This window comes from Erythrobacter sp. JB1-15, from assembly GCF_057365035.1.
In genome coordinates this window covers 3,137,788-3,194,116 of the sequence record NZ_CP200295.1, presented here as the reverse complement: position 1 = coordinate 3,194,116, position 56,329 = coordinate 3,137,788, and the positions used below count along the sequence as shown (strand labels likewise).

Here is a 56,329-nt window from a genome sequence, read left to right as displayed (position 1 = left end):
CGAGCAGGCCGATAGCGGCCATCTCATCGGCTTCCCGATCATCGACTTCACGATCCACGTCACCGATGGTGCATATCACGATGTCGATTCGTCCACCGTGGCGTTTGAGATCTGCGGCAAGGGCGCCATGCGCGAAGCTGCTGATCGCGGCGGGATCAAATTGCTTGAACCGGTGATGAAGGTTGAAGTTGTGACTCCTGAGGATTATCTCGGCGACGTGATCGGCGATCTCAACAGCCGCCGCGGGCAAATCCAGGGCACTGACAGCCGCGGAAATGCTCAGGCAGTTGAAGCAACCGTGCCGCTTGCCAACATGTTCGGCTATGTGAACGAGCTGCGTTCCTTCACCCAAGGGCGCGCGCAATACACGATGCAGTTCTCTCATTACGAGGAAGTGCCGGCGACTGTTGCACAAGAGGTTAAGGAGAAGCTTGCGTAAGCGCGCAAGCAAGGCTAGGTGCGGCGCCTGATTCAGCGGGGCCGCCCTTTCTCCCGCAAAAAATGAAATTCAGCACGAAAAGGTATAGATGAGAAATGGCTAAGGAAAAGTTTGAGCGGAACAAGCCGCACTGCAACATCGGCACCATCGGTCACGTTGACCACGGCAAGACCACGTTGACCGCGGCTATCACCAAGGTTCAGGGCGCAGCCGTTGATTTCGGCAACATCGACAAAGCGCCTGAAGAGCGCGAGCGCGGGATCACCATCTCGACCGCTCACGTTGAGTACGAAACTGATGCGCGCCACTACGCACACGTCGATTGCCCCGGCCACGCTGACTATGTGAAAAACATGATCACTGGCGCTGCACAAATGGACGGCGCAATTCTGGTGGTGAATGCTGCTGACGGCCCAATGCCCCAAACGCGTGAGCACATCCTGCTTGCCCGTCAGGTCGGCGTGCCGCAGCTGGTTGTCTACATGAACAAAGTCGATCAAGTTGACGATGAGGAAATCCTTGAGCTGGTCGAACTCGAAGTTCGCGAACTGCTCAGCGAATATGGTTTTGACGGCGACGATATTCCTATCGTTAAAGGTTCGGCTCTCGCCGCGCTCGAAGGCCGCGATCCTGAAATCGGTGAAAACTCGATCAAAGCTCTTATGGAAGCTGTCGACAGCTACATCCCGCAGCCCGACCGTCCGGTCGATCAGGACTTCCTGATGCCGATTGAGGACGTGTTCTCAATCTCTGGCCGCGGTACGGTTGTCACCGGCCGTGTTGAGACGGGCGTTGTGAACGTTGGCGACGAAGTTGAAATCGTTGGCATCAAAGACACCACCAAAACGACTGTGACCGGCGTTGAAATGTTCCGCAAGCTGCTCGATTCGGGCGAGGCTGGCGACAATATCGGCGCGCTGATCCGCGGTGTTGGCCGTGAAGATGTTGAGCGTGGTCAGGTTCTTTGTAAGCCTGGTTCGGTTAGCCCGCACACCGAGTTTTCGGCAGAAGTTTATGTTCTGTCGAAAGACGAGGGTGGCCGTCATACGCCGTTCTTTGCGAACTACCGTCCGCAATTCTACTTCCGCACCACCGACGTCACCGGCGAAGTGATCCTTCCTGAAGGCACCGAAATGGTGATGCCGGGCGACAACGTGACCATCGACGTTAAGTTGATCGCACCGATCGCCATGGATGAAGGCCTGCGCTTCGCTATCCGCGAAGGCGGCCGGACCGTGGGTTCGGGCGTGGTTGCCAAAATCACGAAGTAAGTGATTGCCTCTTTTGAGGCGAGAATTTCAAAGGGGCTCGGCGCTTATATGAGCGCCGGGCCCCTTTTTATGTGAGGCCTGTTTTGCCGCTTTCTGCGGTCTTGTGGGCCGCTTGAGATTTGCGCGAAAATTGCGGGCGTTTTGGGGTTGCCAGAATCCTGAGCCAAACGTATACGCGCGCCTCAGGTAAGAGGATTCGTTCTCTCACACGCAATTTTCTAAGGCCGCCCGTTGACGGTAACTGATACGGGGCCGGCCTTTTGTTTTTGAGGTGGGGCAACCTGCCTTTGGCTCTTTCGCATTGGTAATAGGTAATGGAAGCACAGAATATCCGGATTCGCCTTAAGGCGTTCGACCACCGCGTTCTTGATCAGGCAACTGGCGAGATTGCAGAAACGGCGCGTCGCACGGGTGCTCTTATTCGTGGCCCCATTCCTATGCCGACGCGGATTGAGAAGTTCACCGTGAACCGCGGCCCGCACATCGACAAGAAGTCGCGTGAGCAGTTCGAGGTGCGCACATACAAACGTTTGCTGGACATTGTTCAGCCAAACGCCCAGACGGTCGATGCGCTGATGAAGCTTGATCTGGCCGCTGGCGTGAACGTTGAGATCAAACTGGCCTAAGCCTGTTTTTTGAGGCTCTCGCGATGCAGGGGTCTCGTTCGTCTAGGTCAGACGCTAAACGGCCTTTGATCCCAGCTTTGGCTGGGATCGCGACATAGAGATACCGCCGGTTTTGTGCCGGGCTGCGTCTCCCGTCTCGCTCAAATGGCCATCTGGCTGTACGAGCATCAGCCCGGACGGGGCGAGCAGCATAAAAATTTGGGTTGGCCGCAAGGCAAATACGCACCTTTGGGATGGTCCCTTGGGTGCCTCTGTAAGGAGTAAAGACGATGCGCACTGGCGTGATCGCGAAAAAGGTAGGGATGACCCGCCTCTTCCAAGAGGACGGACGGCATGTGCCGGTTACCGTTCTGGCATTGGAAGATTGCCAGGTTGTCTCGCACCGCACCGAAGATACGGATGGCTACTTTGCCGTTCAGCTTGGTGCAGGCGAAGCAAAACAGAAAAACGTGGCAAAGCCGCAGCGAGAGCATTTTGGGAAAGCCGGCGTCGGCCTCAAAAAGCGCGTGGCGGAATTCAGGGTCGAAGGCGAAGATGGCTTGATGCCGGTTGGCTCGCTCATCAGCGCTGACCACTTCATCGCTGGGCAAAAAGTCGACATCACCGGGCACACGCAGGGTAAAGGCTTTGCCGGCGCCATGAAGCGTTGGGGCTTTGGCGGTCTTCGCGCGACGCACGGCGTTTCGATCTCTCACCGCTCGCACGGGTCCACGGGTAACCGTCAGGATCCGGGGCGCGTGTTCAAAGGCAAGAAGATGGCCGGTCACATGGGTGATCGCCAGCGCACGCAGATGAACCTCGAAGTGGTTCGCACTGATGCGGATCGCGGTCTTCTTTTCATCAAGGGTTCTGTCCCTGGTGCAAAGAATGGCTGGCTGCTCGTTCGCGACGCGATCAAATTGCCTGCGCCTGAAGGTGCTCCGTTCCCGGGTGCGATTGTCGAAACCGGCACGCCTGCCAATGACGAGCCTGCTCAGGAAACTCCGGTTGAAGAAACCGCAGTGGAAGCGGCTGCTGACACTCCTGCTCCGGAAGCTGATGCTCCGGCCGCAGAAGAGAAGAAGGAAGACTAAGCCATGAAGGTGAAGGTCCAGAAAATCGACGGGAAAGCGTCCGGCGATATCGAGCTCAGCGATGCTGTGTTCGGTGTTGAGCCGCGCGCTGATATCCTGCACCGGGTTGTCACATGGCAGCTCGAAAATCGCCGCGCGACGGCCCGCCCGACACGGGAACGTTCCGACGTTGCCCGCACGGGTAAAAAGTTTGGCGCGCAAAAGGGTTCAGGCGGCGCTCGTCACGGTGCGCGTTCTGCTCCGATCTTTATCGGCGGCGGTAAAGCGCATGGCGCTCGCAAGCGTGATTTTGAGCAATCGCTCAACAAGAAAATCCGCGCTTTGGGCCTGAAGATGGCCCTCTCCAGCAAAGCGAAAGACGGTCTTGTGGTTGTCGACAGCCTCGAGCTGAAAGACGCCAAAACCAAAGCGTTGAAAGGCCAGCTCGATAAAGGCGGTCTGAATGGCAAGGTGTTGGTGATCGACGGCGAAAGCGTGGACGATGGTTTCAGCCGTGCTGCTGGCAACCTGATTGGTGTCAATGTGATGCCAGCTGCTGGCGCGAACGTCTACGACATCCTCAACCACGACACTTTGGTTTTGACCAAAGACGCGGTTGCCAAGCTGGAGGCGCGTTTCAATGGCTAAAAAGACCGAAGTGGCTGCGAAGCACTACGACGTGATCCTCGCGCCCCACATCACTGAAAAATCGACCATGGCGTCCGAAAGCAACGCAGTTGTTTTCAAAGTCGCCAATGATGCGACGAAACCGCAGATCAAAGAGGCGGTTGAGGCGATCTACGACAAAAAAGTCACCAAGGTGAACACGATTGTCACCAAGGGCAAAACGAAGCGCTGGCGGGGCAAGCCTTATAAGCGCTCGGACTTCAAAAAAGCGATTGTGACGCTCGCTGAGGGCGAAATGATCGACATCACTGAGGGCGTAGGCTGATGGCACTCAAGAATTATAAACCGACAAGCCCTGCGCGGCGCGGCCTGATCCTGGTCGACAAATCGGGCCTTCACAAAGGCGGCCCGGTTAAGTCGCTAACCGAGGGCAAGCGCAAAACGGGTGGCCGCAACAACAAAGGTCACGTGACATCGCGCGGCATTGCTGGCGGTCACAAGCAGAAATACCGCTTCATCGACTTCAAACGTCGCAAGTGGGATGTGCCCGCAACGGTTGAACGGATCGAATACGACCCCAACCGCACGGCTTTCATCGCTTTGCTGAAGTATGAAGACGGCGAGCTGGCCTACATCATCTGCCCGCAGCGTCTGGCTGTTGGCGACACAGTGGTTGCTGGTGAGAAAACCGATACGAAGCCTGGCAATGCCATGCTTTTGGGTCAGATGCCGGTTGGCACGATCTGCCACAATGTTGAAATGAAGCCGGGCAAGGGCGGTCAAATCGCTCGCAGCGCTGGCGCTTACGTTCAACTGGTTGGCCGTGATCGCGGGATGGTGATTGTGCGCCTCAACTCAGGCGAGCAGCGTTACCTTCGCTCTGATTGCATGGGCACGGTTGGTGCGGTGTCTAACCCTGACAACCAGAACCAGAACTTTGGTAAAGCTGGCCGCACTCGCTGGAAGGGCCGCCGCCCGCTGACTCGCGGTGTTGCCAAAAACCCTGTCGATCACCCGCATGGTGGTGGTGAAGGGCGGACTTCTGGTGGCCGGCATCCGGTTACGCCATGGGGCAAGCCCACGAAGGGCGCTCGCACTCGCAAGAACAAGCAGACGGACAAAATGATCATCCGTTCGCGCCACGCTAAGAAGAAGAGGTAAGGCACGATGGCACGTTCCGTCTGGAAAGGTCCGTTTGTCGAACTCAGCCTTCTCAAGAAGGCCGAAGAGGCACAAGACGCAAACAACACCAAGCCGATCAAGACCTGGTCGCGGCGTTCAACCATTCTCCCGCAATTCGTTGGGCTTACGTTCAATGTCTATAACGGCCACAAGTTTATTCCTGTGTCCGTGTCGGAAGAGATGGTTGGCCATAAGCTTGGCGAATTTTCGCCAACGCGCACTTTCCCGGGTCATGCGGCTGACAAGAAGGGCAAGCGCTGATGGGCAAGGAAAAATCTCCACGCCGCGTTGCGGATAATGAGGCTCTGGCGGTTGGCACGCAAATTCGCGGGTCAGCACAAAAGCTGAACCTTGTGGCGCAGCTCATTCGCGGCAAGAAGGCCGAAGAGGCGTTGAACATCCTCTCGTTTTCGAAAAAGGCCATGGCGCGCGATGCGAGCAAAGTTCTCGCCTCTGCCATCGCCAATGCTGAAAACAATCACGATCTGGATGTCGATGCTCTGGTTGTTGCCGAAGCTTCGGTTGGCAAATCGATCACGATGAAGCGCTTTCACACGCGCGGCCGCGGAAAATCGACCCGCATTCTGAAGCCTTTCAGCAAGCTGCGGATTGTCGTTCGCGAACACGACGAAGAGGACGCATAAGATGGGTCAGAAGAGTAATCCAATTGGTCTGCGTCTTCAGATCAACCGCACATGGGATAGCCGCTGGTACGCTGAAGGGCGTGACTATGCAGGGCTTCTCGAAGAAGACATCAAGATCCGCAATTACATCACGAAAAACCTGCCCCAGGCAGCGATTTCGAAAGTTGTGATTGAGCGTCCGGCCAAATTGTGCCGGGTGTCGATCTATGCGGCTCGTCCCGGTGTGATTATCGGCAAGAAGGGTGCAGACATTGAAAAGCTGCGCGCCAAATTGTCGACCATGACATCGAGCGAAGTGAAGCTGAACATCGTCGAAATTCGCAAACCCGAAGTGGATGCGAAGCTTGTTGCGCAAGGGATCGCTGATCAGCTGATCCGCCGCGTGGCTTTCCGCCGGGCGATGAAACGCGCGATGCAATCCGCGATGCGTCTGGGTGCTGAAGGCATCAAGATCGTGTGCGGCGGCCGTCTTGGCGGCGCTGAGATCGCTCGCGTTGAACAATACCGCGAAGGCCGTGTGCCGCTGCACACTCTGCGCGCAAATATCGACTACGCCGAAGCCGAAGCGCTGACCGCTTATGGCATCATCGGTATCAAGGTATGGGTCTTCAAAGGTGAGATCCTGGGCCATGATCCGACGGCGCAAGATCGTTTGATGATGGAATCGCAAACTTCGGGCGTTCGCCCCGCTCGCTGAGGGGGCTCGCTAAGAGAGACAGAACATGCTGCAACCGAAGAAAACCAAATATCGCAAGGCTTTTAAAGGCCGGATCAAAGGCGACGCCAAAGGCGGGACGACTTTGAACTTTGGCTCGTATGGCCTGAAAGCCATGGAACCCGATCGTTTGACCGCGCGTCAGATCGAAGCCGCTCGCCGGGCAATCACTCGCGCTATGCGCCGTCAGGGTCGTTTGTGGATCCGCGTCTTCCCCGACGTGCCTGTGTCCAAAAAGCCTGCCGAAGTTCGTCAGGGTAAAGGCAAAGGCTCGGTCGAATACTGGGCAGCGCGCGTGAAGCCAGGGCGTATCCTGTTTGAACTCGACGGTGTCGATGGTCCGCTGGCTGCGCTCGCTTTTGAGCGTGCGGCGATGAAACTTCCCATCAAAACCAAAGTTGTGGCCCGTCTGGGTGACACTTCGCATCTTGGAGGAGGCAAATAATGGCTGATATCGCCGATCTTCGCACCAAGACAGACGATCAGCTCGCGATTGAGCTGACTGAGCTCAAGCGTGAGCAATACAATCTGCGGTTTCAGGCTGCGACCAACCAGTTGGAAGGCGTTGCCCGGATCAAACAGGTTCGCCGGAACATCGCTCAGATCAAAACGCTCCAGAACGAGCGCGCTGCCAGCGCAGCGGCAAAAGCAACTGGGGCGTAAGGAGTAGACAATGCCGAAACGTATTCTCATCGGGACTGTCACATCCGACAAAACCGACAAAACCGTAACCGTGAATGTCGAGCGCAAAGTGAAACACCCGCTTTATGGGAAAATCATCCGCCGCTCGAAAAAGTATCACGCGCATGACGAGAAGAACGAATACACCTTGGGTGATGTCGTTCGGATCGAAGAAACAAAGCCGATCTCCAAAACCAAGACATGGGCCGTGAAAGACCGTGTCGTGGCCGGCGGAGTGCAGGCAATCGAAGCCGATCTGGACGTTGCAGAAGCAACGCCGACCGGCGCTGAGTAAGACGTAATCAGGAACTGCTGGGCCCCGGACGGTATCGGGTGTCTCAGCAAGCCAAGAGAAGGAAGACGGATCCATGATCCAGATGCAATCCAATCTCGACGTCGCGGACAATAGCGGCGCAAAGCGCGTCCAGTGCATTAAAGTGCTGGGCGGGTCAAAGCGCCGGTTTGCCTCCGTGGGCGACGTGATCGTGGTCTCTGTGAAAGAGGCTCAACCGCGCGCTAAAGTCAAAAAAGGCGACGTTCACCGCGCGGTGATCGTGCGCACAAAGAAAGACGTTCGCCGCTCAGATGGCAGCGTTATTCGTTTTGACAGCAACGCTGCGGTTCTTGTGAACAAAAGCGAAGAGCCGATCGGCACACGTATCTTTGGCCCAGTGGTCCGCGAACTGCGCGGCCGCGGCTTTATGAAGATCATTTCGCTTGCGCCGGAGGTGCTCTGACAATGGCTGCCAAGATTAAAAAAGGGGACAGCGTTGTTGTGCTGTCCGGCAAGGATAAGGGCCGCACCGGCACTGTCCAGCAGATCATGCCGAAGGATGGCAAGCTGATCGTTGAAGGCATCAATGTCGCAACGCGTCACCGCAAGCCGAGCCAGGCAAACCCGCAAAGCGGTATCGACCGTTTTCCGGCGCCGATGCACATGTCAAAGGTTGCGCTCGCTGATCCCAAGGATGGCAAGCCCACACGTGTGCGGATTGAAGAAAAAGACGGCAAGAAAGTGCGCGTCGCTGTGAAAAGCGGGGAAACGATCGATGGCTGATTACACACCCCGGATGAAGTCCAAATATGAGGACCAAATCGTCAAGGCGATGACCGAGAAATTCGGTTACACCAACCGGCTCCAAGTGCCCAAGCTTGAAAAAGTGACCCTTAACATGGGTGTGGGCGAAGCGAGCCAGGACAAGAAAAAGGTCGCGACGGCTGCTGCTGAAATGGCTTTGATTGCTGGCCAAAAGCCCGTGATCACGAAGGCGAAGAAATCCATTGCTCAGTTCAAGCTGCGCGAAGGCATGCCGATCGGTTGCAAGGTGACCCTGCGCCGTGATCGTATGTTTGAATTCATGGATCGTCTGATCACTGTTGCCATGCCCCGCATTCGCGATTTTCGCGGGCTCAACCCCAAATCGTTCGATGGGCGCGGCAATTATGCAATGGGTCTGAAGGAACAGATCGTGTTCCCTGAGATCAGCTATGACCAGATCGACAAGGTGCGCGGGATGGACATTATTGTGACCACCACCGCCCAAACCGACGAAGAAGCCCGCGAGCTTCTCCTGCAATTCGGCTTCCCGTTCCAGGGCATGCATGATGAGGAGAAGCAGGCAGCCTGATGGCGGCCTTGCGAGCAATGATGATGAAGACAACTCAAGAGAAGAGAGCTTAAGTCCATGGCGAAACTGAGTTCGATTAACAAAAACGAGCGCCGCAAGAAGCTCGTTAAGCAATATGCAGCGAAGTATGAGAAGCTGAAAGCGATTGCCAATGACAAATCGCTGGATGAGGCCGAGCGTTTGATGGCGCGCCTCAAAATGGCTGAACTGCCGCGCAATGCAAACCCGACCCGCGTGCGCAATCGCTGCGCCACCACCGGCCGCCCGCGCGGCTATTACCGCAAGTTCGGCATCAACCGGATTGAATTGCGCGATCTCGGCAACAAAGGTCTGATCCCAGGCCTGACCAAGTCGAGCTGGTGAGGAATTAAGATATGGCTATGACCGATCCTCTGGGTGATATGCTCACCCGCATCCGCAACGGCCAGCAGGCAAAAAAGGACTCCGTCCTCTCCCCTGCGTCCAAGCTGCGTGCAAATGTGCTCGAAGTGCTCACTCGCGAAGGCTACATCCGTGGCTATTCCGAAGATGAGAGCGGCAAGCACCCAGCCTTGCGGATTGAGCTGAAATATTTCGAAGGCGAGCCTGCGATCAAGCATGTCGCTCGCGTTTCCAAGCCGGGCCGCCGCGTCTATTCGGGTTCGAAAGAACTGCCGACTGTGCGCAACGGCCTTGGCATCACCATCGTCTCGACCCCGCGCGGTGTTCTTTCGGACAACGAAGCGCGCGAAAACAAGGTCGGCGGCGAAGTGCTCGCGGAGGTATTCTGATGAGCCGCATTGGTAAGAAAGCTGTTGCGATCCCGGGCGGTGTTACCGCTTCGATCGACAATGGCACGCTGAGCGTGAAAGGGCCCAAGGGCACTTTGACCTTGGGGCTGTCTGACCTGATCGATTATAAAGTCGAAGGCGATGAGATCCAGGTCAAGCCGGCCAATGACAGCAAGCAAGCGCGTTCCTTTTGGGGCATGCAGCGCACGCTGGTGTCAAATCTGGTTGAAGGGGTGACCGAGGGCTTTTCGAAGACGCTCGAAATCTCCGGCGTTGGTTACCGTGCCAAAGCGCAAGGCAAGACGCTCAAGCTTGAGCTCGGTTACAGCCACGATGTTGATCTGACTGTGCCCGAAGGTCTTGAGGTGAAGACACCTGATCAGACCACCGTTGAAATTTCCGGCATCGACAAACAGGCCGTTGGTCAGTTTGCCGCCGAGATCCGCGAATGGCGTAAGCCTGAGCCTTACAAGGGCAAGGGTATCAAATATCGCGGTGAGTATGTCTTCCGCAAGGAAGGGAAGAAGAAGTAAGATGGCAAAGCTTTCTCTTTTTGAACGTCGCCGCAGGCGTGTGCGCACAGCGCTTCGGGCGCGCGCGGGTGATAAACCGCGTTTGTCGGTCCACCGCACCGGCCGCCACATCTACGCTCAGGTCATCAACGATGCCGAGGGCAAGACCGTGGCTGCTGCGTCCACTTTGGGCGGTAAATCGTCCGGCGCGAATATGGATGCCGCAGTGCAAGTTGGCAAAGACATCGCTGCTGCTGCCAAGAAGGCCGGCGTTACGACTGTCGTGTTTGATCGCGGCGGGTTCCTGTTTCATGGCCGCGTGAAAGCGCTGGCCGATGCCGCCCGCGAAGGCGGGCTGGAGTTCTGATGATGGCTGACGAGAAAAACACCGAAGAAACAGCAGCACCCGCTGAAACTGCAACTCCTGAAGCAGCACCTGCTCCCGAAGCAGCGCCTGCAGCAGAAGCAGCGCCCGCACCAGAAGCGGCTCCAGCTGAGCAAGCTGGCGGCCAGCAACAGGGCCGCGGCGGGAACCGCGGTCGTGGCGGCAATCGTGATGGCGGCGGGCGCGGACGTGGTCGCGGAGGCCGTGATGGCAATCGCGGCCGCCGCGAGGAAGAAGATGATGGCATCATCGAAAAGCTGGTCCACATCAACCGCGTCTCCAAAACGGTCAAAGGCGGTAAGCGCTTTGGTTTTGCCGCTCTGGTCGTTGTTGGCGACGGGCAAGGCCGCGTTGGCTTTGGCAAGGGTAAGGCACGCGAAGTGCCTGAGGCTATCACCAAGGCGACCGCTGCGGCTCGCAAGAAAATGATCCGCGTTGCCCTGAAAGAGGGCCGCACATTGCATCACGATGCCAATGGCCGTTTCGGCGCTGGTAAAGTGACCGTGCGCACCGCGCCTCCGGGTACTGGTATCATCGCCGGTGGTCCGATGCGTGCTGTGTTTGAAAGCCTGGGCGTTGCAGACGTGGTGACCAAATCGGTCGGTTCGTCCAACCCGTATAACATGATCCGCGCCACATTCGACGCTTTGACCGCGCAGACTTCGCCGAAGTCGGTGGCTCAGCGCCGGGGCAAGAAAGTCGCTGACCTGTTGGGCCGCGGCGGCGCAGACAAGGCCGAGGCAGAAGCCGACGCCGCAGCGCTTGTGGAGTAAGACACGATGGCTACCGTAAAAATCAAACAGATCGGTTCGCCGATCCGTCGTCCCGAAAGCCAGCGCAAGATCCTCATCGGTCTTGGGCTTAACAAGATGCACAAGGTCGTGACACGTCAGGACACCCCAGAGGTGCGCGGCGCAATCGCGAAAATCCCGCATCTGGTTGAGGTCGTGGACTAAACCTTTCATCAGCTTTTATGAAGCTGGATAAATCGTTGGCATCCGTTGGGATTGGCTCGGCTTCGGGTTAATTTCAGCGGATGTTTTCGATTCGGCCTTTTGGGCGCGAACGCACGCGTCGGCAAACCCATCGGCCGATATTGACCGCGTTGAAGGACAGAAGCTCCGAGATCTTTGCGGTTGAATATGACAATCCAAAAGAAGGATTATTCGCCCAGCTTAATGTGTGCCTGATGCTTGCCGATCTTGCAGACAGTGAGGCAAAGCGTTTGCGCGTTGCGCTCATCTCGGAAAACTACCGCGACCCCGGTGACGATGCGGACTGGTTTTCGCGGTACTTTACCCAAGGCCATTCGGTCGGACCTCCACCAGAGACCTTGGCCGGAGCCGTTCGGATAACTCACAAATCGGCGATCCCGCAGAAAAGCTACAAGTCGCTCGACATCAAAGCCGCGCACGATCTGTTCCGTCGCCATTTCGGTATCCGCGCCCATATTGAAGCAGAGGTCGCAGCGTTCGCCAGCGCGCATGGGGTCGGACAGGGTACGCTTGCAATTCACTTTCGCGGCACTGACAAACATGCCGAAGCCCCGCAGCAGGCCGTAGATGATGTCCTTGATCGAGTGGCGCGATATGCGGAGACGCAGGACGGCGTTCAGAATATCTTTGTTGCGAGCGATGATGCGCGATTTGTCGATTCTGCGCATGCAGGAGTGGCGGGATTACCGGTCACATCGCTTGATGATTCCATCCGTAGCACGGGCACCAAACCGGTTCACATCAATGACCTTCAGAGCGGCAATCAGGCGGTGGCACGTGATGCGATCCTGAATTGTCTGATGCTGTCGCGTTGCGCGTGGCTTTGCCGGACATCATCGTTCCTGTCGGCGTGGTCGGTGATCTTTAATCCCGCTTTGAGAGTTGCGATGCTCAACCAACCGTTTGAAGGCAAGCTGTGGTTTCCCGAAAAAGGGATACTGCCAGATGCTCAGTTTATCTGAGGCGGCGCTCGCAAAAGGCCGTATGCCGCTTGCATTATGCGTGATCGCCCGCTAGGCGCGCGCTTCCATCGGAGCAATATGCTCCTTTTATCAAGCGCGAACCCCTGTGAAGGGGCCTGGAAAGCGAAAGCGAGTGCAACCTATGAAACTTACAGATATCCGTGACAATGAAGGTGCCCGTAAGGGCCGTATGCGCGTGGGCCGGGGCATTGGCTCTGGCAAAGGCAAAACTGCCGCGCGCGGTCAGAAGGGTCAGAAGTCCCGTTCTGGTGTCGCTATCAAAGGCTTTGAAGGCGGCCAGATGCCGCTTCACATGCGCCTGCCAAAGCGCGGGTTCAACAACCCCTTCGGCAAGGATTTCGCTGAAGTGAATATCGGCATGGTCCAGAAATGGATTGATGCGAAAAAGCTCGATGGCAAAAAAGACATCACCGAAGAAGCTCTTCGTGAATGCGGCCTTGTTCGCGGCGGCAAAGATGGTGTTCGCTTGCTCGGCAAGGGTGAGATTTCAGCCAAGGCGAAATTCATCGTTGCAGGCGCAACCAAGGGCGCCATTGCTGCGGTCGAAAAAGCCGGCGGCAGCGTCGAAGTGACCGCGCCAATCAATGCCGAGGTCAAAGCCGCAAAAGCCGCCAAGGGCGAATAATCGGATAAAAGGGAGACCAAGGGGTTCGACAAAACCCCTTGGTCTCCCTATTTACCGTGTCTGTGCTGAGTTCCGGTGAGAGCCGCACCAGCAGACAACATGGATCGATAGAGCATTATGGCATCTCGCGCCGACAACATCGCCAGCAATATGAACCTGGGCAACTTTGCTCAGGCAACCGAATTGCGCCAGCGCATCTGGTTCACCATTGGTGCGCTGATTGTGTTCCGTTTCTTGAGCTTTGTCCCGCTGCCCGGCGTTAACCCGGCGGCATTGCAAAACCTTGCCGATCTTGGGCGAGGGGGCATTCTTGACCTGTTCAACACGTTTTCAGGCGGATCGCTTGAACGCATGAGCCTGATCGCGCTGGGCGTGATGCCTTATATCACCGCCTCGATTGTGGTGCAGATGGCATCGGCGCTTCACCCGACGCTGGCCGCGCTGAAAAAAGAGGGCGCGACGGGGCGGCAAAAGCTCAACCAATATACGCGCTATGGCACGGTGTTCCTGTGCGCGATCCAGGGGTATTTCCTCGCGCAAGGGCTGGAAAGCTTTGGCGCTGCCAATGGCATCGCGGCGGTTGTGCAGCCCGGTTATATGTTCCGCGTTGGTGCGGTTATCAGCCTTGTCGGCGGGACGATGTTCCTTTTGTGGCTGGGTGAGCAGATCACTTCTCGCGGGATCGGCAATGGCGTCTCGCTGATCATTATGGCCGGTATTGTCGCGCAGTTCCCGACCTTTGCGACCAACCTTTTCGAAGGCGGGCGCACCGGTTCGATCTCTCCCACCATCATCATCAGCTTTATCGTGATGGTTGTGGTGCTGATCCTGCTCATCAGCTTTGTTGAACGCGCTCAGCGGCGCTTGCTCATCCAATATCCCAAGCGTGCAACACAGCGCGGCATGATGCAGGCGGACAGTTCGCACTTGCCACTGAAGCTTAACACCGCCGGCGTTATCCCGCCGATTTTCGCAAGCTCGCTGCTGCTTTTGCCGCTGACGATTTCACAATTTGCGGGCAATTCGGTGGACACGGAAAGCTCGTTTGGCGGCGCGATTGTGACGCTCAACCAATATCTCGCGCATGGTCAGCCAATCTATATGGCGCTGTATGCGATCGGGATTATCTTCTTCTGTTTCTTCTACACTGCGGTTGTCTTCAACCCGGAAGAGACTGCCGATAACCTTAAGAAAAACGGCGGCTTCATTCCCGGCATTCGTCCGGGTAAACGAACGGCGGACTACCTTGAATACGTTCTGACCCGCATCACGGTTGTGGGCGCGATTTACCTGACGGCGGTCTGCGTTATTCCTGAATATATGATCGCGCAAACGGGCATTCCGCTGTTTCTGGGCGGCACCAGTTTGTTGATTGTGGTCAACGTTACGGTTGATACACTCAGCCAGGTGCAATCGCATTTGCTCGCGCACCAATATGGCGATCTGATCAAGAAAGCTAAGTTGAAAGGCCGGATGCGGTAACGCACACACCGTAAGGTCAAGTGAACAACGCGCGCAGCGAATACGCTCGCGAAAATAGGGGAAGCGTTGGTGAACATCATTCTTCTTGGTCCTCCTGGGGCTGGTAAGGGGACGCAAAGCGCGGGGCTCGTTGAGCGCCACGGAATGAAACAGCTTTCCACAGGCGATATGCTGCGGGCCGCTGTGAAAGCGCAAACCCCTGTCGGATTAGAGGCAAAAGCGGTGATGGATCGCGGTGAGCTGGTCTCGGATGAGATCGTATCGTCGCTGATTGACGAAAACCTTGCCGCTATGCCGGATGATCAGGGCGCGATCTTTGATGGCTATCCGCGCACCGCTGCCCAAGCCGGCGATCTCGACCGTATCCTCGCCAAGAATGGCCGCACGCTTGACCATGTGATTGAGCTGGGCGTGGATGAAGACGCTCTGGTGGAGCGCATTTGCGGCCGCTTTTCTTGCGCCAGCTGCGGCGCGCTTTATCATGATACCGCCAATCCGCCTTCGAAAGAGGGCGTGTGCGATGCTTGCGGGGCAACAGAATTCAAGCGCCGGCCCGATGATAACGAGGAAACCGTGCGCAAACGCATGGGCGTTTACCGGGATGAAACCGCGCCGATCCTGCCCGGCTATGAAGAGCGCGGCATTGTCAGCCGTGTCGATGGCATGGCAGGCATTAAAGAGGTCGCGCAGGCGGTCGACGCTATTCTTGGCTGAAGCCAGAGGCGCTTCGTGCGCTTTGGCTCTTTACCCCTGCAAGGCGCTTCGCGTAGAGGTGGTCCTCAAATCGGAGGACGCCACGCCATGCCAAACCGCACCATTCGAACAAGCGCAGGATTCGCCGCCGCGGCCCTCTGCCTCGCCGCCGCTCCGCTGTCCGCTGAGGTAAGCCGGACGAGCGATAACGGTTTTACCACGCGCGATGAGGCCGTTGTGGATGCAACGCCCAAACAGGTGTGGCTTGCGCTCATCACGCCTGCAGATTGGTGGAGTTCTGAGCACACATGGTCAGCCGATGCTGCCAATCTCACGCTGACCCCGCAGGCGGGCGGATGCTTTTGCGAGAAAATCCCCGAAATTGACGAACCAGACCGCTTCACTCTCGAAGGCAGTGTGGAACATATGCGCGTCATCCAGGCCTATCCTGAGAGCGCGCTGCGCATGACAGGCGCGCTTGGTCCGCTGCAAAGCGAGCCTGTGACGGGCATCCTCACCATCGCGATCAGCGAAGTGGACGAGGGCACGCGTATCGTTTGGGAATACAATGTCGGCGGCGAAATGCGTTATGAGGTTGCTGATATTGCGAAATCGGTCGATGGGGTGATGAGCCTGCAATTGGCTGGCTTGGCGGAGAAACTGGGCCGAGTCAGCGGGCCGCCGGTAAAACCAGCAGTGACCAAGCCGAAGCCCGAAACGGCAGAGGATGCCGGTGATGCTGATGTTGATGCTGATGGTGACACGTCAGAAGACGCACCGGACAATAGCGGCCCATCTGTGGATGATGCCTTTGGCGATCTGTCAGACGGGTAAGCTGGCTGCCTTGCACGCAGATCTTAACGGATACGCGCGCGCAGGCCCAAAGTGAATTGCGTAGGCCCGCTGCCATTATTGCCTGCCATAAAGCCCGCTGGCTGCACTCTGATAAAGCGGACATTGGGATCGGTCCCGTCGCCGCTGTCAGAAGGCACATAGGAGAAATCGGCGCCGTCTTGTGAAAACGCAAAGCAGTCGCCCGTGTTGTTGAAAGCGACAAAGGTGCAGGCCATTCCGGTGGGCGGGGCGCCATCGGTAAAGACAATCGGGCCTGATCCCGGCCCTGCAAAATCATCAACCACCAGATCAAGCTCTCCCGGCAATTCCTCGGTCACAAGCACGCTCCCAAGATTGGGCGGGGCGTTGCCCGAATTGGTGACGGTAATCGAATAGGTTACAATCGCATCCGGCGTTGCAAATGCGCCGCCAGTGCCATCATCGGTGCTGGTGCGCACTTTGGTCACCGCAAGCGAGGCGGCCAGATTGGCGTGGAACGCTTGGCTGAAAGCGATGATGCCCACGCGTTCGGCATCACCAGCAGCAATGCTGCGTTCGCCGTCCTGATCGGTGTCTTCATCCACTCGCAATGTTGTAAAGTTGCTGCCAACGGCGCAGTTTCGCAGCCATCCGCCATCGGCGTTGTTGCGCGATAGTTTTTTGGCAACCGCTACCGGATTTGCTGCTGTCAGCCCAATCGGTGTGCTTTGGCAATTTTGATCCCAGCCTCTCAGGAAGAAACCGCTCGTCACCGCGCTCCAATTGATCGTAGTGCCATTGATGTCTGGAAAAGACCCTGCGGCTCCAGCGGGAAAAGCGATCCAGCCGATTGTCTCAGTGCTGGGGAAGGGGCCGGAATTGGCCTGGCTGCGCTCGATCGCGACCTGAAACCCGGCGGCACTTGGATTTTGTGCGATGGACGTGATGTGCGGGCGAGAAGTGAGCTGCGCAACATCGCGGGTCTCACTGTTTGCAGTTTGCAATTGGTGGATGACCGTGGCGGCCGAGGCGAGGGGGATGAAAAATTCACACTGGCCCAGCTCGCTGAACCGCCGGTAAAGCCAGGTCCGAACTGGACCGCCGAAACAGACGAGCGGCCCGCTTCGATAACGGTTCCGTCTGGAAGGACATGCCGCCCCGGCTCTATCGCGATATACTGGGTCAGCATCGCGAGATGGCGGCCATCCCAGTTATCAGGTTCGACTATGAGTTCATCGAAACCCGCCGTCGTAATGTTCGTCACCCGAACACTTGCAGACTGCCCCCCATTAGAATTGGAGATGACGATGACCACCGGCGGGACGTCAAAAGCCTGTTGAAACGCAACGAAATCCGGGGTTCGGTTCGTGCCCAGCGTGTCATGCGCGATGAAAGTACCAGCCTCTATGCGCCCGGCAGATGCGGGATCGGCGGCGGCAATAAGACTTGCGAAAAAGGTCAAAACCAGAGCGCATGCGAGCGACATTGCTCGCACGAATAATAAATACAGATTTGGCGCGCACTGCTTTGCCATTTGTCCTGTTTGCCAGAGTTTGGTTAATTGAAACGCTGTTTTTTCTTAAATTGTGTATCCGGGTGAAAGCGCGGGGCTGATGCGCATAATTGCAGTGTAACTGAAATGTTTGCTGCACCAAAATCAGCATTGGCACCGGGTTTTTTGACCTAAGAGGTGCCTTGTATTAGTCTGTTTGGACTTGGCCCGATTGGGCTGTTTTTCACTCGGCGGAAAGGAATCGCTTGCAAGCGGTTGACTGTCCGTGCGAATCGCCGTAAGCGCGCGCTTCATTCAAGATTGTCTTTTAAGTCCGGCCGGATGTGCTCGATGCGCTCCACCCGGACTTTCGCCGTTTCACTGCACAGTGTGTCTTGCAAGACTGCTTTGTCAACAGATCGGTGCCGCGCTGATATCGTCAGGGCGGTTGGTCAATCCGGATGAAAGCGTTGAGATGGGGGCGTTGGCCATACTGGCCATAAACCCCGTGGAGCATGGAGAAGTATTAAGTGGCTCGTATTGCCGGGGTAAACATCCCCACAAATAAGCGCGTTATTATCGCGCTCACCTATATTCACGGAATTGGCCGGACAACGGCTGTTGAAATCGCCGACAAGCTTGGCATTGCGCATTCTGCCCGCGTTCAGGATCTGACCGACGAAGAAGTGTTGCGCATTCGCGAAACGATTGACAGCGACCATCAGGTCGAAGGTGATCTTCGCCGCGACACCGCGATGAATATCAAGCGTTTGATGGATCTGCGTTCCTATCGCGGTCTGCGTCATCGCAATGGCCTGCCCGTTCGCGGACAGCGCACGCACACCAACGCCCGCACCCGCAAGGGTAAGGCCAAGCCGATTGCAGGCAAGAAGAAGTAAGCTTTTGGGGCTGGTCCCCAACCGCTTTTGCCTTCTTGCGCACAGATAAGGAACTGGAACAATGGCACGCGAACCCGGCAGTAAAGTAAGACGCCGCGACCGAAAGAATATCTCAAGCGGCGTTGCGCACATCAATGCCAGCTTTAACAACACAATGATCACCATCACCGATGCACAGGGCAATGCGATCAGCTGGTCCTCTGCAGGCATGATGGGTTTTAAGGGTAGCCGTAAATCGACCCCTTATGCCGCTCAGGTGGCCGCCGATGATGCGGGCAAAAAAGCCGCTGAACACGGTGTGCGCACTCTCGAAGTCGAAGTGAAAGGTCCGGGCTCTGGCCGCGAAAGCGCGCTGCGCGGACTTGCAGCGGTGGGCTTTAATATTACATCCATACGCGATGTGACGCCGATCCCGCACAATGGTGTGCGGCCATCCAAGCGTCGCCGCGTTTGATCCGCAATTGGTGCACGAAGCTGTGATGGCATCGTGCACTCGCAAGGGCGGGTCTGGCAGGCAGTTGTGAACCTAAACTGCCCGGCATCTCGCTCAGAAATTTGAACCGCTTAGAATTAAGCGAATTAGGGGAAATCCATGTCCGTCAACACGAAGAACTGGCAGGAACTGAAGAAACCCAACGCTCTCGAAGTCAAGGAAGGCGGCGACAAGCAGCGCAAGACGACATTTGTCGCTGAACCGCTTGAACGTGGCTTTGGCCTGACGCTTGGCAATGCGCTGCGCCGGGTGCTGCTTTCCTCATTGCAGGGCGCCGCGATCACTTCGATCAAGATTGAAAACGTGCTGCACGAATTTTCATCATTGGCCGGTGTGCGCGAAGACGTGACCGATATGGTCCTCAATGTGAAACAGATCGCGCTGAAAATGGAAGGCGAGGGGCCCAAGCGCCTTCAGCTGTCCGTAACTGGCCCGGCAACTGTGAAAGCGGGCGATATCGCCGTCACTGGCGACATCGAAGTGATGAACAAGGATCTGGTCCTTTGCCATCTCGACGAAGGCGCCACGCTCAACATGGAGCTGACCGCTGACGTCGGCAAAGGGTATGCGCCTGCCGTGCAGAACCGCCCGGCGGATGCGCCGATTGGTCTGATCCCGGTGGATCTCGCTGTACTCTCCTGTCCGCCAGGTCAGCTACAAGGTCGAAAACGCCCGCGTTGGTCAGGAACTCGATTATGACAAGCTGTCGCTGACGATCGAAACCGATGGCACTGTCACGCCGGATGATGCGGTCGCCTATGCTGCGCGCATCCTTCAGGATCAGCTGACTTTGTTTGTCCATTTCGAAGATGGCATCCCGCAGCCGCAATCGGCGATGATCGGCCAGGCAGCGCAACCGCAGGAAGACGATGCGAACCAGCTCAACCGTTACCTTCTCAAAAAGGTCGACGAGCTGGAATTGTCCGTCCGCAGCGCAAACTGCCTCAAGAACGACAACATCATCTATATCGGCGATCTGGTCCAAAAGACCGAAGCCGAAATGTTGCGCACGCCAAACTTTGGCCGCAAGTCGCTGAACGAGATCAAAGAAGTGCTTTCCAGCATGGGTCTGCGTTTGGGCATGGACATCCCCGGATGGCCGCCAGAGAACATTGAGGAAATGGCCAAGAAGCTGGAGCAGGAATTATTGGGATAATTCCTGCGGAAGCCCCTGTGAAAACAGGGGCCTTGTGCCGCCAGGCGCTTCGCCGATGGAGGCTCTCGCCTGCGCGGGGGCTCACACAGGGGCAAAAAGGGGCAAAGGTTCAGGGCCCTAATCTGAACCAGCTACGGGCTACCTGATACGGGCCCATAACGAACGAAGGAAAACACAATGCGTCATGGAATTTCACAGCGGAAACTCAGCCGCAAATCGGGCCACCGCAAGGCTTTGTTCCGCAATATGGCGGCCGCTCTTATCAAGCATGAGCAGATCAGCACGACACAGGCGAAAGCGAAAGAACTGCGTCCTTATGTCGAAAAGCTGGTGACTTTGGCAAAGCGCGGCGGGCTTTCCAACCGCCGGATCGCCATGGGCCGCTTGCAGGATGAAACGCAGCTTAAAAAACTGTTCGACGTTCTGGCCGAGCGTTACAGCGACCGTGATGGCGGCTACACCCGCATCATCAAGGCAGGTTACCGCGAGAGCGATGCGTCTGCGCTGGCGATCATCGAATTTGTCGAGCGTGACGTCGATGCCAAAGGCCAGGACAGCGGCCCCGACATGAGCGAAGTGGACGAATACGCCGAGGCAGAAGCCGCTGCGTAATTGATACCTCATCACTCCGGCGAACGCTGGAGGCACAAGATTTAGGGCTGGCGGAGAAATCCGCTGGCCCTTTTCTTTTGCGGTGCGCGCCCTAGTGTCGCGTGCATGAGACCACTCACCATAATCGCAGCCGCCGCTGCACTCGCTTTGTCTGCCTCCTGCGCTGAGGCTCAATCGCAGCAGGACCGCCTTGATGCCAAATACGACCGCGCATTGGCGGCGGGATATAAGGCGCTGTTCCTATGCAGCGCGATGGCGCATGCCGAGGCTGCTGGGGGCGAGCGGACGCCGGAGAGCATTCGTGATTGGGAATTGACCGGCATTCAGGCACCGCTCGATGATATCGTCCGCGAACTTCCCTTTAAGATCGTAAGGCGGCCCTCGGGCCGGATTGCGCATGTGCAGGTCGAATGGGCGCAGGATATGCCGGATAGGCTCGCGGTCTATTACGGCGAGAGCACGGGCTGTTCGGTGCTGCCGATTGGCGCGCCCGAGGATGTGAGTGATGCGAGCCAAGCTCTGCCTGCCGCAAAAGAGGATGCAGCTGGCGGCTTTTCCGCGTTTCCAGATGACGGCAAAGTGCGCAAGCGGTTCAGTGAAACTCTCGCCACCGCCTTTTCGACCGATATCTATGGCGAAGGCGCGCGCTCTACCGCGGTTGTCGTATTGCAAGACGGCAAGTTAATGGAGCAGCGATATGAGCAGGGCTTTGGCCCCGATACCCCTCAGCGCACATGGTCAGTCGCCAAAAGCATTGCAGCGACCCTTGTGGGTGTGGCGGTCCAATCGGGGGAATATTCGGTCGAGGATCCGGTTGGCATCAATTACTGGCTGCGCGGCGGCTCGACCGATCCGCGCGGCGCTATCACCATCGATCACGCTTTGCGCATGGCATCGGGGCGGTATTCCGACACCAGCGGCAATCGCACCGATCCGCTTTATTGGGGCGGGACCACGGTGGATGAACGCGCGACCAATTGGCCGGTGATCGCCAAGCCCGGCACCCAATTTCGCTATGCCAACAATGATACGCTGATGGCGGTGAAAGCGGTTGAAGGGCATCTTGATTTCTACCCCCCGGCGGAAACTTTCGGTAAAATCGGCATGACGAACACGGTCGCGGAAACCGATATAAGAGGCAATTATGTCCTCTCCAGCCAGGTTTGGACCACGGCAGGTGATCTTGCCAAGCTGGGCCAACTCTATTTGAATGACGGTGTGCTGCCCAGCGGAGAGCGCCTGCTGCCCGAAGGGTGGGGTGACTATGTTTCAGCGATGAGCGGCCCGCAGCCAGAAACCGGCAATTTTGGCTATGGCGCAGGGTGGTGGACCTTCAAACATCCAGACCGGCCCGATGCGCATGATGGCATTCCCGATGACGCTTTTCTCGCGCGCGGCAATCGCGGGCAGTATCTTGTCATCGTGCCGAGCCGCAATGTCGTGATCGTGCGGCGCGGAGAGGATATGGTGGGCACCCGGTTCGATATCGCTGCTTTCACCAGAGATGTGCTGGCCGCCTTGGAGGATTAGGGCCGCAGTGGCCCTCCAGCTGCTCCTTGGGTTTTGTTCACTAAACACCTGCGCAGGGGGTATTGCGGCACCTGTATGTTCAGGAAAAGGCGCGTTTACCTGAACATCGCCTGCAAGGCTCGCTCAGGCCCATATCAGAATCGTTCATCTAAAAGGCTCTCACAGTGAACGGAAATTCTTCCGCCACTCGTAAAACCCGAGGATAGAACCTGATGACGAATTTCACAAAAACTCTCGCCAAAGGCACGCTCGGGACTGTCGCGGCCGGCGCGATGGCTCTCGCAAGTGCGACCCCTGCCATGGCGGATGATCGCCACCGGGACCGGGGCATTGATGCAGGCGATGTGATCGCTGGCGCTGTTATTATCGGCGGGATTGCCGCCCTTGCCGGAGCTTTTGACGGTGATCGCAACCGCCGCGGGCATTACCGCGATCGCCGTTATGATCGCAATCACAACAACCGCCATTACAACCAGCGCTTTAATGGCAACCGCTTTAACGGCCGCCGCGCGGTGGAACGCTGTGTCCGAGTGGCTGAACGCCAAGCGCGCCGATTTGGCGGATACCGCTTTGCCGATGTGACTCAGATCCGCGATGTGGACCGCACTCGCAATGGTTTCCGCGTGAAAGGCCGCATCCAGGTCGAAGGTGCGCGCGGATATGATCGCCGCGATTTCGACCGGGGCCGGTTCACGTGCTACTTTGACGGTCGCGGCCGCCCCTTTGTAGAATTTCGAGGCATTCGCGGTCTTCGCTAATACCCCCTCCCACCAAAGGGTATGAGGTGCGCCTCGGGTCTTTCTTACAAGGCTCGGGGCGCATTCTTGCGTGCGGGCATAAAGGGAAAAAACAGGGCCGCGCGCATACGGTTCAGCAAAGGCTCAGTCTTTATGCTACACGGATGTGTTCAACATAGAGCGCGTGGTGGCCGCTCGCATCGATCAACAGGAGGGAGCTTATGGCTCACAACTATCGTATCGGGGCAATGGCCGGGCTTTTGGCTGCCGCCTCCATGACTGTGACACCGGCGCACGCGGCGCAATTGCCGGTCGATAGCACCGCCAAACACAACACGCTTTACACCGAATTTCATCAGCCATTGCCGGGCGATAGTGCCAGCGAGGCGAGCGAATATCGCCGCTGGGGCCGGTGGGGCAGGCGCGGTTGGCGCCGGGGCCACAGGCGCGGCGTGCGGGCAGGTGATGTGCTGGCAGGCGTTGCAATTATCGGCGGGATTGCCGCCATTGCGAGCGCGGCGAACAACAACCGCGACCGCCGCGACCGATATGAACGCCGGCGTGATCGGCATAATGATTGGGAACGCGAAAACCAGCAGGACCGCGAATTGCGCGATCTGCGCGAACAAAACCGCGAACAACAGCGCGAGCTGGAATATCTGCGCTCTCGCGGGGTCGATGTCGAAACCTATCGCGGGCGCGGCGCTGAAGAGCGTTTGCCGCAACAGCGCCAGCAAGACCCCCAAGATCAGCGCCGTTCCGCCGCACCCATTGGCATTGATGGCGCGATTGATACGTGCAGCAACGCCGTCAGCCGCGATGCAGCTTTGGGTGATATCAGCGGGGTTGAACGCAGCGGCAATGGCTGGAGCGTGCGCGGGACTGTTGCCAATGGCGAGCCGTTCACCTGCCGCATTTCCAATGATGGCCGGATCGAAGCGCTCGATTACCGCGACGGGTTTCGCACCCAAGCTTTCCAGAACCGTGAGAGCGCGCCCTATGAGGGTTCCTATTCGACCCGCGCCGAGGGCCAGTTGAGCGATGATCGCTATGCCAATGCGCGCATTGCCCTGGTGGACCGGGGCGATCCGCGTGAGCCGCTGAATGACCGCTTTGACGCCGCTGGGCCGCAGCCAGCCTATCCCGGCGGACCGATACCGGGCGAGACTATTCCTGAAACGGTGGATGGTGATCTGGGCAATTCACAAGGAACCAATTGGGGCAATTAAGCGGCGCTGCTCGCAGTAACCCAAGTTTCGCCGCAAGTGTCCTCTGCGGCGGAGTGCCTGGCGGCGGACTGATTTGCCCATGATGGCAGGTTGGTTCGCCGTTCAGTTTTGCAGGTCCGGATGCGTCAATACTTTGCTGCCTAAACTTGGCCGCGCCCATAGCTTGGCAGCGACCAGTTAAACCTGATCGCAGCCGCCCGCAGCGCAAAACCTGCGACAAATGCCCCGCTCCAGATCGCTGCATCAATCAGGCCGATCGCTTGCGCAAATGCCATGCCGATAACTGTCAAAGCCGAGCTTAACGCCGCCGCTGTCACATACAATTCAGGCTGCATAATGATTGAGGGGCGCCCGGCGACCACATCGCGAATGACCCCGCCAACACAGCCCGTGATAATCCCCATGAGGATAGCGGGCACAGGCGGCACGCCGTAAGCAATCGCCTTGGCACTGCCGAGCACTGCATAAGCGGCCAGCCCAACTCCGTCTGCATAATCGAGCAGCTTGCCTTCCCACAGTTTTACAGGCGTAAACCACGCCACCAGCGCCATGCCAAGGCACACAGGCGCGACCCACGGGTCGGTCATCCAGAACACCGGCGCATCAATAAGCAGATCGCGCACTGTCCCGCCGCCAACGCCTGTGACCAGTGCGAAGAACGCCATGGTCACAAATGTCTGACGCTCTCGCGCAGCCACCAACGCGCCCGACAGCGCAAAGATCGCAATGCCGACAATATCGAGCCAGTCGAGGATCGGGGTAAGGATCGCCTCGTTCATTTGGCCATCTGCTCAGGGCGGGTTTTGCGGCGGCGGAACATCAGGATGCACCCGATAATCGCCCCGGTAAGCGAAAGCCCTGCAAACAGGATCAGGATCGGATGGCTCGTCGCCTCGCGCTCATCAAAATCCATAATGTGCAAACCCCAAGCCAGATCAAACCACCGCCACCACTGGGTGCGCACAGCCTCAATCTGGCCGGTATCGCGGCCGATATAGACATGCGTGCTATCCTCAAGCGCGACCTGCCACACAGGGATAGGCCGGCGAAAATCAAACGGCACGTTCTCAGCTTCAAAAAAGTCACCGCGCGCACATCCTTGCCGCCCTTGATCCGCTTGGCCGCAAGCGCCCGTGCAGCCGATGCGTCAAGGGCGGGGAGGGGCGAGCCGTTTTCTAAATCAACACGGGTGGTGATACCGTCCAGCGTTGTCAAAATCGCCACCGCGCGGCCATCCTGCATGGTCACGCGCATATCTTTGAGCTGCGCCTCCTGCGTCGCCAAAGCGCTGCCTTCGATCACCAGAGCTGCACCGGCAGCGGGCAGCCGCAAATGCTCCCCGCGCACCTCTTCAATCGGTTTGAGCGTCATAAACAGACCGCTCGCCAGCCACATGACAATCGGCACGCCGACCAGCCATCCCAGCCAAACATGATATTTCGCCAGCGCGCGCATGATAGTGTGTTGAGCCATAGCCTGCGCCTTTGAAGCGCGCAGCGCAGCGGCGCAAGGAGATATCGCCTAAAGCGAAGGACGATCACCGGGCTGCGAAAAACTGATCCTCAGTTTTGCAGTCGAACAGGCGCCTGGGATAATTAGCAGCCAGCGAAGGCAGGGCGGTGCGCTCATTCAGCGCTGGCGGCTTTCAACAATCCCATGCCAAGCTTTGCAGCCGATCCGCCGTTCAAATTGGCAAGCACCACCACTGTTGTCTGGGTGGCTGGGGCATGGCCGAGAAACGCGTTAAAGCCTTCAATCCCGCCGCCGTGCCAGATCATTCGGCCATTAGGTCCGTCTGTAACAAGCAGCCCCATGGCGTATTTTGCGCCTGCCACCGCCTCAAAATCGCCCGGCATTGTCAGCTGCGCCATGCTTTCTTCGTTCAGCACTGCGCCGCCAAACAGACCGCGCTGCCATTTGAGCAAGTCGCCGGTGGTCGAATAAAGCGCGCCAGCGCCTGCAGGGATGGCCATGTTCATATATTCAGCATTCACCACGCCGTTTTCCGAAGGCGTGTATCCTGACGCTCGGTTTGGTAGAATTTGCGCGCTCCGATCAATTCCGGTGGATTGCATCTCAAGCGGTTCGAACAAATTGGCCGTCACAAATTCAGAATAGCTTTGCTTGGCCACGTTTTCGACCACACGCGTCAGCAGGACGTAGTTTGAGTTGGAATAGCTCCATTTGGAATTCGGCTCGAATTCGAGCGGGAGATCCGCAAACATTTCGATAAGATCATCTTGCGAAGTGGGCAAAAATTTCTGTGTTCCGAACCGCTCAAGTGATGTGAGATTGGGAATGCCCGATGTGTGCCTAAGCAAATCGCGCAAGGTAATCCCGGTCCACGCTTCGGGAGTGTCTGGGATATGTTTGGAAACCGGATCATCGACATTTAGCAAGCCGCGCTCTTGCAGCAGCAAAATGGAAACCGCGGTGAACTGCTTGGTGACCGACCCGATGCGAAACTTCGTCTCGGTGGTGTTTGCGATATCCCATTCAAGGTCGGCAGAGCCCCATGCCTGATCCAACTGCACGCCATCGGCATCAGCGACAAGCACCGCGCCCATATAGACGCCGCTTTGTGCATCGGGTTCTACAATCGCGGCCAATTCTTCGCCGCTTTGCGCGTTCACCGCAGACATAGGCGCAGCGGCGCAAAGTGCGGTGATAGCGAGCGGTGCAAGACAGCGGGCGAGCGATTGAGTGAGCGGCATAAAGATCCTTACGTGTGTTGGTGTGTCAATTCGATAACACACGTAGCATGGTGCTCAAGGGATGCAAGCACACATATATCTTCACCTCGTCAGCACTCACTCGTCCGGGGCTCAGGAAATTCATTGGGCTGCGAAATACCGGTCCTCTGCCTCATAATCGAACAAGTCCCACGGATAGGCGGCGAGCTGCGGGAAGGCGGTGCGCCAGTCATCGGGATTGAGGTTAGAAAGCCATCCAATGGGATCGTTATCTCCGGGATAGAGAGCGAACTTATCCCATCCTATGCTGGCAGCCTTTCGGCAGCTCAACACAAACGGTGAAGGCACAGACCAAGGGGATCGCCCCACTGTTCTTACAGGCGGACCGTCCATCGCTACGAGCTCGCAACTCAGATTCATTTCTGCGGCAATTTTACTGCCGATATGCGCGGTGCTGAGCGCAGAATCATCGGCGATGTTGAAGACACCGCCATGATCGCCTTGCGCCGCGGCGAGCGCGAAGGATGCCATCATCTGCACGCAAGTCGTGTGAAATTGGCTCTCGCCACGAAAAGCGAGCGGAATGCGGCGGCGGCCGTCTAACAATCTTTTGACAAACCACCATTCGCGCGGATGCCGTGAGTAAGGCCCATAGACTGCACAGGGGCGCAAGATTGTCGCCCGGTTTCCGAACACATCAAACGCTTTGTTCTCCATGCGAACTTTGCGAGTAGAGTATGTGTCTGCTCCCGGTGGGACCGTGGATTGATCCTCGGTTATGGGCCCTTCGAATTTGGGAAAACCGTTTTGCGCGGCCTCGTCCAATGTTCGCCCTTCGCTGTCGCAATAAACGCTTGCAGAGGAGATAGCGATGTATCGGCCCACTTTACCAGGATCATATCGGGCGCTGTCCCGATCATCAAAGGCGATGGTGTCGAGCACAACATCAGCATTTGGCGCGGGGTCTTCGCCTGCTGAATAACGCTGATGGGCGATATCAGCAGCCGTCCAAGCAGGCGCGCTGCGGGCAAAGACACGCACGTCCCAGCCTGCCTCACGAAAGGCAAGCGATGCTGTATATCCGATCTGGCCCGCTCCGATAATCGCGGCTGAACGGGCCATCTCGAACTCCCCAGATCACATATGGATCGGCTTGCCCGTCACCGCCATCGCGGCCTCTTTCAAGGCTTCGGCGTGAGTTGGGTGCGCGTGGCAGGTGTAGGCGATGTCTTCGGATGTTGCGCCGAATTCCATCGCTTGGGCTGCCTGCGCGATCATTGTGCCAGCCAGGCTTGCGACGATATGCACGCCCAGAACTTTGTCGGTTTCCGCATCGGCAACCACTTTCACAAAGCCTGCCGTATCGCGGTTAGCTTTGGACCGGCTGTTGGCCAACATCGGGAATTTGCCCACTTTCACGGTGTGACCGGCTTCTTTGGCAGCCGCTTCGGTAAGGCCGACATCGGCAAATTCTGGCATAGTGTAGACAACGCCGGGGATCACATCGTGATTGATGATGCCGGTTTCGCCCGCGATGTTTTCAGCGCAGGCAATGCCTTCATCCTCAGCCTTGTGAGCGAGCATCGGGCCGGGCACGCAATCGCCAATGGCCCATACGCCTTCAACGCCGGTGCTGAAATCGTGGTTCACTTCGATCTGGCCGCGCTTGTTGGTTTCGATACCGATTTTATCGAGCGCAAGCCCATCGGTGTTGGGCCGCCTACCGATGGAGACAAGCACGTGGCTGGCTTCGATGGTTTGTTCATCGCCGCCTGCTGATTTTTCGACAGTAAGGGTGACTTTTTTACCTTTGACCGATGCGCCAGTGACCTTGTGACTGAGCATCAGCTCCATGCCCTGTTTCTTGAAGATGCGGCCCGCTTCCTTGCGCACATCCGCGTCCATTCCGGGGAGCAACTGGTCAAGGAATTCGATGACAGTGACTTTCGCACCCAGCCTGCGCCAGACAGATCCGAGCTCAAGGCCGATCACCCCGCCGCCGATCACGACGAGATGTTCTGGCACTTCTTCGAATTCGAGCGCGCCAGTGCTGTCAACGATGCGTTTGGCGGCGTTATCGACTTCGACTCCGGGCAGGGGAGTAACGCTTGAGCCTGTGGCGATGATGATGTCTTTGGCGGTGACTTTGTCATCACCGACTTTGACAGTGTGCGCATCTTCGAAGGCGGCGTGGCCCTTGATCCATGTGACTTTGTTCTTTTTGAACAGAAACTCGACGCCGCCTGTTAATTCGCCAACGGCTTTCGTTTTTTCCGCCATCATCGCGTTCAGGTCGAGCTTTGGCTTGGCCGTGATGCCCCATGTGGCAAAGTGCCCGCCGTCTGCTTCTTCAAACAATTCGGACCCGTGAAGGAGCGCTTTGGAAGGGATGCAGCCTACATTGAGGCATGTGCCGCCCAAACTCTCGCGGCTTTCCACGCAGGCGGTTTTGAGGCCGAGCTGCGCCGCGCGGATGGCGGCAACATAACCGCCGGGGCCAGCGCCAATAACAAGGCAATCGTAGTCGTATTCAGCCATTTCTAACTCCGCCCATCCTGGGCTTGTCGAAGGATAGTCCTTCACTTGGGTGTTTCCGCTCAAAAGTGAAGAGCAGTGCTTTGGCAGGCTCAGCACGAGCGGATTGAGAATTAAAGGTCAATCAGCATCCGCGTAGGATCTTCAATCGCTTCCTTGATGATTTTGAGCGCTGTCACAGCCTCGCGCCCGTCTATCAGGCGATGGTCGTAAGACAGGGCGATATACATCATCGGGCGGATCACCACTTCGCCGTTCACCGCCACGGGGCGGTCTTCGATGCGGTGGAGGCCCAGCACGGCCGATTGCGGCGGGTTGATGATGGGGGTCGACATGAGGCTGCCGAACACGCCGCCATTGGAGATGGTGAATGTGCCGCCCTGCATATCGGCCATGGTCAGCGTGCCTTCCTTGGCGCGCGCGCCAAAGTCAGCGATGTCTTTTTCGATTCTAGCAAAGCCTTTGTCCTGACAATCGCGGATCACTGGGACGACTAGGCCATTGGGTGCGCTGACCGCGACCGAGATATCGACATAGTCGTGGTACACGATCTCATCGCCCTCAATATAGGCGTTGACCGACGGCACATCTTTCAGCGCGAGGCAGGCTGCTTTTGCAAAAAAGCCCATAAAGCCCAGACGGATATCGTGTTTCTTTGCGAACAGGTCTTTGTACTTGGTGCGCGCTTCGATGACCGCGCTCATATCGACATCGTTGAATGTCGTGAGCAGAGCAGCCTCTTCCTGAGCGCCTTTCAAGCGCTTGGCGATAGTCTGGCGCATACGGGTCATTTTGACGCGTTCTTCGCGGCGCTCCCCAGCTGGGGCGCCTGCGGCTGCGGGTGCCGGGGCCGATGCGGGAGAGGCTGCGGGCGCAGGCGCCGGGCTGTCGCTTTTTGCTTTGGCCGCTTCGAGCACGTCTTCCTTGGTGATCCGCCCGCCTTTGCCGGTGCCTTTGATCGTTGAGGGGTCAACCCCGTGTTCAAGAACCGCGCGGCGAACGGCGGGGGAGAGCGTTTGGGACGAATCTGCAGCGGCCTCGCTTGCCGCAGGTGCAGGCGTGTCCGCTTTCGCAGCGGCAGGTTTCGCCGCCGCGCCCGCTTCGCCCGCTTCAACAACCGCGATAACCGCGCCCACTTCAACTGTATCGCCCACTTCGGCGCGGTGTTCAGACAACACGCCAGCGACAGTGGAGGGCACATCGACCGCGACCTTGTCAGTTTCAAGCGAAACGATCGGTTCATCCAGCGCAACCGCGTCGCCGGGCTGTTTCAGCCATTCGCCAATAGAGCCTTCGGTGACGGATTCTGCCGAGAGCGGGAACTGTGATTTCAGTGGCCATGTGTTTGGTCCTTAAGCCTTATCTGAAGAATTATTTCGAAAGCCCAAGCGCATCGGCGACAAGCGCCTCTTGCTGCTCGGTGTGACGTTTCGCAAGGCCAGTGGCAGGCGATGCCGATGCATCGCGGCCTGCATAAATGGGGCGCATGCCATCATGGCCTGCTTTGGTGAGCGATGCCTCAATCTGATTATCGACAAAGAACCAAGCGCCATTATTGCGCGGCTCTTCCTGACACCACACGACCTCCTTGAGGTTCTTCATCCGTTCAAGCCGGATCGCCAGCGGATCACCGGGGAAGGGGTAAAGCTGTTCAATCCGCACGATGGACACATCTTTCAAACCTTCAGCTTCGCGCTTTTCGTAGAGGTCGTAATAGACCTTGCCCGAACACAGCACGAGGCGTTTGACTTTATCATCCGCAATATCGGTGATGTCCGATTTGATCCGCTTGAACTGCCAATCACCCTGAAATTCTTCGCGCGCAGATTTCGCCAGCGGGTGCCGCAGCAGCGATTTGGGCGTCATAATCACCAAAGGCTTGCGGAAATTGCGCAGCATTTGGCGGCGCAGAACGTGGAAGTAATTGGCCGGCGTGGTGATGTTGCAGACCTGGATATTGTCATTCGCGCACAATTGCAGAAACCGTTCCAGCCGGGCAGAGGAGTGCTCCGGCCCCTGTCCTTCAAACCCGTGGGGGAGCAGCATGACAAGGCCATTGGCGCGCAGCCATTTTGCTTCACCGCTGGCGATATACTGGTCGATCATGATCTGCGCGCCATTGGCGAAATCGCCAAATTGCGCTTCCCACAGGACGAGGCTTTTGGGGTCTGCCATGGCAAAGCCGTATTCAAACCCCAGCACACCGTATTCGGACAGAGTGCTGTCATAGACCTCAAATTTGCCATGCGGCAGGGTGGTCAGCGGCACATATTTGTCTTCGGTTGTCTGGTCGACCCATACGGCATGGCGCTGTGAGAACGTGCCGCGCCCACTGTCTTGACCGGACAGGCGGACATTGTAGCCCTCCATCACAAGGCTGCCGAATGCGAGCGCTTCGGCGGTGGCCCAATCAAAGCCTTCGCCGCTTGAGAACATCTCGCCCTTAGCTTTAAGAACGCGGCCCAAGGTTCTGTGAATATTCACATTTTCAGGAACGTCGGTTAAGGTTCGGCCCAAAGCATCAAAGGTTTTGGGCTCAATCGCGGTTTCGACATTGCGCCGCGCGGTTTCATCATCGGCGGGTTTGTTAAGGCCCGCCCAGCGCCCGCCAAACCAGTCCGCTTCATTGGCGGAATAGCTTTTGGCGGCTTCAAATTCATCCTCAAGCTGCGCGGCAAATTCCGCCGCCACGCTTTCGCGGTGCCCTTCGTCGATCACGCCTTCGTCGATCAGGCGCTCCTCATATACGCGGGAGACTTTGGGGTGTTTGCCGATCACTTCATACATGAGCGGCTGGGTGAATTTGGGCTCATCACCTTCATTGTGGCCAAAGCGGCGATAGCACCACATGTCGATCACAACATCGCGGCCAAATTTCTGGCGGTATTCGACCGCGAGCTTGCACGCGAATGTCACCGCTTCGGGATCATCGCCGTTGACGTGGAGGATCGGTGCCATCACGCCTTTGGCCACATCAGATGGGTAGGGCGAGGACCGCGCGAATTTGGGCGAGGTCGTAAATCCGATCTGGTTGTTGATGATAAAGTGGATGCAGCCGCCCGTATCGTAACCGGGCACACCGGATAGCGAGAGGCTTTCCCACACAACACCTTGGCCAGCGAACGCTGCATCGCCGTGGATGAGGACGGGCAGGACGCTTTGCTTATCGTCCAGATCATCGCGGATAGCCTGCTGCGCGCGGCTTTTGCCGAGCACAACGGGGTTCACCGTTTCCAGGTGCGAAGGGTTGGGGGTCAAAGACATATGCACCGAAATGCCGTCAAATTCGCGGTCAGTGCTGGTGCCGAGGTGATACTTCACATCGCCCGATCCGCCCACATCTTCGGGGTTGGCGGTGCCGCCCGAAAATTCGTGGAAGATCACTTTGTACGGTTTGGCCATCACATTGGCGAGCACGTTCAAGCGCCCGCGATGCGCCATGCCGTAAATGATTTCGCGCACGCCTGCTGAACCGCCATGCTTGATGACAGCCTCCAGGGCTGGAATCATCGATTCCCCGCCATCGAGGCCAAATCTCTTGGTGCCGACATATTTCTTGCCGAGAAACTCTTCGTATCCCTCACCGCGCAAAACCGCAGCCAGGATCGCTTTTTTGCCCTCCGGCGTAAACTGGATCGTATCGCCCGGGCTTTCAAATTTGTCCTGCAAGAACCGGCGTTCTTCGGTGTCGGCGATGTGCATGTATTCAAGGCCGACATTGCCGCAATACACTTCGCGCAGGCGGCTATAGAGCGCGCCAATTGTCGTCCATTCGAGGCCGAGCACATCGCTGACATAAACCTCTTCGGCTTCCATCCCTGCAAGGCCGTGAAATTCGAGCGTCAAATCCGCTGGCTCTTCCCGCTCAGCCGATAGACCAAGGGGATCGAGATTGGAGGCCATATGCCCGCGCACCCGGTAAAGCCGCACCAGCGTCATCGCCTTGTTCGAGATATCGGCGGCGTGCTGCAAGGCATCCTGATCGAGCGGTTTGCCCGCCTTTTTCGCCGCTTTCTCAACCAGAACCCGCATCTGCGTGGGGTCCATCGCAGCCGCGAAGTCTTCACCAGCGCCAGAGACGGAATCGAGCCATTTCGGATTGCCCCAAGAAGGGCCGGGCTGCGGGCCTTCCTGATCGGACATTTCGGGGAGGAAACGGGGGGATTGTGTGTTCATGTCAATTGCCTCTGGGGAAGAGAGCAGGGATACCCCGCGCAAATGCGGGGTATCCCCTTAAATTCAGGCCATCTCTTTCAGCATTGCATCGAGCGTCGTGCCCAATTCTGATGGCGAGGGCGATACGCGGATGCCGGCATCTTCCATCGCGGCGATTTTATCATCCGCGCCGCCTTTGCCGCCCGACACAATCGCGCCTGCATGGCCCATACGGCGGCCCGGAGGCGCCGTGCGGCCTGCGATAAAGCCGACAGTGGGTTTGGAGCGGCCCTTGGCAGCTTCTTGCTTCAAGAATTCCGCCGCTTCTTCTTCGGCTGATCCGCCAATTTCGCCGATCATGATCATCGACTTGGTTTCGGGGTCATCAAGGTACAGATCGAGCACGTCGATAAAGTTGGTGCCGTTCACCGGATCACCGCCAATGCCGACAGCTGTGGTCTGGCCAAGGCCCACCATGGTGGTTTGGTGCACTGCCTCATAAGTCAAAGTGCCCGAGCGCGAGACCACGCCGACGCTGCCTTTCTTGAAGATAGAGCCGGGCATGATGCCGATCTTGCATTCATCGGGAGTGAGAACGCCGGGGCAGTTCGGCCCGATCAGGCGCGAATTGCTTCCGGTGAGTGCGGCCTTGGCGCGCACCATGTCGAGCACGGGGATGCCTTCGGTGATGCAGATGATAAGCTCAATCTCAGCATCAATCGCTTCGCAGATCGCATCGGCGGCAAAGGGCGGCGGCACATAGATGCAGCTTGCGGTTGCGCCGGTTGCCGCCTTCGCTTCGCGCACGGTGTTAAACTGCGGCACGCCGATATGCTCGCTTCCGCCTTTGCCAGGGGTCACGCCCGCCACCATCTGGGTGCCGTAATCGATCGCCTGCTGCGTGTGGAATGTGCCGGTGTTCCCGGTCATCCCTTGCGTGATGACTTTGGTATCTTTGTTGATAAGAATGCTCATGGCGCATCACCTTCTTTATAGCTGGTATGAAATTGAATGCCGGATAGCGGGTTGTTTTCAGTAGGCCGGAAATATTTGATCGTAAGCTGGTCGGCGCTGCTTTTGCCGGGCGCGCCTGCGTTATCGAGGTCGATCTGAAGCGCTGTTTGGCCATGCACCTGGGCCGCTTCCGGGACCGGAGCACCAAGAAACGTGCCAATGTCTGAGACGTCCAAAGTGCGCGCCTCGTCATAATCCACGATGCTGCATGACTGGACGCTCGCGCCATCTTTTTGGGCCAAAGTGATGACAGCATACAGCGTTTCGCCTGCAACATCCTGCTGCATCACTGTGACGAAATCGGGGGCATCTGTGTCATAGCCAGCCGCCTGATTTTTTTGCCAGGCGCGCGATCCATGCGCGCCGGGGTGGCTCGATTTGCCGATGCCGTACCAGCCAAGCGAATAGAAATGTGCAAGAGCCTCTGCCGGATCAGGCAGAGCGAAACAGGTGTTTTGAACCAGCGCAAGCACATCCTCCACCGGATAAGGCCCGGTTTCCGGATCGGGATATTCAGCGGTGAATTTGCGCAGGCTTAACAGGTAAAAGCCGGGGTAAAACACATCATCAGGCAGGTCGGTTTGGCCCGTATGCGCATTGGTAAAGCGCGCGATTGTACGCAGATGCGTGGGCGATAGATCGTCCCAAATCCACACCCCATCGCGGCTGTTGCCGGGCGTGTTTTCGGCGCCAACGTCAACTTCCTTGCCGAACACCGCGCTGAGCAGTTTGCCGGTGGGCATGAAGGGCAGGTCGGGGATCATCGTGACGCACAGGAAGGTCGCGGATTGCCCTGCTGATTGGTCTTCTGCCTGCGTATCCGCACGCGCGCCTGCATCAATTGGATCGGGCGCATCGAGGTTTTCGGCAAAGCCTTCGCCTCCGGCCCCGGCCTCATCACCGCTTACCGTGCGAAGGCCCATAAACTGGATAAGCTCCAACCCATGCACTTGTTTGGTGAAGATGTTGACATTGCTTTTGTCGCTTCTGTCAGCATCGGCAAATTCGGCTGCTTCCCGCGCCAAAACGGGGTCAGTCCCCTCGCGCGCACTCCAGCCATCGCTAAGCAGATCGGCACCGGGTTGATAGCCATTGGCAGCGGGGCAGTCGAGCAAGTGATCCTGCAACCCCTCAACCAAAGCAAGCGGCGTATCATGCGCGGCAGCGGGCGCGGCAAAAGGTGATGCCAACACCGCAAAAGCGGCAGCACAGGGGGCAAAAACGCGCATTACCGCCCTCCCAGCCATACGCCGGTTTCATAGACCCGCAGCGAATATTGACCCGCTTTGTTAAGCGAACGCCGCGCTGCACAGACCGCAAAATTGGTGCGAGCCGCAGCAAGGAAGATGTCCTCTTGAAAGCTTTCGCGATGTGGATCGTTTTCGCGCGCTACGGCGATATCGAAACAGGTGCGCGCAATATCGAGATTGGCGGCGTCATCGACTTCCGGCCCGTCCAGCGCCGCATAGGAACGGATGATGCGCGTGCGGTTCTGCGCGCGCCAATCGATACAGGCGCGGTAAGATACGCCCGGCTCGACACTGAAAACCTGCGTGTCCCGGCAATAGAGCCGCTGCTCCTGCTCCGCTTCGGTATCGAAACGCTCAGCCACCTCCTGCCGATCCACCTCGCGCGCATGGGCAGGCGCGGTGAGAACCGCAGCGGCGATAAAGGCGGCAGACAGGCGAGTCATTTTTGCTCGTCGCTCTTAGCCAAAGGCAGATTGAAACTGGTTATGTGAAAGCCGTTATCAGGAAACTGGCCGTCCCTTGCCTGTGTGTATGTCTCGTTCTTGAAAAAGCCTGATAAAATACGCGGGTCAGTCCGGCCAGCGCCCATGCTCCACAACCCGCTTCTCCCAAATCTATCCTTGGGGATCATCATCGGAACAGATGGGCCAGCGCCATATTTCACGAATTTGTATGACAGCCTGAGCGCAGCCACATCAGTTAAATTAAACACATAGGTGGAACAAAGGAACTGCGCCGCGCCCTCGTTTTCGCTGACCCCGAGGCTGAGGAAAATCACTGCGCCGTGGGCTGATCGCACATAATTTTGCAACCCAGCATCATCAGAAAACTCTGCCCAGCGCCTCTGCAAGAAATCGGGCACCGCTGCGCCGTTTGGATAGCCCCGTAAAAACCGGCTACTACTGGTGTGCTTTCGCCATCCCATGCTTTCTGCGACGGCTGTATCTTTATAAGCTAAGGGCTCAGCGCACACCTTTTGGTTGCGCTCCACCGCTTCAGCCATAATCACGGCATCATTGTGCGCGATAGCCGGGGATGTCCCGACTACCGCGCAGCAAAAGATGGCGACAGCTCGCTTACGCAAGGCTGCTATCAAGCCCCTTACACGCCTCGAGCAATTCCTCGACTGCGTCTGTGCTCACTTTCAGGTTCGCCTTCTCTTCGTCGGTCAATTCAATCTCGACCACGTCTTCGGTGCCGCCTGCGCCGATGACCGTGGGAACGCCGACATACATGCCGTCAACGCCGTATTTGCCTGTCACATAGCTGGCAGATGGCAGAATGCGCTTCTGGTCGCCCAGATATGCCTCGGCCATGGAAATCGCGCTGGTGGCGGGCGCGTAATAGGCCGAGCCATTGCCGAGCAGCTTCACAATCTCGCCGCCGCCTGCGCGGGTGCGCTTGACGATTTCATCGAGGCGATCTTCCGAAATGCCTTTGATCTTGGCCATATCCTTTACCGGGATGCCGTTGATCGTGGAATATGACAGGACCGGAACCATTGTGTCGCCGTGCCCGCCAAGCACAAAGGCGTTTACGTCTTTGACCGAGCAATCAAACTCCCATGCAAGGAATGTCGCGAAACGTGCGCTGTCGAGAACGCCTGCCATGCCGACGACCTTGTTGTGGGGCAGGCCGGAAAATTCGCGCAAAGCCCAAACCATCGCGTCCAATGGGTTGGTGATGCAGATCACAAACGCGTCGGGGCAATTGTTCTTGATGCCTTCACCAACCGATTTCATCACTTTCAAATTGATGCCGAGCAGATCATCGCGGCTCATCCCGGGCTTACGCGGCACGCCAGCGGTCACGATGACGACATCCGCGCCCGCAATATCGGCGTAATCATTCGAGCCGGTGATTTTGGCGTCGAACCCTTCGATGGGGCCGCATTGCGACAGATCGAGAGCTTTACCTTGCGGCATACCTTCGGCGATGTCGAACAGGACGACGTCGCCCATTTCTTTCTTCGCAGCGAGGTGGGCAAGGGTGCCACCGATCATACCAGAACCGATAAGCGCAATTTTAGTGCGGGCCATAAATGGATTGTCCTTCCCAGATCCCATGGGACGGCAATTTCAGGTTCTGCTTTTGAGCGGGCAAATGTCACACAAGCGCCAGCGCGGTGATTTGCCCCGTCCCAAGCGGCAATGACACCTTAAAGCGGGTGCAGGGTTAGGCGGGTGCAGAGCCGATTGCAATGCACAAAAGCCCTTAGTTTACGGGTTTTTCTGCATATAGTTCGCAATTGCAATATAGGCTTGGGGCGAAGCGCTGCGGGTAGTGATACCGTTACGGAAACTGGACCGGGATAGGGCGCGCCAAAAATGCGCGGATCAATCCGCGCCGACAACTTTGGGCGTGTCGCCTTCGCGTTCCTGCGCCAGCAGCATCGTCGCCAGATAATCGGGAACGGCGCGGCTGAAATAATACCCCTGTCCCAAAGTGCAGCCTGCCTCTTTCACAGTGCGCACCTGCTCAATTGTCTCCAATCCTTCGGCGACAATTTCCATATCGAGCGTGTTGCCCATTTCAGCGACAGCGCGAATGATAGCATCGCTTTTCTTGCCCACATGGGGGCCGGAGACAAAGCTGCGATCCACCTTAATCTTGGACAGCGGGAACGTGTTGATATGCGCCAGCGATGAATAGCCGGTGCCAAAGTCATCGAGCGCGAATTGAATGCCGATATCCGACAATTCCTCGATGAAACTGGCGGTCGCGTGATTGTCCTCGATAAACAGGCTCTCGGTCACTTCGAGAACCATGCGGGTCGGATCAAGCTTTGCTTCGCGCAGGGCATTGCGGATACCCAGCGCCGCGCCGGGCGCGCGGATTTGCAGCGGTGACAGATTGACCGCAACGGTAATGTCTTCAGGCCAGGTCGCCGCCGTGCGCGCGGCCTGCGCCGTGATCCAATTGCCCAGCGTAACGATAACGCCTGTTTCTTCGGCCACGGGGATGAATTCATCGGGGCGCAGCTCGCCCTTTTCCGGGTGGAACCAGCGCACCAGCGCTTCGAAACAGCGGATTTGCCCCGTTTCAAGATCAACGATGGGTTGATAGAAAATAGACAGCTCATCGCGCTGCAAGGCGGCGCGCAGTTCATCCTCGATCTCGCGCCGACGCACCAGATCGCGTGTCATGCTTTTGTCAAAGAAGCAGGTCTGCGCGCGTCCGCCCACTTTGGCATGATACAGCGCCAGATCCGCGCATTGCATGAGGGAATCGGTGTCATTGCCATCCTCTGGCAGCAGCGCAACGCCCAAAGATGCGCGCACTTCGAGCCGTTCGCCATCCAGCCGCATGGGCCGCATGATCTCTGCATGAATTTCAGAGGCAAGCAATTCGGCATTCTTGCGGTCGGTGATCGGGCTGAACACCACAAATTCGTCCCCGCCAAACCGCGAAACCGTGCTGGTCGCAGGGCACACATCGCGCAGGCGGCGGGCAACCTCGGTCAGCACTCTATCGCCGATGGGATGGCCCAAGAGATCGTTGACTTCCTTAAACCTGTCCAAATCGATCCAGATCAGCGCCAGCTGGCTTTCATCATCCAGCGACATCATCGTTTCGACCATGGAATGGTTGAGACCTGCGCGGTTCGACAGGCCGGTCACGACATCGGTGCGGGCGAGCACTTGCATCTTATCAGCGAGTTGGGCGCTGGTTTCAGCCGAGGCGATGGAATCGCGCAAGACCTTGAAAATGTTGACTGCAATCGAAAGCATACCTGCGATAAGGCCGAAAATCGTCACACCCAAAGCGACATAGGCGACTTTCCCGCTGACCAGACAGGCGAGCGCAATGGGCAGGGCGGCAAGGCACAATTGCCCCATCGCAATGGTCAACCGGCCGGCATTGCGGGCCGACACGCCCACGCCGTAACACAGCGCATTGGCCACCAGCAGCACGACCACCTCGGCCTCAGCCCCGATCAGCACCGTATAGGCGGCGGTGCATCCCAGTGCGAGAGCATAGCTGAACGCGCCAATTTCGTAGACGAGTTCGAGCATGGTGGTGGAATTGGCGACTTTGTCGGGCGATAGGCCAAAAGCGCAGCCAACACGCGCGGCGCCGATCAGGAACAGGATCAGGCTGGCGGCGTACAATTCGGACGATTGCGATACCCACGCGGCGATGACGGCGGCGCTGATAGTCGTAAAGGCACCCACCGCCAGGCTGAGCGGTTGGGTGTAGAGCGTGCGCACGAGCAAACGCCGAACCCGCGCAGACACCTTATCGGTGCGCGTGCGCTGGGTTTGCAGCGTCCTTAATTTTCGTATTAGCCCGATCGCGCCCATGGCGAAGATGCTTAAAGCAAAGTGGTCAAGCCCGAGTTAACGCCCGCCCACATTCAACAAGAGCGCATGATATGAAGGGGTTAACCCGCATTTCCCGGTGGTACTTCGCGGGTTTCATCGTCGGAATTGGCCGGTTTCATTAACCTTTGGCCATTCGGGAGGCCGTTCGGGTGCGTATTTTGGGGCGCATCCGCGATCATCCGCCGGTCAAGCGCATAGGTGATCGCAGTCCACCAGTCATAGGCTTTGCGGTCGCCTTCGAAAAACGCCTGTTTTGCCCGGATGCGCGCCGCCCGTGCTGCGCCAAGGCCGTGCTGGCCAAAATGGCGCAGGGCTGCCTCGATCACTTTGTCTGACCCCGCATCCACAGGGATGGTTCCCGCGCCGGGTTTGCGCACCAGGCTTGACTTGCGATTATCATTGGCGGGTTTGCCCAGTTTGACCCGGTCATGTGTGCCGGGGTTCCTCGCGCTGCCAATCCGCTTGTCCGCCACTCCGCTCACCATGATGGGATGGCAAACCAAGATGCTGGGTTTGCCCTTTGCAGGAGCGAAATGAATGGTCATTTGGGGCGCTATCCGCGTTTGGCGCAGCACCTTTTCGCGGCGTTAGGGGCCGGGTGGGGGCGCAGAGCACAGGTGCTTGAAAATCAAGCCTTTGGATAGAGCCGAGCCCGCTAATATTTTGTGTGAAAACACAGTTACCAGATGCTTAAGTATAAGGCTTTTCGAGTTGAAAGGGCCTGCTGAAAGGGGCCGCTGAAAGGGACGCTTAATCCTGCTGGGGATCGGGCTTGTCGCCGGGGCGTTTCTTCCACTGTCCCGCATTGGTAAAATCTGATTTGACCGAGCCTGAGCCCTTTAACGCCGGATCAGACAGCTGTGTCTTGGGCGCTTTGGGTGTTGCTGCAGGAGCGGGCGGGGTGCCCGATGCGGCGGCACCTGGTGCAGGTGCATTTTCGGTAGCCGCAGGCGCGCCTTGGGTACCGGGTATGCCGGGTGCATAACCCGGCTCCGTCCCAGATACGATGCCTGCCGCCGTGCCCGAAGGACGCGGCGCTGTGCGGCCGCTTACAGCCGGTTCGACCCCGGCATAGCTGCCTGTAAAGGCCGCTTTCTCGCCCGAAGTGCCGCGATTGCGATAGAAGCGGTGCGCCCCAATTGTGCCGACATGATCGAGCGAGCTGGCCCAATAGGGATTAACCCAAAGCGTGTGGTAATGGGTCGCATGGCCAATCGGGGCATAAACGCTGCCAGACAAAGCTTCGGATGCCAATCTGCGCGCTCTATCCCAGCTTGTGCCGCGTGCCCGGCGTGACAGGCTGCCATCGCAGGTAAAGCTGAACTGGCACCCGGTGGAGCGCGTCGACCCTTCATAGACCACTCCGCAGACGCTGCCGGGCCAGCTTGGATGCGCAACGCGGTTCAGCACCACTTGCGCAACGGCGCGCTGGCCAGCCTCACGCTCGCTTGCCGCTTCGTACCAGATCGCCTGCGCCATACAGTCAAGCGCCCGCAAATGCGCAGGGCCCGTGCTGGAAGAAAAGAACGGCCGCGCCGCTGGCCCTGCATCAATCGCAGAGCCAAGCTGGCGCGCGCCTTCTGCGCCAGTGTCGAATGCATCGGTTGTGGGCAGAGCGAGCAATTTGTCCTTGGGCGGATCGCCCAGATAATAGAACGCTGATCCGGGAAAGCTTTGTCCGGGCCGCTCAAACGGCAATGCGGCCTTCACGATCTCGCGCGTGGCAAAATCATCATTGGCGGTTGGCGCATCGGCAGGCAGCGCGCCAAAATCACCCGGTGCGGCCATGGCAGGCACCGCGATGACCGCAGCGAGTAACAAAGCGCGTTTCTTGAAAGGCACCGCTTCGAATTGCTGACGCAAAGTGGGCAGCTGCGATGCGGCGCTATCGGTTGCGGTCCCAGAGGTAGGATTAGGAGCAGGCTTTGCAGGCTGCGCGTTTTCCTCAAGGCCCGCGTCATCCATTTCGCGTGTCGCCGCATCACCGGGCGCAGGCGCCACAAAGGGCCCTTTAAGCGGGGCGCTTTCGATCCCCAGATTGGCGCGTTCAAAGATGCGGGCTTTGGTCATTGCGTTTGAAAATTGGGGGCCGATAAACGGATTTGTGTGTCCTGAATTTGAAGTGTTGCTTGCACCCAGCGGCGCGCAGCTGCGCGTAGCGTGAAACCGGGCAGGCGCCGAGTTAACATATGCAACCTGTACAAAAAGCAAACAAGGCGCATCAGATTGTTAATTGGGTTTGGCGGACGGGGCGTTGTAAACTGAACCAGCTCTGCTTGCCTGTCAGCGTCACCATGCGTAACGCTGCGCCGCAACGTGACGGGATATCGAACTCAATCAGCGGCGCAATTCGGGTGGCGAAAGGCGATTGTCGCCCTTTTTGCGGGCCTTTTCGCGGCTTTTTTGGCGGCGTGCAGCCCGCCGCAAACCGCCGCGCCTGTGAGCAATGCGCCCGGCGATAGGCCCACAATCGTCAGCCTCAATCCGTGCCTTGATGCCATTCTCGTCGAACTTGCCGGTCCTGACCAAGTGCTTGCCCTGTCGCATTACAGCCGCGATCCCGCATCCAGCTCCATCGCGCCCGATATTGCCGCGCGCTACGGCGTAACAGGCGGAACGGCGGAGGAAATCCTCGCGCTCAATCCCGATCTGGTCGCAGCCAGCACCTTTATCGCGCCATCAACCAAGGCCGCTTTGGAGCAGCTGGGATTGCGCGTGGAAACCTTTGGCAGCCCGGCCAGCCTCAATGAAAGCCTCGCCCAGATTAAGCGGCTGGCGCAGCTTTCGGGGCAAACCCGTGCGGGCAAAGCGTTAGAGACACGCATCATGCGCGCGGTTCCGTCGTTCAGCGCGCAGCCGCGCGGCGATCCGTCGCAGGTTAGCGCGATGGTATGGCAACCGGGGCAGATCGTTGCGGGCGAAACATCGCTCGTATGGGAGCATCTGGCCCGGTTCGCGCTTGCCAATCATGCGGCGCAAATGGGGCTGGGTCAGGCCGATCACGTGACTTTGGAAGCCATATTGGCCAATCCGCCCGATCTGCTGCTGGTCGCGGGCGATGCTGCGGGGCAAACGCATCCGCTGCTTGACGGGCTTGATAACACCCGCATCGCCCGGTTTGAACCAGATCTGTTTTATTGCGGCGGCCCCAGCATGCCCAAAGCGTGGCAGCGGCTGGAGCAGATCAGGCTGGATTTCGCGCTCAACCCGCCCAGCCACGTTATCCATGATGAGGGCCGCCATGCGCACTAATGTGACGCTGTGCCTGATGCTCGGCCTGCTGCTGGCCGTGCTGGTGCCGCTGTCGCTGTTGGCGGGCAGAGTGTGGATTGATCCGTTCCATACCGGCGATAGCGGCGCGAATGCTGCGCTCATCCTGATGGAGCTGCGCCTGCCGCGCGCGGTGCTGGCTTTGACGCTGGGCGCAGGATTGGGAGCAGCAGGGGCCGCGATGCAGGGATATTTGCGCAATCCGCTGGCTGATCCGGGCCTGTTCGGCATTGCGCCGATGGCGGCATTGGGCGCGGTGATGTGGCTGTGGGCCGGAGCCGGAATTGCGGGCGGGGCTGTCTCGCTCCTCCCCGCCGGATGGGCCGCATACGGACTGCCCGCCTCTGCCTTGATCGGCGCGGCCACCGGTATGGCGCTGCTTGCCGCAATAGCGGGCCGCACATCATCGGGCGCGGGCGGCGGACTTGCGCTGTTTACACTCGCCGGATTGATGATCGCCAGCCTCGCAGGGGCGCTCACCGCGCTTGCCATAACGCTTGCGCCCAATGCCTTTGCGATGAGCCAGATCGTGCTGTGGCTCAACGGGGCTTTAACCGACAGATCCTGGGCCGAGGTCTGGATCGCCGCGCCCTTAACGCTGGCGGGCATCGCTGCGCTGATGCTGACGGGACGCGCGCTCGATGCGCTGACTTTGGGAGAGGATACCGCGCGCTCCATGGGCGTGAACCCTGCGCGCCTGCTTGTATTGCTGGTGCTGGGCGTGGGATTGACCGTGGGGGCAGGGGTCGCGGTGGCGGGCATTGTCGGGTTTGTCGGGCTGATCGTCCCGCATCTGGTGCGCCCGTTAACCGACCGTATGCCTTCCAGCCTGATCGTGCCCAGCGCGCTCGCAGGCGCAGCGCTCGTCCTGATTGCCGATTGCGCGGTGCGAGTGCTGCCTTTGGTGACAGAGCTGCGGCTGGGCATTGCTCTGTCGCTGATCGGCGCGCCGTTCTTCTTGTGGCTGCTGATCCGCATGCGCCGGGGGCAGTTATGACCGCGCCGCTTTCGGTCCAGGGCCTGTCGCTGATGCGCGGGGGTAAGCGCGTGCTGGAGGGTATCTCTGCCGAGTTCACCCCCGCCGCCATCACCGCGATTGTCGGCCCCAATGGCGCGGGCAAATCCTCGCTGTTGATGGCGTGTGCGGGGCTGCTTGAGCCTTCCGAAGGCGAGGTGCAATTTGGCGGCAAAGCGCTGCCCGATTATTCGGCGCAGGCCCGCGCGCGCGCGCTGGGATATTTGCCCCAATCAGCCGAGATTGCGTGGGATGTAACCGTCGATGCTCTGGTGAAGCTCGGCCGGATGCCGCATGGCGATGCGCGCTCACCTGCGGGAGCGGAGGCGGTTGAGGCCGCTTTAACCGCGCTCGATTGCGCAGATTTGCGCCGCCGCCGCGCGCATCAGCTATCGGGCGGAGAACGCGCGCGGGTTCTGCTCGCGCGGGTGCTGGCGGGCGAGCCGCAATTTATCCTCGCCGATGAACCGCTCGCCAGTCTTGATCTGGCGCACCAGCTCAATCTGCTCGCGCATCTCAAATCCTGCGCACACGGCGGGGCAGGGGATGGGGGCACGGGCGTCGTTATGGTGCTGCACGATCTGGCATTGGCGATGAACCATGCCGATCATGTGATTGTGCTTGGTGGGGGACGCCTCGCGATTGCCGGGCCGCCCGGTGCCGCATTGTCGCCGCAAATCATCGGTGATGTGTGGGGAGTAGAAGCGCAGTGGACCGGCGATCTAGGCGCGCGCGCTCTGATCGTTAAGGGATAGCGGGTTACCATTCCGGCCATCCCGCAATCGAGCGCACCGCAAGCGGGCAGAACCAGCGCGACGTGTCTAATTTCCGAAGGCCAATTCCGCCCGCAACCGGGCTCTTTAAACAGGTCTGAAGTACCTAAGGTGCGACCCGAAAGGCGACAGCAAAGACTCGCAAAGAGGACTAGGAGAGTACGGTTTTCTGCGGGTTTCACGACTTCAGGTTTTCTATAGGGCTTGCTGGGAGAGGCATGCGAAATATGCAAGTCTATGTGAAATTCTTGGCTGGTTTCCCTAACGTCAGATGCGATGCGGATTCTTCGCAATGACCCGGCAAAATGACCTCTTCAGCGATCTAGGCAGCAATCCGAGCGATGATGCGAATAATGATGCGCCCAATGGCACGGGCAACGATTCTAGCCGCCGCGATGCTGTAACCCGGCGATGGTTCGCGCTCACCCGCGAAACCCTGCCCGATCTGGCAAAGACACGCAGCTGGCCAATCAGCGCAGACCACTGCTTTATGCGCGTGCTGCTCGACAATGCCTGCGGGGGCAAGTGGCGCGATTTTGTAAAAGCGCCGGCCTACCGGAACGCGCCGCTGGAGCTGCTGGAGCGGGCGGTTGCTTTGGGCGAGGCCGTGGCGGCGGGCGAGGCGGATTTGCGGGAGCTGAATGCGAGGTCGCTGGGGTGGCGGGGGAAGGGGGGAAGCAGCGATAGCGATAGGTGTGCGCGTGGTTGGCGAGCGAGCCTTTGGCGAATTCTTGTATGAAAAGCGTTTAGGCCAAACCGCATTATTACCGACTGTTGCATATCGAGGGCAAAAGCGCGAAGGTACAGGAATGTCGATTGAAATCAGGTCGGAGAAAGAACTTGAGGAGTTTCTGAATGGCAAATCGCCTGATTGGGGAAAGGGGATTGCAATTCGTGCTGCCTTTCGGGTTCTGCCCTATTCTTTCGCACATGAGAGCATCCCTGATTCTGAAATGGAGGCTCGACTTGTCGTCGGTTTGTTCCGTGCACTGGCTAACTCGTTTGCGTCCGTTCGTCGAAAACCTGATCATTCAGTAGATCCGGACGCAGCTCACGCATTCGATTTTGCAAGAGGAAGGCTCTACGTGGGTCGCACCAAGGTTGTGCCTGCGGGTTACACCGATGCTGTGCATTCCATTACTACTGCCGCAAGGAGTGCAGCCTACCGAAGTCGTTCCTCAGCTTTGTCTGCGGTCAAGTACGCTGCTAAAACGTATAATGACGCAGCTGCAGCTGAACCTGAGTTTTGGCGAGCTTTGTCCAGCGACTGCGTTCTTCTGACGGATGGCGTAAAGCCAAAGGAACTAGTTGCTCGTTCTCTATGGCCAGAAAATCTGAATTGGTTTAAGAATAGTGAATGGTGGGCAAGAACAGCCCGTTGGCTTTCCCGCCCTGAAGAGGGCTTCGCGATCTGGCGCGAGTGGTATTTTGGCCGCATCGAAGGTCTTCCCCGCGCTTTTGCTGATTTCGACGATGAAGCTGACGAGCAATTCTACCGTTGGATCATCGAAAAAGAATACGATTGGTGGGACCGCGAACCGCGCGAAGTAAACGCAGAAATCAAAGCTAAAGTCGACAGCCTTCGTAAACCTGCAGAAGCCTCAGAACCCGAGCTACCCTCTGACGAAGAGCTGGAGCAGAACCAGCGCGCAGTTACCTTTGCACCGGCTGAGAACGGTCAGGTCGCATTGGATGTCCCACGTGATGTTAACCAAATCGACCGTTCACATGCAGCACAGGAAAGACACGCTGAGGCGCTGGAAGAGGCGCGAATGGCTTTGGGCGCAAGTCTGCCCAACGTGACGCAAGCCACTGATATAGAAAAGCCACTCGAGCGTTATCTTGATGCTTTGGGTGAAGGCATACACAGCGTCTCGCCAGCATTGCTTATCTCGCGTGGGGAAAAACTGCGCAGGCTGATCGCTTTGCGAAAAGATGAGTCCGGGTCTGCTGTTCCTTTTACCAACGCACAATCTGGTGCGTTGGAAGACTGGCTTACAGCGCATAATCTGCTCGTGGGGCTTGATCCCTACCTTTCGGGTATTGAACGGACAGCGCGCGGACCTGATGCGGTGCCCACCGTGCTTGATCTAGAAGCGCTCAAGTCTGTCATTCAGTCTTCGCAAACTGCCCAGATTCCCACTGCAGAAGCATCGCAAGCGCTTGATGAACTCACTGAAAATGTGCCTCCCGATGCAGCACCTGATGATCGCCGACTGATCCAAGCGACTGAGGGTTTGAAAAACCTTATTCGCGGTATTGGTTCTCTTCTCAAGAAGCACAAGTGGAAGGTCGCGGCTGGTGGCTTTGCCTTGGATCGCACATATAAAGCGGCCGAATGGGTTCAACGTAACATTGAATGGCTCCGCGAAGTTTTCGCGAACGAGCCCAGCATTCTTTCAATTCTTGAGAAGATCGCGTCATTGCCACTTTGAAGGCGCTCGTCATCCCGGCGCAGGCCGGGATCCATCTGCCGGTCGTATACTGGACCCCGGCTTTCGCCGGGGCGACGGTGAAGGATTGGTGAAATGAAATGGCCCGCATACAAGAACCATTGGCTGTTGGCCTCTACGCGCGATCGCTCTGCGCCCGGTCACTGACCTCGCCCATCAAAGAACATGTGGAGAACACCCGCCGATTGCGAGGTTGCACAAAACAGTCTCTAGACTCTTAGCAAGGCAATCCTCATTTGATTGCCCATGTCCCTAACCAAAATCTCCGTTCGTGGTGCCCGTGAGCATAATCTCAAAGGCATTGATATCGATCTTCCGCGCGATAGCCTCATTGTTGTGACGGGCCTGTCGGGCTCGGGCAAATCCTCTCTCGCGTTTGATACGATCTATGCTGAGGGGCAGCGGCGGTATGTGGAATCGCTTTCCGCTTATGCGCGGCAATTTCTGGAGATGATGCAAAAGCCCGATGTCGAGCATATTGACGGGCTTTCGCCGGCGATCTCCATCGAGCAGAAGACGACCAGCCGCAATCCGCGCTCTACTGTGGCGACGGTCACTGAGATTTACGATTACATGCGCCTGCTCTGGGCGAGGGTGGGCGTGCCCTATTCGCCTGCGACCGGCAAACCGATTGAGGCGCAAAGCGTCTCTCAAATGGTGGACCGGGTGATGGAGCTGCCTGAGGGCACGCGCGCCTATCTGCTTGCGCCAGTCGTGCGGGGGCGCAAAGGCGAATACCGCAAGGAAATGGCCGAATGGCAAAAGGCAGGCTTTACCCGCGTGCGGATTGATGGGGAGCTGTACCCAATCGAGGAAGCGCCCGCGCTCGATAAGAAATTCAAGCACGATATCGAGGTGGTGGTGGACAGGCTCGCGGTGAAAGCCGGGTTGGAGACGCGGCTGGCGGATTCCTTTGAGACAGCTTTGAAGCTGGCAGAGGGGCTGGCTTATGTGGATTTGGCGGATGGGACGGTGGCTGAGGCCATGGCCAAAAGCCAAAAAGCCGCTCGCCCTGAGCCTGTCGAAGGGTCGTCCTTCACTTCTGCCGACAGCTCCAAAAAGAAGGACGGTGCTTCGACAAGCTCAGCACGAGCGGAAAAGGGAGGAATCTCAAAGGCGCTGGAGTGCCAGAAAACCGGATCGTGTTTTCGGAGAAATTCGCCTGCCCGGTATCAGGCTTCACCATTGAAGAGATTGAACCGCGCCTGTTCTCCTTCAACTCGCCCCAGGGGGCGTGCCCGACCTGTGACGGGATTGGCGAAAAACAGCTGTTTGATGAGCAGCTGGTGGTGCCCAATGAAGCGCTGACTTTGAAACAGGGCGCGATTGCTCCGTGGGCGAAATCGAACCCGCCATCGCCTTATTACATGCAGGTGCTGACCTCGCTCGCTAAGGCCTATGATTTCACCGTGACGACCCCGTGGCGCGATCTGGAGCCGGATCAGCGCATGATTATTCTGCACGGCACTGGCGGGATGCCGGTGCAGCTGACGTTTAAGGATGGGCGCAAAAGCTACACCGTGAACAAGCCGTTCGAGGGCGTGATTGGCAATCTCAACCGGCGCATGATGCAAACCGAAAGCGCGTGGATGCAGGAGGAGCTGGGCAAGTTTCAAACCTCGCAGCCGTGTGAGGCGTGCGGGGGCAAGCGGCTGAATGAAAAGGCTTTGGCGGTGAAAATCCCGTCGGCCAATGGTCCCACCGACATCGCCGAACCCGTCAAGATGAGCGTCGCCGATGCAAAAGCGTGGTTCCTCGATCTCGACAACCATTTGAACGATCAGCAAAGCCAGATCGCCAAGGCCATTCTGAAAGAGATCAATGAGCGGCTGGGCTTTCTCGATAATGTCGGGCTCGATTACCTGAACCTTGACCGCACCAGCGGCACTTTGTCGGGCGGGGAAAGCCAGCGCATCAGGCTTGCGAGCCAGATTGGCAGCGGTTTGTCGGGCGTGCTCTATGTGCTCGATGAACCCAGCATCGGCCTGCACCAGCGCGACAATGACCGCCTGCTGGAAACATTGAAGCGCCTGCGCGATCTGGGCAACACTGTGATTGTGGTCGAGCATGACGAGGATGCGATCCGCCAAGCTGATCATGTGGTGGACCTTGGCCCCGGTGCCGGCGTTCGCGGGGGCGAGGTGGTAGCGCAGGGGACGCTCAAACAGATCCTGCGCTCCAAGAAATCGCTCACCGCCGATTATCTGACCGGGCGGCGGGAGATCGCAGTGCCCAAGGAGCGGCGCAAGGGCAATGGCCACCAGCTGACTGTCAAAGGCGCGGCCGCCAACAATCTCAACAATGTCACCGCCTCCATCCCGCTGGGCACATTCACCTGCATCACGGGCGTGTCAGGCTCGGGCAAATCCTCCTTCACCATCGACACGCTGTACGCCGCCGCCGCGCGCACACTCAACGGCGCGCGCATTATTGCAGGCAAGCATGAGGCGGTCACGGGCCTCGAATATTGCGACAAAGTGATCGAGATCGACCAGTCCCCCATTGGCCGCACCCCGCGCTCCAACCCCGCCACATACACCGGCGCGTTCACCAATATCCGCGACTGGTTCGCCGGCCTGCCCGAGGCCCAAGCGCGCGGATACAAGCCGGGGCGTTTCAGCTTTAACGTGAAAGGCGGCCGCTGCGAGAAATGCACGGGCGACGGGCTCATCAAGATCGAGATGCACTTCCTCCCTGATGTTTATGTAACCTGTGAGGAATGCGGCGGAAAGCGTTATAATCGCGAAACTTTGGAAGTGAAATTCAAAGGCCTCTCCATCGCCGATGTGCTCGATATGACGATTGAGGATGCGGAAGAGTTCTTCAAAGCCGTCCCCCCCATCCGCGATAAAATGCGGATGCTGAATGAGGTTGGGCTGGGCTATGTCAAAGTCGGTCAGCAAGCGACCACCCTGTCAGGCGGCGAAGCGCAGCGGGTGAAGCTGGCGAAGGAACTCGCGAAACGCTCCACCGGGCAGACGCTCTATATCCTCGATGAGCCAACCACCGGGCTTCACTTTGAAGATGTGCGCAAACTCCTCGAAGTGCTGCACAGGCTGGTCGATCAGGGCAATTCGGTCGTGGTGATCGAGCATAACCTTGATGTGATCAAAACCGCCGACTGGATCGTGGACCTTGGGCCAGAAGGCGGCGTGCGCGGCGGCGAGATTGTGGCTGAGGGCACACCGGAGGATGTGGCGAAGGTGAAGCGCAGCTTTACCGGGCAGTATCTGGCGCCGATGTTGGAGCGAGCGCGAGAAGCTGCCGAGTAGCGTCGGCCCCTTTGTCATGCTGAACGCGCTTCAGCATGACAGCCAGCCACGGGGTGCGAGGATCAAAGGTTATCCTGAAACACAATGAGGATGACGGATCGGAGCGAAACCTCAAGCCGCCGCTTTGCTGCCGATCGCATCGCCCAATTTGCTCTGAAGCCCGCGCGCATCATCGCATACCTCATCATCTTCGCCGCATGCCAAAAGCTCGACAAATTTCTCTGCATTGATGGCCACATCATCGGGGCCGATCTGGTCAAAGGGATCTTCCAGATGGGTTTGGATATTGTCCAATCCCGTCAGGATCACCGCAAATAAAACCGGCATCACATAAGTCAAAACGGGGGCCTGATACTCGATGGCACAAAACGCGAAAAACGGTCCATAGATCAGCGGTAAGAGCACAATGAAGACATCGCTGAATGCGCGCAAAGTGCGCGGTGTGCGGTATTGGTAGATGTGTTTGACGCTTTCAAACGCGACGATCATTTTGGAGACATATTGATTGCACCGGCTGCATTCTCCGCTTGCCAGCCCTTCGCTGCGCATCCGTTTTACAAAGCCGGAAAGGTCAGAAAATGCAGCGTAAACCGCGCGTTCTGTCTGCGGCATATCGACACGCTCGCTTTTGAACATCGCGCGGCATGACCGAAGCAATTCGGCCAAGGCGCGCTCGATATGGCGAAGGCGTTCTTCTTTTGCGCCGCTGCCGTCATCAGGCAGCCAATCGCGTGCAGCGAAATAGAGCGCGCGGCCATGCGCTTTGATCGTGCCGTAATCATCCAGCGCAGATTCTCGGCGCTTGTATGCGTGACCAATAGAAAACACGATCGGGAAGATCACCGCGGTCGAAATGATCGTGAGCGGATAATCGGCTACCAAATTGAGCCGCAGGCAGGCCCAAGTGGACGCAATTGCCAGAATGACGACAAGCAGCGATTTGATATTGATTACCAGCCCAATGCGGGAAAAGCGTTGCCAGAACATGGTAGTTGAGCCCCTGATTTAATGCCTTTTCTTCGGGCAATAGGAGCGGGAGTTTGATTTGTGGTTAACGCTTTGCCTTGGGTGGTTAGGTGTTTTGTAATGCCAACAAATCGCGCAGATCAGATCGGCACCCGAAAAACTTTCAAGCCATTCGCTTCGAGAGGCATTGGGCGGTGCAGTCTTAATGAGGAATGAGTGTATGGCATCGCACGGCTGTTAGCGCTCACTTATCGGCTCGCGGGGTGGCCTTTGGCCGTCTCCGCTTCGCTGCGACTCCTCGCTCCCCTCGCGCATGCCCCCTGCTTTCGCAGGGGCAGGTATCGCGGTTGGGGGTGGGTTTGGTTTGAAGGCCCTCCTTCGGCGCTCACCCCTTCCTCCGCGTCTCGCTTTCCTCTGCGCTCTCTGCGCGAAACCCCACCCATGCCGAGCCCATCACGCTGGCTCCCCGCCCTTCGGCAGGCTCAGGAGAGCCGTGCGCGGTGATGACGAAGAGGCGCGGATGACGCGGGGCCGGGGTGATGGCTTGGGTCAAAAACTCCGCGCGTCCTGAACTCGTCGAAGGGCTCGTCCTGAGCTTACCAACGGACTGTTCTTTCTTCTGCTCTTGGATCCTTAAAGAAGTGCGGTCCTTCGACAGGCTCAGGACGAGCGGGGTGGGGCCGCAGCTCGGCCTCTCACACCTCCCATTTTCCTACTCCCCCAAAACCGTATAACTGGTTCGGCTCCCAAACTTCCAAGGAGCCACAAATGTCCCACACACCCACATATCCCCCGCGCCACCGCGCGCCGTCTTTGCCGGCTTTGATTGAGGCGCTTCCTGAGGACACCGCTCGGCCGCAGCAGAGCCAGTTTACGCGGGCCCGGCAGGGGGTGTTTTTGATGAACCTGGCGGAGACGGGCGAAGTGCGGATTGCGGCGCGGGCGGCGTCTGTGTCGCATCAGACGATCTACCGCTTGCGGCGCACGTGCCGGGCGTTTCGCCTGGGCGTCGATGCAGCGCTGGTGATTGCGCGCGAGCGGGCGGAGGACTTGCTTGCCAGCCGCGCGATGCACGGGGTGGAGGAGCAGGTCTATTACCACGGCGAGGTTGTGGCGACGCGCAGGCGCTATGATGCGCGGCTGCTGCTGGCGCATCTCGCGCGGCTCGACAAGAAAGCGCAAAGCGAGGATGTCGCGCAGCTGGTAGGCGAATTTGACGCGGTGGTCTCGGCGTTTGAGGGCGCCAATGACGGCAACAGCGACGGGCAGAGTGAGGGCACGTTGACAGGCGCGAGCGCCCGCGCGCGGCGGGAGCGTGAGAGCGTGGAGCTGGACCTTACCGAGATTGTGCTGCCCACATGCGCTGACAGCGCGGCCGTTGCGGCGCAGAACGAGGCGAATGACGGAGGCGGTGAGGGAGGCCCTGAGAGGGGCGGGAATTTACCTTTAGGACAGTGTAACATGCGGTCCATGTCTCGGGCCATGTCTCATGAGACTGACGGTTCGGAGGACGCTGAGGAAGAGGCGGATACAGGCCCCGGATCGCTGGAGGCGCGGCTGTCCGCCATGGAAGCGGCCCGCCCCGAAGACGCCATGCGCCCCGCTCAGCGCGCGACCAGCACCGAGCGGACAGATGCGATAGAATGGGCTGAATTGCTCGCCTTTGAAGCGGGTGAGCGCGAGTGGTGGAAAGCCGAACCTGGCGCTGAGGAGGCCTCTAGCTCAGCAGATCGCGCAGATCAGGACGCGACTTGTGAACCGCCACATAGTTACAGAAACTGAACTCCTCCATCGTCCAGCTGTACTTGCGAAAGTCGACATTGCGGGGGAAGACCTTGCCAATCCAGTAGTCAGGCAGCAGCTCGTAGTAATCGCGGATGATGAACTTGGACCCGGTGTTGAACGCGCCAAACTCGAACTGGAGCGCTGCGACCCCTCCTTTGGCAATCAGGCGTTTCGCCCCCTGGATGACTTTGAACTCATGCCCTTCAATGTCGATCTTGAGGAAGTCGATGGCGTCAATCGAATGGGTGTCGCAATAGGTGTCTAACGTGCTGATATCGGCTGTGAACTTGACCGAATGATGCTCTGGGTGACGCTTGGAATAGGATGTGAGCTGGTTGTTGTCGGGGTAGTAGTACATGTCCATCGTGCCGGCCTGGTCGGACAAGCCGTAAGGGTGGAGGAGCACGCGCTTGTCAGCGATGGCGGGAGCAAGATTGGCGGCGAACTCGGCGGCGGTTTCAGGAGCAACTTCGAAAGCGTGCACAGTGGCTGATGGGAAAGCGGCAAGCGCGGCGCGGGTGTATTCGCCGACATTGGCGCCCACGTCGAACACGGTGGTGAGATTGGCAGGAGAAAGGCGTTTGAGCAGGTCTGCCTCGCCGTTCTCATGGAACTCAGACCCGCGGTTGTTGACCGCATCATCGATGAAGGTCGCAGCCTTGTGCATGGCGCGCACAGGCAAGGCGGTGCGGTTGGATGCGATGGTTCGAAAGACGCTGCGTTTGGCTGTGCCGAGAATGCCCATAGGTGCCCCCTATCGCCGGGATGGCGCTTGAATGGTGGCCTTGCCCGCGCTGCGCATCCCCATGGCGAGCACGGCAAAGCCGATGATGGTGGAGAAGTGCATGGTCTCAAAACCGATGACCTCAAATTGCAGCTTCATGGAGAAGAAGATGACGATTGCAGCGGCCATGACAAGCGGGATTGCGGGGCTGAGCAGAGCGCGCAGGAAGACGCGCAGCGCGGCATACAGCCAAACACCGACGAACAGCGCGAGGCCGACCCAGCCGGTGTGCACGCGGATCTCCATGAAGGTGTTGTGGAAGTTGAAGCCCATCCGGGTTGAGATGCCCATCATGCGCCACAGATGCTCTGCATCAAGGTTGCCGTGCAGCCAGAACGCGTTGTACCCGATGCCCAGCACCGGGGCATCGCGCATGATGGTGCGGCCATGCGCCCACAGGTCCACCCGGCCAGTCAGCCCGCGGTCTTTGCCGCTGGCATCAAGGAACAGGTCGAACAGCGGAGGCAGCCAGAAGTCCATGGTTGCAATCGCGCCAAGCACGACCAGCACGGCGGCAATGAGAATGCCCGAACGCGCCTGGATCTCAAGCCTGCGCGAGGCGAGAAACGCGATGAGGCACCCAGCGGCAAGCGCGGTGGAGACAAGCGCAGAGGTTGCCTTGGCCATGTACAGGTTGAGCGCGAGGATCGGCATCAGCGCTGCGCAGAACGCGGCAAGCACCCAGCGCCGCTCGATCGTGAACAGCGCGCCTGCTGCAACCGTCGAGATGACAGCAAGCCCGGTGAAGTCGCCAAACGAGTTCTTGGACCCTGCAAGGCCGGCAAAGGCATCGCCAGCGCCATCGCCCCAGTGGACCATGCGGCCAAAGGCGAGGCTCATAATGGAGTAGAAAGCGAAAGCTGCGAACATGCCAATGACGAAGGAGCGCGCGCGCATGCCGCCGCCCAGCATCACGCCAGCGATGACGGTCAGCGTGTAGACTGCGCCGTAATAGAGCGTGGTGGATGGCACAGGCGACCAGGCCGCCGAAAGCGTGACAAAGGCGGGCAGGGCAAGCAGCGGCCAGCACTGCGCGACCATGGGGTAGAGCCGCTCCCACCGCAGCGCCGCGAACGATCCGATGCACGCGATGATGACAAGCGGGGTCAGCGATCCGATCTGGAGGTTGAACAGCACCGCGGCAATGACAGCCGCGACCAGACAGGTGTCGATGATGGGCCATTGGCGATCGATTGCAAACTGCGCCTTGTCAGCCGACCGCTGAGGCGCAATCGCCCTTCGCTGGGCTGTGGGATGGCGAGTGGCGATTGCGGTAGGCTCCTGAAAGCACGCGTGAAATGCAGCCTTTCGCGTGCGGTTTGGGTGGGTGCTTCTCTGGTTAACACATGTCCCATGCTTGCGCGCTGATTGCCAGTCAAAACTGCAACCTTGGTCTGACGTGGGACAGCGAGCGAACTGTCCGTTTGCATCCGCACTGAAGCATACTGCGTAGCTTGGCGCGTGGGATAAGCGACAACTGGAGACACTGATTATGGCTTTCCTACTCCCCTCCCGAACGCATATAGGGATTGCATTGGCAGGCGCGATTACAACCGCGGTAATCGCAGCGCCGATAGCATCCGCTGCGATTTCATCGAATGTCTACATCGATGCGCGCGAGACTTTCGTGCTTGGCGGAAAACAGCCTGGCGCATTCACCGTCAAAGGCGAGAACAAAGGCGATGTTGGTGTTGAGGTCTATGCCGCACAAGATGGGCAAAGCACGCTGGTGACGACAATCGCTCCGGGAGACACATTCAAAGCCGGA

At 58.2% G+C, this 56,329-nt stretch carries 58 protein-coding genes and 3 pseudogenes (2 of these 61 running past the window's edge); 42 read left to right on the top strand and 19 right to left on the bottom strand.

The annotated features are described in order from the left end of the window. The 27 genes from fusA to AC0V6L_RS15300 form a co-directional block, all read left to right on the top strand. Positions 1–439: the 3' end of an elongation factor G gene (gene fusA / locus AC0V6L_RS15430; RefSeq protein ID WP_486146844.1), read on the top strand. Its footprint begins 1,691 nt before the window's first position; the window shows 439 of its 2,130 coding nt (coding positions 1,692–2,130); the start codon falls outside the window, past its left edge; it ends in the stop codon at positions 437–439. A gap of 95 nt (positions 440–534) precedes the next feature. Continuing rightward, positions 535–1,710: an elongation factor Tu gene (gene tuf, locus AC0V6L_RS15425; RefSeq protein ID WP_486146842.1), complete on the top strand. Its 1,176-nt coding sequence runs from the start codon at positions 535–537 to the stop codon at positions 1,708–1,710. A 314-nt stretch (positions 1,711–2,024) separates the two neighbouring features. Continuing rightward, positions 2,025–2,336 carry a 30S ribosomal protein S10 gene (gene rpsJ / locus AC0V6L_RS15420; RefSeq protein ID WP_061924928.1) on the top strand — a complete coding sequence of 104 codons (312 nt, stop codon included), beginning with the start codon at positions 2,025–2,027 and terminating at the stop codon, positions 2,334–2,336. Between the two features lie 269 nt (positions 2,337–2,605). Further along, the gene (gene rplC / locus AC0V6L_RS15415) at positions 2,606–3,409 is read left to right on the top strand and encodes a 50S ribosomal protein L3 (protein WP_486155014.1); all 804 of its coding nucleotides are present in this window, start codon (positions 2,606–2,608) and stop codon (positions 3,407–3,409) included. A gap of 3 nt (positions 3,410–3,412) precedes the next feature. Next, on the top strand, positions 3,413–4,036 hold the full coding sequence (gene rplD, locus AC0V6L_RS15410) for a 50S ribosomal protein L4 (protein ID WP_486155013.1): 624 nt from the start codon (positions 3,413–3,415) through the stop codon (positions 4,034–4,036). Next, positions 4,029–4,340: a 50S ribosomal protein L23 gene (locus tag AC0V6L_RS15405; protein ID WP_486146833.1), complete on the top strand. Its 312-nt coding sequence runs from the start codon at positions 4,029–4,031 to the stop codon at positions 4,338–4,340. The genes rplD and AC0V6L_RS15405 overlap by 8 nt, the downstream gene beginning before the upstream one ends. Then, positions 4,340–5,176 carry a 50S ribosomal protein L2 gene (rplB, locus tag AC0V6L_RS15400; protein ID WP_486146831.1) on the top strand — a complete coding sequence of 279 codons (837 nt, stop codon included), beginning with the start codon at positions 4,340–4,342 and terminating at the stop codon, positions 5,174–5,176. The genes AC0V6L_RS15405 and rplB overlap by 1 nt, the downstream gene beginning before the upstream one ends. A gap of 6 nt (positions 5,177–5,182) precedes the next feature. Next, positions 5,183–5,458, top strand: a complete 276-nt coding sequence (gene rpsS, locus AC0V6L_RS15395; protein WP_486146829.1) for a 30S ribosomal protein S19 — start codon at positions 5,183–5,185, stop codon at positions 5,456–5,458. Beyond that, entirely contained in the window at positions 5,458–5,841 is a 384-nt protein-coding gene (gene rplV / locus AC0V6L_RS15390) for a 50S ribosomal protein L22 (RefSeq protein ID WP_486155012.1), read from the top strand. Before rpsS ends, rplV begins: the two co-directional genes overlap by 1 nt. A 1-nt stretch (position 5,842) precedes the next feature. After that, positions 5,843–6,538, top strand: coding sequence for a 30S ribosomal protein S3 (gene rpsC, locus AC0V6L_RS15385; protein WP_486146825.1), 696 nt, complete (start codon positions 5,843–5,845; stop codon positions 6,536–6,538). A 25-nt stretch (positions 6,539–6,563) separates the two neighbouring features. Further along, positions 6,564–7,001, top strand: coding sequence for a 50S ribosomal protein L16 (rplP, locus tag AC0V6L_RS15380; RefSeq protein WP_486146823.1), 438 nt, complete (start codon positions 6,564–6,566; stop codon positions 6,999–7,001). Continuing rightward, positions 7,001–7,219, top strand: a complete 219-nt coding sequence (gene rpmC, locus AC0V6L_RS15375; RefSeq protein WP_486146821.1) for a 50S ribosomal protein L29 — start codon at positions 7,001–7,003, stop codon at positions 7,217–7,219. The genes rplP and rpmC overlap by 1 nt, the downstream gene beginning before the upstream one ends. A 10-nt stretch (positions 7,220–7,229) precedes the next feature. Beyond that, positions 7,230–7,532: a 30S ribosomal protein S17 gene (gene rpsQ, locus AC0V6L_RS15370; protein WP_486146819.1), complete on the top strand. Its 303-nt coding sequence runs from the start codon at positions 7,230–7,232 to the stop codon at positions 7,530–7,532. Positions 7,533–7,605: 73 nt separating this feature from the next. Continuing rightward, complete coding sequence (gene rplN, locus AC0V6L_RS15365) at positions 7,606–7,974, top strand: 50S ribosomal protein L14 (RefSeq protein ID WP_142788596.1); 369 nt, start codon at positions 7,606–7,608, stop codon at positions 7,972–7,974. Between the two features lie 2 nt (positions 7,975–7,976). Then, complete coding sequence (gene rplX, locus AC0V6L_RS15360; RefSeq protein WP_486146816.1) at positions 7,977–8,294, top strand: 50S ribosomal protein L24; 318 nt, start codon at positions 7,977–7,979, stop codon at positions 8,292–8,294. After that, positions 8,287–8,865, top strand: coding sequence for a 50S ribosomal protein L5 (gene rplE, locus AC0V6L_RS15355; RefSeq protein ID WP_486146814.1), 579 nt, complete (start codon positions 8,287–8,289; stop codon positions 8,863–8,865). Before rplX ends, rplE begins: the two co-directional genes overlap by 8 nt. A gap of 57 nt (positions 8,866–8,922) precedes the next feature. Next, a complete protein-coding gene (rpsN, locus tag AC0V6L_RS15350) occupies positions 8,923–9,228 on the top strand; it encodes a 30S ribosomal protein S14 (RefSeq protein ID WP_486155011.1) in 306 nt (101 codons plus the stop codon). A gap of 11 nt (positions 9,229–9,239) precedes the next feature. Continuing rightward, positions 9,240–9,635, top strand: a complete 396-nt coding sequence (gene rpsH, locus AC0V6L_RS15345; protein ID WP_486146810.1) for a 30S ribosomal protein S8 — start codon at positions 9,240–9,242, stop codon at positions 9,633–9,635. Continuing rightward, a complete protein-coding gene (gene rplF, locus AC0V6L_RS15340; protein ID WP_486155010.1) occupies positions 9,635–10,168 on the top strand; it encodes a 50S ribosomal protein L6 in 534 nt (177 codons plus the stop codon). The genes rpsH and rplF overlap by 1 nt, the downstream gene beginning before the upstream one ends. 1 nt (position 10,169) lies before the next feature. Continuing rightward, entirely contained in the window at positions 10,170–10,514 is a 345-nt protein-coding gene (gene rplR / locus AC0V6L_RS15335) for a 50S ribosomal protein L18 (protein ID WP_486146806.1), read from the top strand. Then, positions 10,514–11,305, top strand: coding sequence for a 30S ribosomal protein S5 (rpsE, locus tag AC0V6L_RS15330; protein ID WP_486155009.1), 792 nt, complete (start codon positions 10,514–10,516; stop codon positions 11,303–11,305). Before rplR ends, rpsE begins: the two co-directional genes overlap by 1 nt. Before the next feature lie 6 nt (positions 11,306–11,311). Further along, complete coding sequence (rpmD, locus tag AC0V6L_RS15325; RefSeq protein WP_486146802.1) at positions 11,312–11,488, top strand: 50S ribosomal protein L30; 177 nt, start codon at positions 11,312–11,314, stop codon at positions 11,486–11,488. Positions 11,489–11,637: 149 nt separating this feature from the next. Then, complete coding sequence (locus AC0V6L_RS15320) at positions 11,638–12,489, top strand: O-fucosyltransferase family protein (protein ID WP_486155008.1); 852 nt, start codon at positions 11,638–11,640, stop codon at positions 12,487–12,489. 142 nt (positions 12,490–12,631) lie between these two features. Next, positions 12,632–13,135: a 50S ribosomal protein L15 gene (rplO, locus tag AC0V6L_RS15315; protein ID WP_486146798.1), complete on the top strand. Its 504-nt coding sequence runs from the start codon at positions 12,632–12,634 to the stop codon at positions 13,133–13,135. Positions 13,136–13,252: 117 nt separating this feature from the next. Beyond that, entirely contained in the window at positions 13,253–14,617 is a 1,365-nt protein-coding gene (secY, locus tag AC0V6L_RS15310; RefSeq protein ID WP_486146796.1) for a preprotein translocase subunit SecY, read from the top strand. A 69-nt stretch (positions 14,618–14,686) separates the two neighbouring features. Beyond that, positions 14,687–15,331, top strand: coding sequence for an adenylate kinase (locus tag AC0V6L_RS15305; RefSeq protein ID WP_486155007.1), 645 nt, complete (start codon positions 14,687–14,689; stop codon positions 15,329–15,331). 87 nt (positions 15,332–15,418) lie between these two features. Further along, complete coding sequence (locus AC0V6L_RS15300) at positions 15,419–16,144, top strand: SRPBCC family protein (RefSeq protein ID WP_486155006.1); 726 nt, start codon at positions 15,419–15,421, stop codon at positions 16,142–16,144. Between the two features lie 23 nt (positions 16,145–16,167). Here the strand turns inward: AC0V6L_RS15300 and AC0V6L_RS15295 are convergent, their stop codons facing one another. Then, positions 16,168–17,127, bottom strand: a complete 960-nt coding sequence (locus AC0V6L_RS15295) for a hypothetical protein (protein WP_486155005.1) — start codon at positions 17,125–17,127, stop codon at positions 16,168–16,170. 1,018 nt (positions 17,128–18,145) lie between these two features. On the opposite strand from AC0V6L_RS15295, the gene rpsM reads away from it, so the two are divergent. From rpsM to AC0V6L_RS15260, 7 genes and pseudogenes are all read left to right on the top strand, one after another. Then, on the top strand, positions 18,146–18,514 hold the full coding sequence (rpsM, locus tag AC0V6L_RS15290; RefSeq protein WP_486146788.1) for a 30S ribosomal protein S13: 369 nt from the start codon (positions 18,146–18,148) through the stop codon (positions 18,512–18,514). A gap of 61 nt (positions 18,515–18,575) precedes the next feature. Continuing rightward, positions 18,576–18,968: a 30S ribosomal protein S11 gene (gene rpsK, locus AC0V6L_RS15285; protein ID WP_486146786.1), complete on the top strand. Its 393-nt coding sequence runs from the start codon at positions 18,576–18,578 to the stop codon at positions 18,966–18,968. 138 nt (positions 18,969–19,106) lie between these two features. Then, positions 19,107–20,163 (top strand): annotated as a pseudogene (locus AC0V6L_RS15280) (DNA-directed RNA polymerase subunit alpha). 177 nt (positions 20,164–20,340) lie between these two features. Then, the gene (gene rplQ / locus AC0V6L_RS15275; RefSeq protein ID WP_486146784.1) at positions 20,341–20,775 is read left to right on the top strand and encodes a 50S ribosomal protein L17; all 435 of its coding nucleotides are present in this window, start codon (positions 20,341–20,343) and stop codon (positions 20,773–20,775) included. A gap of 105 nt (positions 20,776–20,880) precedes the next feature. Continuing rightward, positions 20,881–22,305, top strand: a complete 1,425-nt coding sequence (locus AC0V6L_RS15270; RefSeq protein WP_486155004.1) for a serine hydrolase domain-containing protein — start codon at positions 20,881–20,883, stop codon at positions 22,303–22,305. A gap of 212 nt (positions 22,306–22,517) precedes the next feature. After that, on the top strand, positions 22,518–23,063 hold the full coding sequence (locus AC0V6L_RS15265) for a hypothetical protein (protein ID WP_486155003.1): 546 nt from the start codon (positions 22,518–22,520) through the stop codon (positions 23,061–23,063). A gap of 200 nt (positions 23,064–23,263) precedes the next feature. Beyond that, positions 23,264–24,271, top strand: coding sequence for a hypothetical protein (locus tag AC0V6L_RS15260; protein WP_486155002.1), 1,008 nt, complete (start codon positions 23,264–23,266; stop codon positions 24,269–24,271). Positions 24,272–24,411: 140 nt separating this feature from the next. On the opposite strand, the gene AC0V6L_RS15255 is transcribed toward AC0V6L_RS15260, so the two are convergent. From AC0V6L_RS15255 to AC0V6L_RS15185, 15 genes and pseudogenes are all read right to left on the bottom strand, one after another. Then, complete coding sequence (locus AC0V6L_RS15255; RefSeq protein ID WP_486146776.1) at positions 24,412–25,050, bottom strand: trimeric intracellular cation channel family protein; 639 nt, start codon at positions 25,048–25,050, stop codon at positions 24,412–24,414. After that, entirely contained in the window at positions 25,047–25,334 is a 288-nt protein-coding gene (locus tag AC0V6L_RS15250) for a hypothetical protein (protein ID WP_486155000.1), read from the bottom strand. The genes AC0V6L_RS15255 and AC0V6L_RS15250 overlap by 4 nt, the downstream gene beginning before the upstream one ends. Positions 25,335–25,896: 562 nt before the next feature. Continuing rightward, a complete protein-coding gene (locus AC0V6L_RS15245; protein ID WP_486154999.1) occupies positions 25,897–26,985 on the bottom strand; it encodes a serine hydrolase domain-containing protein in 1,089 nt (362 codons plus the stop codon). Between the two features lie 120 nt (positions 26,986–27,105). Beyond that, on the bottom strand, positions 27,106–28,086 hold the full coding sequence (locus AC0V6L_RS15240; protein ID WP_486154998.1) for a Rossmann-fold NAD(P)-binding domain-containing protein: 981 nt from the start codon (positions 28,084–28,086) through the stop codon (positions 27,106–27,108). 15 nt (positions 28,087–28,101) lie between these two features. Further along, a complete protein-coding gene (gene lpdA, locus AC0V6L_RS15235; RefSeq protein ID WP_486154997.1) occupies positions 28,102–29,502 on the bottom strand; it encodes a dihydrolipoyl dehydrogenase in 1,401 nt (466 codons plus the stop codon). A gap of 110 nt (positions 29,503–29,612) precedes the next feature. Continuing rightward, positions 29,613–30,840, bottom strand: a pseudogene (odhB, locus tag AC0V6L_RS15230) (2-oxoglutarate dehydrogenase complex dihydrolipoyllysine-residue succinyltransferase). A gap of 30 nt (positions 30,841–30,870) precedes the next feature. Next, positions 30,871–33,675, bottom strand: coding sequence for a 2-oxoglutarate dehydrogenase E1 component (locus tag AC0V6L_RS15225; protein WP_486154996.1), 2,805 nt, complete (start codon positions 33,673–33,675; stop codon positions 30,871–30,873). 63 nt (positions 33,676–33,738) lie between these two features. Continuing rightward, positions 33,739–34,629 (bottom strand): succinate--CoA ligase subunit alpha, encoded by an 891-nt coding sequence (gene sucD, locus AC0V6L_RS15220; RefSeq protein WP_486146762.1) that lies wholly within the window; start codon positions 34,627–34,629, stop codon positions 33,739–33,741. Then, positions 34,626–35,897, bottom strand: coding sequence for a hypothetical protein (locus AC0V6L_RS15215; RefSeq protein ID WP_486154995.1), 1,272 nt, complete (start codon positions 35,895–35,897; stop codon positions 34,626–34,628). The genes sucD and AC0V6L_RS15215 overlap by 4 nt, the downstream gene beginning before the upstream one ends. After that, on the bottom strand, positions 35,897–36,361 hold the full coding sequence (locus AC0V6L_RS15210) for a hypothetical protein (protein WP_486154994.1): 465 nt from the start codon (positions 36,359–36,361) through the stop codon (positions 35,897–35,899). Before AC0V6L_RS15210 ends, AC0V6L_RS15215 begins: the two co-directional genes overlap by 1 nt. Continuing rightward, positions 36,358–36,921: a hypothetical protein gene (locus AC0V6L_RS15205; RefSeq protein ID WP_486154993.1), complete on the bottom strand. Its 564-nt coding sequence runs from the start codon at positions 36,919–36,921 to the stop codon at positions 36,358–36,360. Before AC0V6L_RS15205 ends, AC0V6L_RS15210 begins: the two co-directional genes overlap by 4 nt. Positions 36,922–36,994: 73 nt before the next feature. Beyond that, positions 36,995–37,957 (bottom strand): malate dehydrogenase, encoded by a 963-nt coding sequence (mdh, locus tag AC0V6L_RS15200; protein WP_486146754.1) that lies wholly within the window; start codon positions 37,955–37,957, stop codon positions 36,995–36,997. Between the two features lie 297 nt (positions 37,958–38,254). Then, positions 38,255–40,222, bottom strand: a complete 1,968-nt coding sequence (locus tag AC0V6L_RS15195; protein WP_486146752.1) for a putative bifunctional diguanylate cyclase/phosphodiesterase — start codon at positions 40,220–40,222, stop codon at positions 38,255–38,257. Between the two features lie 80 nt (positions 40,223–40,302). Next, a complete protein-coding gene (locus AC0V6L_RS15190) occupies positions 40,303–40,788 on the bottom strand; it encodes a hypothetical protein (protein ID WP_486154992.1) in 486 nt (161 codons plus the stop codon). Between the two features lie 205 nt (positions 40,789–40,993). Continuing rightward, entirely contained in the window at positions 40,994–42,313 is a 1,320-nt protein-coding gene (locus AC0V6L_RS15185) for a cell wall hydrolase (protein WP_486154991.1), read from the bottom strand. A 369-nt stretch (positions 42,314–42,682) separates the two neighbouring features. On the opposite strand from AC0V6L_RS15185, the gene AC0V6L_RS15180 reads away from it, so the two are divergent. The 6 genes and pseudogenes from AC0V6L_RS15180 to uvrA all read left to right on the top strand — a co-directional run bounded on the left by AC0V6L_RS15180 (position 42,683) and on the right by uvrA (position 51,026). Further along, a complete protein-coding gene (locus tag AC0V6L_RS15180) occupies positions 42,683–43,495 on the top strand; it encodes an ABC transporter substrate-binding protein (RefSeq protein WP_486154990.1) in 813 nt (270 codons plus the stop codon). Further along, a complete protein-coding gene (locus tag AC0V6L_RS15175; RefSeq protein WP_486154989.1) occupies positions 43,485–44,510 on the top strand; it encodes a FecCD family ABC transporter permease in 1,026 nt (341 codons plus the stop codon). Before AC0V6L_RS15180 ends, AC0V6L_RS15175 begins: the two co-directional genes overlap by 11 nt. Continuing rightward, on the top strand, positions 44,507–45,283 hold the full coding sequence (locus AC0V6L_RS15170) for an ABC transporter ATP-binding protein (RefSeq protein ID WP_486154988.1): 777 nt from the start codon (positions 44,507–44,509) through the stop codon (positions 45,281–45,283). Before AC0V6L_RS15175 ends, AC0V6L_RS15170 begins: the two co-directional genes overlap by 4 nt. Positions 45,284–45,593: 310 nt before the next feature. Beyond that, positions 45,594–46,040, top strand: a complete 447-nt coding sequence (locus tag AC0V6L_RS15165; RefSeq protein ID WP_486154987.1) for a hypothetical protein — start codon at positions 45,594–45,596, stop codon at positions 46,038–46,040. Then, positions 45,997–47,736, top strand: a complete 1,740-nt coding sequence (locus AC0V6L_RS15160; protein WP_486154986.1) for a hypothetical protein — start codon at positions 45,997–45,999, stop codon at positions 47,734–47,736. The genes AC0V6L_RS15165 and AC0V6L_RS15160 overlap by 44 nt, the downstream gene beginning before the upstream one ends. 264 nt (positions 47,737–48,000) lie before the next feature. After that, positions 48,001–51,026, top strand: a pseudogene (uvrA, locus tag AC0V6L_RS15155) (excinuclease ABC subunit UvrA). A 111-nt stretch (positions 51,027–51,137) separates the two neighbouring features. Here uvrA and AC0V6L_RS15150 read toward each other — a convergent pair. Further along, positions 51,138–52,013 (bottom strand): hypothetical protein, encoded by an 876-nt coding sequence (locus AC0V6L_RS15150; RefSeq protein WP_486154985.1) that lies wholly within the window; start codon positions 52,011–52,013, stop codon positions 51,138–51,140. 747 nt (positions 52,014–52,760) lie between these two features. Between AC0V6L_RS15150 and AC0V6L_RS15145 the strand changes: the two genes are divergently transcribed. Continuing rightward, positions 52,761–53,774 (top strand): hypothetical protein, encoded by a 1,014-nt coding sequence (locus AC0V6L_RS15145; RefSeq protein ID WP_486154984.1) that lies wholly within the window; start codon positions 52,761–52,763, stop codon positions 53,772–53,774. Here the strand turns inward: AC0V6L_RS15145 and AC0V6L_RS15140 are convergent. Further along, a complete protein-coding gene (locus tag AC0V6L_RS15140) occupies positions 53,710–54,522 on the bottom strand; it encodes an FkbM family methyltransferase (protein ID WP_486154983.1) in 813 nt (270 codons plus the stop codon). The two genes, AC0V6L_RS15145 and AC0V6L_RS15140, sit on opposite strands and share 65 nt — an antisense overlap. Before the next feature lie 9 nt (positions 54,523–54,531). Then, the gene (locus tag AC0V6L_RS15135) at positions 54,532–55,698 is read right to left on the bottom strand and encodes an O-antigen ligase family protein (RefSeq protein ID WP_486154982.1); all 1,167 of its coding nucleotides are present in this window, start codon (positions 55,696–55,698) and stop codon (positions 54,532–54,534) included. A 355-nt stretch (positions 55,699–56,053) separates the two neighbouring features. Here AC0V6L_RS15135 and AC0V6L_RS15130 point away from each other — a divergent pair, with 355 nt between their 5' ends. Next, positions 56,054–56,329, top strand: partial view of a hypothetical protein gene (locus AC0V6L_RS15130; RefSeq protein ID WP_486154981.1) — the 5' portion only. The gene runs 147 nt beyond the window's last position; 276 of the gene's 423 nt are visible here — the first part of the coding sequence; its start codon is at positions 56,054–56,056; its stop codon lies beyond the right edge, outside the window.

Excerpts from the sequence above, each read along its gene's own strand:
- tuf (WP_486146842.1), top strand. The coding sequence starts at position 535 with ATGGCTAAGGAAAAGTTTGAGCGGAACAAGCCGCACTGCAACATCGGC.
- rpsJ (WP_061924928.1), top strand. The coding sequence starts at position 2,025 with ATGGAAGCACAGAATATCCGGATTCGCCTTAAGGCGTTCGACCACCGC.
- rplC (WP_486155014.1), top strand. The coding sequence starts at position 2,606 with ATGCGCACTGGCGTGATCGCGAAAAAGGTAGGGATGACCCGCCTCTTC.
- rplD (WP_486155013.1), top strand. The coding sequence starts at position 3,413 with ATGAAGGTGAAGGTCCAGAAAATCGACGGGAAAGCGTCCGGCGATATC.
- AC0V6L_RS15405 (WP_486146833.1), top strand. The coding sequence starts at position 4,029 with ATGGCTAAAAAGACCGAAGTGGCTGCGAAGCACTACGACGTGATCCTC.
- rplB (WP_486146831.1), top strand. The coding sequence starts at position 4,340 with ATGGCACTCAAGAATTATAAACCGACAAGCCCTGCGCGGCGCGGCCTG.
- rpsS (WP_486146829.1), top strand. The coding sequence starts at position 5,183 with ATGGCACGTTCCGTCTGGAAAGGTCCGTTTGTCGAACTCAGCCTTCTC.
- rplV (WP_486155012.1), top strand. The coding sequence starts at position 5,458 with ATGGGCAAGGAAAAATCTCCACGCCGCGTTGCGGATAATGAGGCTCTG.
- rpsC (WP_486146825.1), top strand. The coding sequence starts at position 5,843 with ATGGGTCAGAAGAGTAATCCAATTGGTCTGCGTCTTCAGATCAACCGC.
- rplP (WP_486146823.1), top strand. The coding sequence starts at position 6,564 with ATGCTGCAACCGAAGAAAACCAAATATCGCAAGGCTTTTAAAGGCCGG.
- rpmC (WP_486146821.1), top strand. The coding sequence starts at position 7,001 with ATGGCTGATATCGCCGATCTTCGCACCAAGACAGACGATCAGCTCGCG.
- rpsQ (WP_486146819.1), top strand. The coding sequence starts at position 7,230 with ATGCCGAAACGTATTCTCATCGGGACTGTCACATCCGACAAAACCGAC.
- rplN (WP_142788596.1), top strand. The coding sequence starts at position 7,606 with ATGATCCAGATGCAATCCAATCTCGACGTCGCGGACAATAGCGGCGCA.
- rplX (WP_486146816.1), top strand. The coding sequence starts at position 7,977 with ATGGCTGCCAAGATTAAAAAAGGGGACAGCGTTGTTGTGCTGTCCGGC.
- rplE (WP_486146814.1), top strand. The coding sequence starts at position 8,287 with ATGGCTGATTACACACCCCGGATGAAGTCCAAATATGAGGACCAAATC.
- rpsN (WP_486155011.1), top strand. The coding sequence starts at position 8,923 with ATGGCGAAACTGAGTTCGATTAACAAAAACGAGCGCCGCAAGAAGCTC.
- rpsH (WP_486146810.1), top strand. The coding sequence starts at position 9,240 with ATGGCTATGACCGATCCTCTGGGTGATATGCTCACCCGCATCCGCAAC.
- rplF (WP_486155010.1), top strand. The coding sequence starts at position 9,635 with ATGAGCCGCATTGGTAAGAAAGCTGTTGCGATCCCGGGCGGTGTTACC.
- rplR (WP_486146806.1), top strand. The coding sequence starts at position 10,170 with ATGGCAAAGCTTTCTCTTTTTGAACGTCGCCGCAGGCGTGTGCGCACA.
- rpsE (WP_486155009.1), top strand. The coding sequence starts at position 10,514 with ATGATGGCTGACGAGAAAAACACCGAAGAAACAGCAGCACCCGCTGAA.
- rpmD (WP_486146802.1), top strand. The coding sequence starts at position 11,312 with ATGGCTACCGTAAAAATCAAACAGATCGGTTCGCCGATCCGTCGTCCC.
- rplO (WP_486146798.1), top strand. The coding sequence starts at position 12,632 with ATGAAACTTACAGATATCCGTGACAATGAAGGTGCCCGTAAGGGCCGT.
- secY (WP_486146796.1), top strand. The coding sequence starts at position 13,253 with ATGGCATCTCGCGCCGACAACATCGCCAGCAATATGAACCTGGGCAAC.
- AC0V6L_RS15300 (WP_486155006.1), top strand. The coding sequence starts at position 15,419 with ATGCCAAACCGCACCATTCGAACAAGCGCAGGATTCGCCGCCGCGGCC.
- rpsK (WP_486146786.1), top strand. The coding sequence starts at position 18,576 with ATGGCACGCGAACCCGGCAGTAAAGTAAGACGCCGCGACCGAAAGAAT.
- rplQ (WP_486146784.1), top strand. The coding sequence starts at position 20,341 with ATGCGTCATGGAATTTCACAGCGGAAACTCAGCCGCAAATCGGGCCAC.
- AC0V6L_RS15270 (WP_486155004.1), top strand. The coding sequence starts at position 20,881 with ATGAGACCACTCACCATAATCGCAGCCGCCGCTGCACTCGCTTTGTCT.
- AC0V6L_RS15265 (WP_486155003.1), top strand. The coding sequence starts at position 22,518 with ATGACGAATTTCACAAAAACTCTCGCCAAAGGCACGCTCGGGACTGTC.
- AC0V6L_RS15260 (WP_486155002.1), top strand. The coding sequence starts at position 23,264 with ATGGCTCACAACTATCGTATCGGGGCAATGGCCGGGCTTTTGGCTGCC.
- AC0V6L_RS15255 (WP_486146776.1), bottom strand. The coding sequence starts at position 25,050 with ATGAACGAGGCGATCCTTACCCCGATCCTCGACTGGCTCGATATTGTC.
- AC0V6L_RS15245 (WP_486154999.1), bottom strand. The coding sequence starts at position 26,985 with ATGCCGCTCACTCAATCGCTCGCCCGCTGTCTTGCACCGCTCGCTATC.
- AC0V6L_RS15240 (WP_486154998.1), bottom strand. The coding sequence starts at position 28,086 with ATGGCCCGTTCAGCCGCGATTATCGGAGCGGGCCAGATCGGATATACA.
- lpdA (WP_486154997.1), bottom strand. The coding sequence starts at position 29,502 with ATGGCTGAATACGACTACGATTGCCTTGTTATTGGCGCTGGCCCCGGC.
- AC0V6L_RS15225 (WP_486154996.1), bottom strand. The coding sequence starts at position 33,675 with ATGAACACACAATCCCCCCGTTTCCTCCCCGAAATGTCCGATCAGGAA.
- sucD (WP_486146762.1), bottom strand. The coding sequence starts at position 34,629 with ATGAGCATTCTTATCAACAAAGATACCAAAGTCATCACGCAAGGGATG.
- AC0V6L_RS15215 (WP_486154995.1), bottom strand. The coding sequence starts at position 35,897 with ATGCGCGTTTTTGCCCCCTGTGCTGCCGCTTTTGCGGTGTTGGCATCA.
- AC0V6L_RS15210 (WP_486154994.1), bottom strand. The coding sequence starts at position 36,361 with ATGACTCGCCTGTCTGCCGCCTTTATCGCCGCTGCGGTTCTCACCGCG.
- AC0V6L_RS15205 (WP_486154993.1), bottom strand. The coding sequence starts at position 36,921 with ATGGCTGAAGCGGTGGAGCGCAACCAAAAGGTGTGCGCTGAGCCCTTA.
- mdh (WP_486146754.1), bottom strand. The coding sequence starts at position 37,957 with ATGGCCCGCACTAAAATTGCGCTTATCGGTTCTGGTATGATCGGTGGC.
- AC0V6L_RS15195 (WP_486146752.1), bottom strand. The coding sequence starts at position 40,222 with ATGGGCGCGATCGGGCTAATACGAAAATTAAGGACGCTGCAAACCCAG.
- AC0V6L_RS15190 (WP_486154992.1), bottom strand. The coding sequence starts at position 40,788 with ATGACCATTCATTTCGCTCCTGCAAAGGGCAAACCCAGCATCTTGGTT.
- AC0V6L_RS15185 (WP_486154991.1), bottom strand. The coding sequence starts at position 42,313 with ATGACCAAAGCCCGCATCTTTGAACGCGCCAATCTGGGGATCGAAAGC.
- AC0V6L_RS15175 (WP_486154989.1), top strand. The coding sequence starts at position 43,485 with ATGCGCACTAATGTGACGCTGTGCCTGATGCTCGGCCTGCTGCTGGCC.
- AC0V6L_RS15170 (WP_486154988.1), top strand. The coding sequence starts at position 44,507 with ATGACCGCGCCGCTTTCGGTCCAGGGCCTGTCGCTGATGCGCGGGGGT.
- AC0V6L_RS15165 (WP_486154987.1), top strand. The coding sequence starts at position 45,594 with ATGACCCGGCAAAATGACCTCTTCAGCGATCTAGGCAGCAATCCGAGC.
- AC0V6L_RS15150 (WP_486154985.1), bottom strand. The coding sequence starts at position 52,013 with ATGTTCTGGCAACGCTTTTCCCGCATTGGGCTGGTAATCAATATCAAA.
- AC0V6L_RS15145 (WP_486154984.1), top strand. The coding sequence starts at position 52,761 with ATGTCCCACACACCCACATATCCCCCGCGCCACCGCGCGCCGTCTTTG.
- AC0V6L_RS15140 (WP_486154983.1), bottom strand. The coding sequence starts at position 54,522 with ATGGGCATTCTCGGCACAGCCAAACGCAGCGTCTTTCGAACCATCGCA.